The organism is Pseudomonadota bacterium (genome assembly GCA_039028155.1).
GTDB lineage: Bacteria > Pseudomonadota > Alphaproteobacteria > SP197 > SP197 > JANQGO01.
Genome location: JBCCIS010000046.1, coordinates 1 through 41157 on the forward strand (window position 1 = coordinate 1; position 41157 = coordinate 41157).

Below are 41157 nucleotides of genomic sequence, written 5' to 3' on the forward strand. Positions count from 1 at the left end.
ATCGCCAAACAACGCCACGGCGCCACCGGCGACGTCGAGGTCTACTTTGACGGCGCGACCACCAAGTACACGGATCTGGAGACCCGTTATTCACCTGACGACGGACCACATTGAGCGCGCTGCCACCGAACTGATTATCGACCTGGATGCGCTGGCCGCCAATTGGCGCCAGTTGAGCGAGCGTGTGGCGCCTGGCCTGTGCGCCGGCATGGTCAAGGCGAACGCTTACGGGTTGGGCCTGAACCGTGTCGCGCCGGCGCTCTATGAGGCCGGCTGCCGCCATTTCTTCACCGCCAATACGTTCGGCGCCATGAAGCTGAAGAAGCTGCTGCCGGATTGTCACGCCTTTGTTCTGAATGGGCTCACCGTCGGCACCGACAAGGTCTTTCTGGACAACGACCTGATCCCGGTGCTGAACGATCTCGGCCAAATCGAGCACTGGGCGGCGACGGCGCGCAGCGAAGAACGCAAGCTGAAGGCCATGATCCACCTGGATACCGGCATGGCGCGTCTGGGGCTGCCGCCCTATGAGGTCGACAAGCTGGCTGAGCGCCCTGAGCTCCTGGACGGGATCGACGTTACCTATTACGCCAGCCACCTGGCCTGCGCCGACGAGCACGACCACCCTCTGAACACAGAACAGCTCCACATCTTCCGCGATGCGCTCGCCCGCCTGCCGAAGGCGCCGGCGAGCCTGGCCAACTCCTCAGGCATCTTCCTAGGGTCGGAGTATCACTTCGACCTCGCCCGGCCCGGTTACGCGGTCTATGGCGGGAACCCGACGCCGGGCCGCGAGAATCCGATGCAGCCGGCTGTCAGGCTGCATGCGCGCATCATCCAGATCCGCGAGATCAAGGCGGGAGACCCCGTCGGCTACGGCGCCACCTATCGCGCGCGCCAGAACCAGCGTATCGCGACCATCCCGGTCGGTTATGCCGACGGCTATTTGCGCAGTCTGAGCAGCATCGGCGTGGCGCGCGTCGCCGGGCGCGAAGTGCCGCTGGTCGGGCGGGTTTCGATGGACCTGGTCACGCTGGATGTCACCGATGTCCCGGAGGCCGAAGCCCAGGTCGGAACCTGGGTCGACCTGATCTGGGGACCTGATAAGCTGGACCGGTTAGCGGGCTACGCGGGAACCATAGGTTATGAGTTGTTGACCGCCCTTGGCGGGCGATACCCGAGAAACTATCTGGGCGGTCCGCGGCAATGAACGTCTTCGCCCCCATTGGACGAGGATTCATCGGTTTCCTAGCGGTTGCTGGCCGTCTGACCGAGTTTGCCGCCGCATCGGTGTTCTACAGCCTGACACCGCCGTTCTATGGCCGCATGATCGGCCGCCAGATCCTTCAGATCGGCTACTACTCGCTACCCGTCGTCGGTCTGACGGCGATCTTCACAGGCATGGTGCTGGCGCTGCAGAGTTACACCGGCTTTTCCCGGTTCGAAGCCGAGAGCGCGGTGGCGGCCATCGTCGTTTTATCGATCACCCGGGAACTGGGCCCGGTGCTGGCGGGCCTGATGGTCGCGGGGCGGGTCGGCGCGGCGATCGCCGCGGAAATTGGCACCATGCGGGTCACCGAACAGATCGACGCGCTGACCACGTTGTCGACCAATCCGTTCCGCTATCTCGTCGCGCCCCGCATCATCGCCGCGATCGTGACCATGCCCTTGCTGGTGATCGTGGCCGACATCATCGGCGTCTTGGGCGGCTACATCGTCTCGATCCACAAACTGGGTTTCAACCCGACCGTCTACCTGTTCAACACCTTTGACATCTTGGAACCGATGGACGTCATCTCCGGTCTGGTGAAGGCTGCCGTCTTCGGTTTCCTGATTGCGCTCATGGGCTGCTACCACGGCTACCATTCCGAGCGCGGCGCCCAGGGTGTCGGTTCGGCGACGACCTATGCGGTGGTCTCCGGCTCGATCCTGATCTTGACCTTCAACTACATCGTCACGGAGATCTTCTTCTCGCGATGAACGCCACGGCCAACAAAATCGAAGTGCGCGGTCTGAAGAAGAGCTTCGGGACCAAGACCGTGCTGGACGGCATTGATATCGATGTCGCACCCGGTGAGTCGTTGGTCATTATCGGCGGCTCGGGCACCGGTAAGTCCGTAACCATCAAATGCATTCTGGGCCTGATGCACCCGGACGCCGGGACCATCACGGTTGACGGCCAGAACGCGATCGGCCTGCGGCGTCGCGAGCGCGACGCGTTGATGCGCAAGTTCGGCATGCTGTTTCAAGGCGGTGCCCTGTTCGACAGCATGACCGTGTGGGAAAACGTCGCGTTTTCCTTGATCCAGGGTCACCGCATGAAGCGCGACGCCGCGCGCGAGGTCGCGCTTGAGAAGCTTGCCATGGTCAGGCTGGGCGAGGACGTGGCGAGCCTGCTGCCGGCCGAGCTTTCCGGCGGCATGCTCAAGCGCGTTGCGCTGGCGCGCGCCATCGCGGGCGAGCCGGAAATCATCTTCTTCGACGAGCCGACCACCGGCCTCGATCCGATTACGGCCGACGTTATCAACAACCTGATTGCCGAGACCACCTCGGAACTGAAGGTCGCCACGATCTCGATCACCCACGACATGGCGAGCGTGCGCAAGATCGCCGACAAGGTCGCCATGCTTCACGAAGGCAAACTGATCTGGCAGGGGCCGGTCGGCGAAATCGACAAAAGCGACAATCCCTATGTCGATCAGTTCATCCACGGCCGCGCCGAAGGTCCCATCCAGATGGCGATCCGCCAGTCATGACGCTGGGGGCGGCGGGCTGAATGGCCAAACTCGCCAGCCAGTTTGTCTGCCAGAATTGCGGCGCCGCCTATCGCAAATGGGTCGGGCGATGCGAGGCCTGCGGCGAATGGAACACGGTGACTGAGGAAGCTGCGCCGGCCAACCAGGCCCCCGGCGGTCTGAAAGGCAAACGCAAAGGCCGCCATATCGCGTTTGAGTCGCTGGCCGGCGCGTCCGAGCCTCCGCCGCGCATGACGACCGGGATCGCCGAGCTGGACCGTGTCTTCGGCGGCGGTCTGGTGGCCGGCTCGGTCATCCTGCTGGGCGGCGATCCCGGCATCGGCAAATCGACGATCGCGCTGCAGGGCGCGGCGCGGCTGGCGACAAAGGGCGCGCGCTGCCTCTATCTCTCCGGCGAGGAAGCCATCGACCAGGTGCGCATGCGCGCGCGCCGTCTGGACTTGGCCGAGGCGCCGGTCGAGTTGGCGGCCGCCACGGACGTGCGTAACATCCTGACCAGCCTGGAAGGCGAGCGCGCCGATCTGGTGGTCATTGATTCGATCCAGACCATGTTCCTCGACAGCCTGGAATCGGCGCCCGGCACGGTCGGCCAGGTGCGCGGCGCCTCCCAGGAGCTGATCCGCCACGCCAAGGCAACCGGCACGGTGGTCATCCTGATCGGCCATGTCACCAAGGAGGGCCAGCTCGCCGGGCCCAAGGTGCTGGAACACATGGTCGACACGGTGCTCTATTTCGAGGGCGAGCGCGGCCATCAGTTCCGCATCCTGCGCGCGGTGAAGAACCGTTTCGGCGCGACCGACGAGATCGGCGTCTTCGAGATGACCGATCACGGCCTGGAGGAGGTCGCCAATCCGTCTGCCATGTTCCTGGACAACCGCGACGACGATGTCGCGGGATCAGCAGTGTTCGCCGGGATCGAGGGCAGCCGGCCGATGCTGGTTGAGATCCAGGCCTTGGTAGCCCCCTCGCCGCTGGGCACGCCCCGGCGCGCTGTCGTCGGCTGGGACACTGGTCGGCTGGCCATGGTGCTGGCGGTGCTGGACGCCCGCTGTGGTCTTGCGTTGGGCGGTCACGATGTCTATTTGAACGTCGCCGGCGGCCTGAGGATTCAGGAGCCGGCCGCCGACCTTGCGGTGGCGGCGGCGCTGATTTCGTCCTATGCAGGCGCTCCCTTGGCGGCAACGACGGTTTTGTTCGGCGAAATCGGCCTGTCCGGCGAGGTTCGGCCGGTAAGCCAGGCAGCGGCACGGTTGCGCGAGGCCTCCAAACTGGGCTTTAACCGCGCCATCGCGCCAGCGCGCAGCAAGGGGGCCAAAGGCGATACGGCCCTGAAGCTGGAGCCGGTCGAGGAACTGGGAAGTCTTGTCGACCTGATACGCGGGAGCACACGCGGCTGATGGAAAACCTGCCGCTGACAATCACCGACTTCGCGGTCCTGGGCATCGTCTTTCTGTCCGGATTCCTGGCCTATCTGCGCGGCGCGGTGCGCGAATTCTTCTTTCTGGCGACCTGGGGCGGCGCGATCGCGGCGACGGTCTACTTTTACGACCAGACCCTGCCGTACGCCCAGCAGTGGATCGACGACCCGCTGCTGGCCTCCGTCGCCAATGGCGCGGCGCTCTTCGTCATCACGCTCACGATCATGACCATCGTCTCGGCGATGGTCGTCAAGCGGGCTGAAAATTCATCGCTCACAGCGCTCGACCGCTCGCTCGGCTTCGTTTTTGGTGTCATTCGCGGCGCTTTCGTCGTCTGCGTCATCTATCTGCTCTATACGCTGGCCGCGCCCATCGAAGAGCAGCCGAGCTGGCTGAAAAACGCCAAATTCACGCCATTAATCGCCGAAGGCGCCGAAGTGATGCTGGCCGTGATGCCCGAAGACTGGGACCTGCAGGGCGAGCGCGTCGTGGAACAGTTAAGAGAATCCTCATCAGCCATTGAACCGATCGTCGACTACAACGATCTAGTCAATCCCCAGCCTGGTGAGACAACGGATGGCAATTCCGACGAACCAGGGTATAACGACGACGACCGATCGGCCCTGGACGACGTTATCGACACCGAACAGTAGGGCGACGACCGAACACGTGACCCGCTTCGCTATTCATCATCCCTTTGCCGGCGACAAACTCCGGGAGGAGTGCGGCGTCTTCGGCATTACCGGGAATGAATCGGCTAGCGCCCATACGGCGCTGGGCCTGCATGCCCTGCAACACCGCGGCCAAGAGGCCGCCGGTATCGTCTCGTTCAATGGCGGCCAGTTTCATGTGCAGCGCAGCCTGGGCCTGGTTGCCGACGGATTCGGCGATCCCAAGGTTATCGATCAGTTGAAGGGTGCTTCAGCGATCGGTCACAACCGATACGCGACGACCGGCGACACCATTCTGCGCAATGTCCAGCCGCTGTTTGTCGAAACCTCCATGGGCGGACTGGCGATCGCCCATAACGGCAACCTCACCAATTCCCACCTGCTGCGCCGCGAACTCGTCAAGAAGGGTGCGTTGTTCCAGTCGACCCTGGATACTGAGGTCATCGTTCATCTGGTCGCGCTGAGCAGTTTCAGCACGTTGCCGGACCGGCTGATCGACGCGCTGAAACAAGTCGTCGGCGCCTACTCGCTTGTCGCGTTGACCGATTCGGCGCTGATCGGCGTGCGCGACCCCATGGGGGTCAGACCGCTGGTCCTGGGTGACCTTCAGGGCGCGCCGGTCCTGGCGTCGGAAACCTGTGCCCTGGACATCCTGGGCGCCGACTGGGTGCGCGATATCGAGCCCGGTGAAATGGTGATCGCGACGCCTGAGGGTGTCGAGTCGCTGAAACCGTTCGACCCCGAGGCCGAGCGTTTCTGCGTCTTCGAGTACATCTACTTCGCCCGGCCCGACAGCATGGTCGAGCAGCGCAACGTCTATGACGCGCGCAAGCACATGGGCCGCGAACTGGCGCGCGAAAACCGCGTGCCCGCCGATATCGTGGTGCCAGTGCCGGATTCAGGCGTGCCCGCCGCGCTAGGCTACGCCGATGAGGCCGGGCTGCCGTTCGATCTGGGCATCATTCGCAATCACTATGTCGGCCGGACCTTCATCGAGCCGACCGATCATATCCGCCATCTGGGCGTGAAGCTGAAGCACAACGCCAACCGGGGCCAGGTCGCGGGAAAACGCGTCATCCTGATCGACGATTCGATCGTGCGCGGCACGACATCGACCAAGATCGTCACCATGATGCGCGAGGCCGGCGCAACCGAAGTCCACATGCGCATCGCCAGTCCGCCGACAACCCATTCATGTTTTTATGGCGTCGACACGCCGTCGCGCAAAGAGCTGCTGGCCGCGCGCATGGATGTTGAGGAAATGCGCTCCTTCATCGGCGTCGATTCGCTGGCGTTCCTCTCCGTCGACGGGCTTTATCGCGCCGCCGGGCAAGCCGGCGGGCGCCTCACGAACCAGCCGCAATACTGCGATGCCTGTCTGACCGGCGACTATCCGATCCCGCTTGTCGACCGTGACGGCGGCCACGACGCCAACCAGCTTTCCCTGCTGCACGACTACGAGTGACACGATGAGCGAACCCGCCAGCGGCCGCCTTGATGGCGCCGTGGCCCTGGTCACGGGCGCATCACGCGGCATTGGCCGGGCCGTCGCGCGCCGCTTTGGCGCCGAGGGCGCGCACGTTGTCGCCATCGCGCGCACCACGGGCGGGCTCGAGGAGCTGGACGACGAGGTTCGCGCGGCCGGAGGCCACGGCGCGACCCTGGTGCCTCTCGACCTCACCGATTTCGAGGGTATCGACCGGCTTGGCGGCGCGCTCTTTGAGCGCCATGGCCGCCTCGATGTCCTGGTCGGCAACGCCGCGCAACTCGGCACGCTCAGCCCGACTGGCCACATCGACCCGCAAACCTGGCAGCAGGTGATGGATATCAACGTCACCGCAAACTGGCGATTGATCCGCAGCATGGATCCGCTGCTGCGCCAGGCGACAGCGGGTCGCGCTATCTTCGTCACCGATAACGTGACCCAATCGACATCGCCCTACTGGGCGACCTATGCGACGAGCAAGGCGGCGCTGGAAACACTCGCCCTGACCTACGCCTCAGAGGTCACGAAGACCAACGTTCGGGTCAACCTTCTGGCGCCATGCCCGGTTCGCACGGCCTTGCGCGCCAAGGCCTTCCCCAGCGAGAAACCCGAAGCGCTGGCGGCACCGGACGATGTGACCGACCTTTTCGTCGATCTGGCGGAAGCGTCATGCACCCGCCATGGCGAACGCCTGTCGGTTGGGGCTTGACGTCCTGGGCCCTATTTGCGTTCGGCATAGGGGTTCTTCCCCGCCTTGAACCGGAAACGAAGGGGAATGCCAGGCAGGTCGAAGTCATCGCGCAGACGGTTCACCAGATAGCGCCGATAGGCATCGGGCAAGGATGACACCCGCGTGCCGAAGACGGTAAAGGTCGGCGGACGGTTCGCGGTCTGGGTGATGTAGCGCAACTTCACCCGGCCACCGCCGGAGATTGGCGGCGGGTGATTAGCGACGACATTACTGAGCCAGCGGTTCAGTACCGGCGTTGCCAGCTTGGTGTTCCAGCGGTCATAGGCAGCGACCACGGCGGGCATCAGCCGATCAACCCCCTTCCCGTTCAGCGCCGACAAGGTCACCAACGGCACGTCGCGCACCTGCGGCAAAAGCTCGGCCAGACGTTTCTCCAATTCGCGCCGGAACGCCGGCGGGTTGTCGACGAGGTCCCACTTGTTGACCACGACAACGGGAGCGCGTCCCTCGGTCTCGACACGATCGACGATGGTCAGATCCTGCCGGTCGAGGACGCGCTCGGGATCCAGCACCACGGCGACCACATGGGCAAACTTGAGGCTGTTCAAGGTGTCGGAGACGGAGAGTTTCTCGAGCCGTTCGGTGACCCGCGCCTTGCGCCTCATCCCCGCCGTATCGACAAGCTCGATGGCGCGGCCCTCGTATTCCCAGGCGGCTTCGATGGAATCGCGGGTCAGGCCCGGTTCCGGGCCGGTGATTGTCCGCTCCTCGCCCAACAGCTGGTTGACCAGGGTTGATTTGCCGACATTCGGGCGGCCGATGATGGCGAGTTTCAAGGGGCCTTCGTCATCGTCCGCCGCGTCAGCGCCGTCATCCGGGGCGTGGGCTTCGATCGCCTGGTAGAGTTCGGCAAGGCCCAATCCATGCTCGGCGGACAACGCGACCGGCTCGCCCATGCCGAGCTCGAAGGCTTCGAGGACACCGGGCGCGCCGGCGTCACCTTCGGCTTTGTTGGCGATCAATACCACGGGTCGGCCGGTACGCCTGATGGCATCGGCAAAGTAGCGGTCTTCCGGCACCAGACCGGCACGCGCATCAATGACGAACAATAGAAGATCGGCCTCACCCAGGGCCAGGTCGGTCTGGGCGCGCATGCGCCCGGCCATGGTCTCAGGCTCGCCCTCTTCCAACCCGGCGGTATCGATGACGCGGAATGTCAGCGGGCCAATACGGCCCTCGCCTTCGCGCCGGTCGCGGGTAACGCCCGGCGTGGAGTCGACCAGCGCGATCCGTTTACCGGCCAGACGATTGAATAGGGTCGATTTACCGACGTTCGGCCGGCCGACAATGGCGACGGTGAAGGCCATCGGTCATCTGAGTGCGATGATCGAGCCGGAATCCTCGATCAGGAAGACCGTCTCCTGGGCGGCAATCGGCGCCAGCGGGAAGCCGTCGCCCGGCTCCAGCGCGCCCAGGATCTCGCCGGTATAGGGCGAGATGGAAACGACCTGGCCGGACGTGCTGGTCACCAACAGGCGGTCGCTGACCAGCAACGGGCCGTTCCACATGATCGGGTCGTCACGCTCATCAACGTCTTCGTATTGCGGCAATGGTGTCACCCATCGCACGCGGCCATCCGCGCGCACCAGGCACACCACGTTGCCGTCGGTAGTGACGATATAGATGTAATCGCCGGCAACCCAAGGCATTTGGACACCGCTCAACTGGCGCTCCCACAGCCTGGCACCGGCCGCCAGGTCAATCGCGACAAGCCGGCCGCCATGGCTGACGGCAAAGACCTGACCGCTATCGATCACCGTGCTGGCGTTGATATCGTTCAGCGCCGCGAGACTGCCAATGCGCGAACCGTAGGACAGGATATCCGACCAGATGACCCGGCCGTTCTCGGCCTGCAGCGCATAAATCTCGCCTGACGAATAGGCTACCACCACGGCGGAGCCGGAGATCGCCGGACTGGCGCCGCCAAGCAATCCGGCGGTTTCCTCGATCCCTCTGTGAGTCCAAAGGGTCTCACCGGTGTCGGCATCCATGACGACAAGCTCGTTGTCGGATGTCAGGACATAAAGGCGCCCCTGGCTCACCGTGGGCGCGGCCCGCAGCGGCGGCCCAAGCGTGCGCCGCCAGTATTCCTCGCCCGTCTGGGCATCGAGCAGGACGACCTCGCCAAAGCCGGTCGTCGCATAGATCCGGCCACGATAGAACGCCAATCCGCCGCCCCAACCGCCGTCATCCTCGATTTCCGGTGTCAGGTCGACATCCCACAGCTCATCGCCCGTGTTGATGTCGAAGGCTCTGACCTCGGCGTCCGCATCCATGGTGTAGACGACACCAAGGGCAGAGACAGGCGATGCGATAAGGCGGCGAAAGCGCCCCTCGCCCTCGCCAATGCCGGCCGACCACGCCTCTGTCAGGTCGCCAGGTGCCGCCACGTGCAGCATGGCCTTGTCCACCAGGCCGCCGTTTTGCGGCCAGTTCGGCGTCGGGATGGGCGGCGGCAGCACAATTGGTGTCTCAGCGATTCCCGGATCAGCCGCCAGGTCCTGCTCCAATTGCAGGATGGCGATGCGTTCGCCCGGCAAAGGCGGCGGCGGCGGCTGGCCCAGATAATCCAAGTCCAGTGCATCGCAGGCCGCCAGGAGCACACCGACCACGGCCAACAGGCCGACAACACGAGATGTCATTCGCCGCCACCCGCCATGACATTGAGTTCGCTGGCGCGGTTGCGCAGGGTGGTCGGCGTCTCAGGGTCGGCGATCAAGGCGTCGAAGATGCGCTGTGCCTCCTGGTTATCGCCGTCGCGCATGGCGAGCAGCCCCTGAAGCTCCCGAGCGGAAAAGCGCCAGGGTGCGCCATCGGCCGCGAGCGGTTCGAGCCGTTCGGCGATCTGGCGGGAGTCAGCGCTGTCGAGCATCAGCATGGCGGCATAGAGCCGGGCAAGCTGACCGGTCGCGGTCTCGGGCCCGGCTTCGGCAGCGATGCGGTCGTAAAGCTCAAGCGCGCTCTCACGGTCGCCGGCGACGGCGAGCGACGCGGCTTGGCGCAGGCCGCCCAGGGCCGGATACCCGCCGCTGCCGTCCTCGACGAGCTGGCCGAATCCCTCGGCCGCCGCGACGTGGTCACCAAACGCCGCCGCGCGATCGGCGTGCCAGTAGATATAGCCGTCCTGGGCTAGGCTGCCCTGGCGGTATTCTCGCCAGCCGACAAAGGCCAGGACGACAACCAGCACAAGGACCAGCCCGCCGACGGCGTAGCGGCCATAGGCCTTCCATAGCTTTTGCCATTGCTCGCGCTTGAGATCCTCATCGATCTCGCGCATTAGTTGGTCGCTGGGGTCGCTCACAAACCTGATACCTCTCCGCTGCGCGGCTAACTTAGCCATCGCGCGATTAGCATGCAACGCGCCTGAATGATGCCAAAAAATGGCGTTGGCATGGCACCTTGAGGCTGGCCGACACCGGATTGAAACGACGAAACGGATTGCCATCCAGGCGCGCGATACCACATGACTCCCCGTTATGTCCGAACCCCGCACCTATCGCGAGTTTTGGCCGTTTTACGTCGGCGAACACCGCCTGGAGGCCACACGGCGCCTTCACTTTGTCGGCACGGCCCTTGTTATCGCGATGCCGGTCCTTGCCTTGGTGACCTGGAACGGGTGGTGGCTGGTGGCCATGCCGTTCCTTGGCTACGGCTTCGCCTGGGTCGGCCACTTTTTTGTCGAGCGCAACAAACCCGCGACCTTCAGGCTCCCGGTGTGGAGCCTGATCGGTGATTTCCACATGTTCGCCCTGATGTGTTTGGGCCGGATGAACGATGAGGTCGCGCGCTGCACCCGCCAAAACCGCTCTGTCGGCGCATGAGTGTTGATCGCACGCACTGACGCGCCCTATTCTTGCACCGTGAGGGCGCGGAGGGGCCGGTCATGTTGACGATTGCTGAGGAGATCCTTCTCCTCGTACTGGATGACGAGACCGGTACGTTTGTTAACGAACCCGATGTGCATATCGGTTACGCCGTCGCTGGCGCGGTTCTGATGGATCTGGCGCTGGCCAACCGAATTGACGCCGATAACGAAAAGCTGTTTGTCGCCGATAAGACAGCGACCGGCGATGCGGTTCAGGACTCGGTTCTCGAACGGCTGGAAAGCTCCAGCGAGCTGCACGACGCCGGCTACTGGGTCGGCGAGATCGGCCGCGATTCGCGCGACTTACGCGAACGCGTCCTGCACCGCCTGGTCGAACGCGGCATCCTTAAAGAAGTCGACAAGAAGATCCTCTGGGTATTCGAAACGCGGCGCTATCCCATGGTCGACGGCAAGGAAGAGCGTGAGGTCAAACGCCGCATCTTGGATGTTCTGCTCAGCGACTCCACGCCCGAGCCACGCGATATCGTCATCATCTGCCTGGCCGATGCCTGCAACCTGTTCGATCAGATCTTGAGCGAGCGCGAGGTCGAGCATGTCGAGCCGCGCATCGACGAGATCGTCAAGATGGATGTCATCGGACAGGCCGTCGCCAACACCATCCGGGAAATCCGCGCCTCGATCGCACCGATGATGATGATGTAGGCGGACGCCACGCTGAGATTGTTGCAGCAGCGGCTCTCGGCCCTTTCCGGCGGCAAGACCGCCGCCGGCGTCGGTTTCATGCTGCTTTCCATGATGCTGATGGCATCGATGGACGCGACCGCGAAGTACCTGGTCAGCGACTACGCCATCGTCCAGATCCTGTGGGTACGTTTCGTCATCTTTTTGGTCGTCGCGCTGGTTCTTGCCGGGCGCCGCGGCATTCAGCGCGCGGTTGCCTCGCGGCATTGGAAACTGCAGATCGTGCGGTCCCTCGTGCTGCTGGCCGAGGCGGCCGTGTTCATCCTGGGCTTCAGTCTGCTGCCATTGGCCGACGTGCATGCGGTCGCGGCGGTGGCACCGTTGATCGCGACGGCGCTCGCGGTGCCGCTTCTGGGCGAAAAGGTCGGACCGCACCGGTGGACGGCCGTCGCGGTCGGCCTGATCGGCGTCCTCATCATCATCCGGCCGGGTGCCGACGCGCTCTCCTGGTCCGCCGCCGTGCCGCTGGCGGCAGCTTTCCTATGGGCGCTCTACCAGGTCCTGGTCCGCAAGGTCGGCCTTGACGACGCGGTGACGACGACCGCGCTCTATACGGCAGTCGTCGGCCTGATCGTCCTGAGCGTCTTGGCCCCCTTCGTGTGGCGCGCGCCAGACCTCGAAGGCTGGCTCCTAATGCTGCTCGTCGGCGTCCTGGGCGCCGGCGCGCACATCATCCTCTTCAAGGCATTCGCCTTGGCACCGGCCTCGTTCCTACAGCCATTCGGCTATTTCCTGCTGGTCTGGGCGGCGTTCCTGGGATTTGTCGTGTTCCACCACATCCCCGATGTCTGGACGATCATCGGCGCCATCGTCGTGGTCGCCGGCGGCCTCTACGCGCTGCACCGCGAGAGGTTGCGCAAACGCAGGCCGGGCTAACGCTGGCGGCGACTGCCCGTCATCGCATTAAAGAAGACCGCGCCCATGACAACAGCACCGCCGATGAACGCCAGCATGGTCGGCGCTTCGCCCAGGATCAGCCAGACCCAGAGTGGACCGAAGATGACCTCGATCAGGCCCAGAACCATGAGTTCGGCGGCCGGCACATACTTGGCGCCGGCGGCATAGAGCACCAGCGCCGCGGAAACCTGAAAGGCGCCCATGTAGAGGCACAGCGCGAGATCGTGGTCGCTGATTGCGAAATCGCCGAGCTGCGTCGCCGAGATCATGCAGATGATGACGGAAGCCAGCATGACGCCCGGCACCATGTCGCTTTGACGTCCGGCGCGTAGCGAAACGCCGAAGGCGGCGAACGTCATCGCGGCCCCCAGCGCCATCAGGTTGCCGAGCACGCGGCCGTCGCCGACGCCTTCCCACATCATGACGGCAACGCCGATCAGAGCCGCCGACATGGCGAGCCACGTTGCGCGCCGGACCGGCTCCTTCAGCACGAACCAGCCGATCAGGGCGGCGAAGAACGGTTGGGCGCTGATGATGAAGAAGACGCTTGCCGCGCGCGTGTGATAGAACGAGCCGATATAGAGAAGGTTGCTGACGGCCAGACATAGGCCGGTCGCCGCCATGGCCAAAAGGCCGCTTGTGAACGCCCGTGCAACACGGCCGCGGTGTTTGATCAGTGTGATGCTGCCCAGGACCACAATCGCCGAGATCGAACGGTAGAACTGGACATGCCAGATACCGGCGTTGTCCATCATGCCGATCAGGACGCCGGACTGGCTGATAAAGAAACCGCCCAGCAGGACCAGGCCGACACCCCGGAGATAATGCGGACTTCGCTCGATAACCGCCCCCACGCGCAAGCAGATCGAGACTAGCTGAGCGCGTCCAAACCGGCGATCTTGTTGTGATCGTAGACGGCCTTGACCGACGGTCGCGCCACCAGCGCTTCCAGATTGCGCCAGACATTCGGGTACTTTCTAAGCGAGGTGTGCTGGGGTCCGTTCCAGGCCGCCAGCATCGCCATATAGAAATCGGCAATCGTCAAGGTCGGCCCGAAGAAGTGGGGCCCCTTGCCGATCATCGTGTCGATCCGGCCCCAGAGGTCGGTGAGCCACTCACTGGCTTTCGCGTCGACGGATGACTCGCACGCCGGCGCCGTGACGTGACGTTCGGGATAGAAGTGCATGTGGTAAGAGGGCTGCAGCATCTCGGCCATGAAGAAGACCGTTTGATAGAGGTGGCCTCGTTCGACGCTGCCTGGCGCCGGTGCCAGGCCGGCATCGGGGAAGCGGTCGGCCAGATGGAATAGGATGGCAGCGGCCTGGTAGAACACCTCGCCGTTCTCGTCGACAAGCGTCGGCACCTTGCGGTGTGGGTTGAGCGCCAGATAGTCCTCCGGCCACGGCTGGTCGAAGTCGATGAAGGCGAGCTCGTAGTCCGCGCCGACTTCTTCGAGCGCCATGTGCGGCGCCATCGCCGCCGAAACGTACGTGTAGAATAGCCGAAACATGATGCCGTCCCTCTTGCCCTGAGCAATAGAGAAGGAACCACGGCGCACCTTTGCTGGCAAGACGTCCTAATCAATCGGCGGGACGGGCTCGGTCGTGATGATGTAGACGGTGATCGCTGCCTGGGTGTTGAGGAAGTACGTCTCCGACTCGACGACACTGTGGGACGCTTTCAGCACATCGAGTGATGGCGGGCCGCGCAGGAGCGTGCGCCGTGACGTGTGGTCGAGCTCGTCAGCAAGCTCGCAGGCCTGATCCTCGATCGCACCGATCAACGCCTGCCATGCCGGTGTGGGATAGAGCAGTTCCTGATAGATGATCTGCCGTTCGTCGTCGTCGGACGCGGCGACCAGCATGTCGAGCATGTCGACCAGCGCCTGATTGACGCCTTCGGACAGGGAGACGGCCAAATCACGACCACGACAAACGATGAGTTTCTCGTCGCCTTCGCGCAGGTCGCCATGGACGTACGCGCCGCGACTCTCGGCGTGACTGACCTGCGCCACCATGAGAGCAAGCACGGCTGTACCCAGCAGGATGGCACAGTGTCTCACAAATGGGTTCAACACGCTGTTGTGCCTCCCTTGGACCTCGGCGGGAGGTTGCCGAGCAGGCGGCGGTCGTGACGCCACCAGCGGCGCGGGAACCGCGTGACCCGGACGTTGCGTTGCTTGTCGAGAAGAACGTCGATGTTGCTGCAGCCGCGCGCCTTGTCACCAAACGCCGCCCAAGCAAAAAAACACAGCGCCTTGGTCTCGAACGCCTCGTCGCCACCCCGCCCGATCTTCTCGGCGAGCTTTTCCATCATCGGCGCCCAACAGGAGTCCCGGATCTCTTGATCGGTCATCTGCATACCCTTCTCAAGGGACATTGACCGAAACGAGGCAACAACCTCGTTGGCTTCGGCCGTGAAGCGCTCCGCATCAACATGGCATGACGTCACGATGCCGATGCCGTCCGGCCGCGCCTCGCGCAAGGTGATGAAGACCGTCGGCTGCTCGTGCGAATCCGGCGTCGATCGCCTATCAGCCATATCAGAAACGTGGTTGCTCATGGCGTTTCCGGCAAGCGACGGCAAACCCATGTGATCGAAAGCCTTGGCATAATTGATCTTTTCAGCAATGGCGAATCACGGCGATAGGTGACGAACCACAGTCAAATACGTTATCAAAGGTCTGTCGAGGCCCCACCCGCAGCTTGAGGCCATCATGTCCCTCACCCACGTCGAAGATCGTCCGACACCCGCAGACTGCCGAGCCGACAGCCAGCTTCAGGTCTGGGAAGCCGCCGGCAAACGGTTTTTCGTGCTGACCCAGAAAGGCCACTTCGCGGACCTTTGTTATGACCACGGCCGCCTGTTGGCCAAGGAAATTGAGGACGGCGTTTTTCCGGAGATCCTGGCGACCATCGCGCACGATGTCGACGCCAGCCCCGATCTGGAGACCGGCGCCATGGACAGCATCCAGGGCGCCTTTTTCAATCGGCTCAGCAACGATGTCCTGGAATCGTCCAGCCAGGAGTTTCGTGACGGTGTGGCCGCGCTGGCACAGGGCTGTTTAGGGCAACTGTCCAATCCGCTGTTTAATGAGACAGCCGTTGAACATGCCTGCGTCGCGATCGACACGGGCAACATCGCAACCGGCTTTAACCACCTGGTCGCCAACGTCAGCGGTGCAAAACGCACCGGCCATTGGCTGCAGTATGCGGTATTGGCCAACATCTTTGAGGAGTCCGGCCGCAGCTATGACGAAATCGACGACGATGAGGATGAGGTTAAGAACAACACCGCAGCACTGCGTAACCGTATGCGCAACACGCGCGGGCGACGCCGCGCCGGTATGGGCTGCACCGGCATTTGGGCCGCGGCCGGATTAACGGCTAACGGCCATGGCCTACACGCGCGAAACTTCGATGGTGCCTTCTTTGCTTGGAACCGCTACCCCGTCTTGCATCTGATTGATGAGACACCGACCAACAACAACTGGCAACGTTACGCCGCCGTCGGTACGGCGGGACTGGTCTATCCAGGCGGCATCAGCGGCGTTAATGAGGCCGGTATCGCTGTTTCGCTGCATCAAATGTCGACGGTGAATTTCACCGCCGGCGACGGCAGCGGCGACTTCGACGTCGCACCTTACGTCCAACAACGCATGCTTCGGGAAGCCAAGACGCTGGATGACGCCGTCGACATCGCACGGTCGCGAAACCATTTCGCCTCTTGGACGATCCTGGTCAGCCACGCGGCGTCGGGCAAAGCCTTGCGGGTCGAGCTGAACGGCGCCCGCGACGATGACACCGGTGACCACATCAATCGGGTGGAAGCAAGCCCCGCGGCGGAGCGGATGGTGCAGTCAAACCACTTCCTCTCCGAGGCATTGAAGGAACGTCACAATCTGCTGAGCGACGCACATTTTACCCCAACCGTCGGCAAGTGGATGGAGACCCGCGCACGCCTTGCCACGGCCGACAAACACCTCAAGGACGCCACCGCAGCGGGCGAGGTGACAACGCAGTGGGCGCTCAACACGTTGGCCGATCACAACGATGAGACGTTGGATGGCGACCGCCGCAGCTTCGGCCGGACGATCTGCAAGTCCTATAGCCTTATGGGCAGCATCGCGCGGGCAAGCGCCGATCGTGCCAGTCCGGATGACGAGATCTGGTTCACGCTTGGCGACCGGATGCCCGGACCCCATTCGACGCTCGTCGGCTTCGCCATCGACTGGCAGGCACTTTCATTTGCGCCGGTCGGCACCCATGTGGCGGATACGGCACCGCCCGCGCTTCTGTCCGCCATGGACGACTATATCGAGGCCTTTTCGTCCCACGACCGGCCACGCCGACCTAGCGGCGACTATGTACGGCGCAGGCCGACCGAGGCGGAAATGCAAGGCATTCGCCGCCTGGCGATTGCGGATCTCGATCGCGCGATCGAAACCCTCGACAACGCCGCCGTCGTCGACCCGATCTATCGCTATATCCGCGCCCGGCTGTGCCACGACACCGCAATGGCTGTGCCCCAGGCGGTTCAGGACGAGTTCTTGCATAAGGCGGCAGACGACTGGGCCTGGTTGCGCGAGCATGCTGACAGCAATGACGTCGCGATGACGGATTGGGAGCGCGCCCTAATCTACATCCTTTCAGCCGCCACCAAGGCCGCGCTTGATCCACAGGACCCGTCCGCGCACGACGAACTCCTGGATACCGGCCGTACCCTGCTGGAAGGTGTAGCGCACAGCCTGTTCGGCGATGGCGCCGTGCATCACGACATCAAGAACTGGCGTAAGGTCATCGCCGCCATCGACGCCGATGGCGGCTTTGCGGAACTGCCCAGCATCGATTTCGTCACCGTGGAGTAGAGAGTTCGCCGGGCGGCATGACGCCCTCACCCTCGATCCGCACCCAGTGGTCCGTATGAAAGCCGTTGAAGCGCGTGCTGGTGGCGTTGGTGTAGGCGCCCGCAAGGCCGAACTCGATCCAGTCGCCCACCGCGAGATCCGCCGGCAGGTCCATCTTGTGCGGCAGCACGTCCAACGTGTCGCAGGTCGGACCCGAGATCGCATAGGAACGCCTGGCCGCACTCGCCGCGCCACCGGGCCGGATGACGCGCCACGGGTACTGGACGGCATTGCTTGACATGTTGAGTTCCGAGAGCCCGCCATAAACACCGTCGTTCAGAAACACCATGTCGTCCTTGATCAAAATGACCTGGACCAGAAGCGACTGGCCCTCGGCGACAAGGGCGCGGCCCGGCTCGCACATCAGGCCGCCTTCACCAATCCACGACCCGTTTCCGGCTGTCTCGCGAATGGCGTCAAAGAAGGCATCGACCGGATCGGTACCCAGTCCCGGGTAGTCGGTCGGAAAACCCCCGCCGACATCGAGCGATACGATCGCGACACCCGATGCCGTGACGACCTCTTCGGCCGCGGTGATGGCGCGGCGATAGGCATCGGGATGGCGGCACAGCGAGCCGACGTTGAACGCCAGGCCGGGCTGCAGACCGGCGTCAGCGACACGGCGCAGCAATCGCGCGACCTCTTCAGGCTCGGCGCCGAACTTGCTGGAAAGCTCATAGACCGAGGCTGGGTCGAACGCCTTCATGCGGATGTGGATGGTGGTGTCCTGATCCGCCAGAGCCAGAAGCCTATCGACCTCGCTTTCGTGATCGGCGACGAAGTTGCGGACGCCGTAACTGAAGAAAGCGGTCTCGGCTGCGCCGGCCAGCTTGCAGATGGCCATGAAGTAACAGGTGGCGTCCGGACAGTGTTCCTTGACCAGCGCAACCTCGCGCAAGGACGCGGTATCGAAATGGCGAATGCCCGCGCCATAGAGTTCCCGGATGATCTCGGGATGCGGATTGGCTTTGACCGCATAGAGCGTACGGCCGGGAAAGCCCGTGACGAAGCGGCCGGCGACCTGCTGCAAAACGCGCGGATAGAGGCAATAGACGGGCTCGGCGGGTTTCAGCGCATCGACGACGGCATCGACCGATCCGAACGTCTGAAGGCTGGCAGCCCGGCTTGTGATAGCGGGCGTCTCGACGGCGAGCGTTTGATTCATAAGGTCATCCCTCCCGGTAACCATCCGCAGCATTGCGTTCGGGCCGAATGATACCCGCGGCGGCTTGACGGTTGCGGGCAAACCCTCCGAAAATATGGAGAATTTGGTCATTATGACTCCGCCTGGAGGGGGATCTCGCCATGGATCGTCTGGACATCCGAATCCTCGACGCATTGCAACGCGACGGCACGCTGACTCAGGCGGAGCTGGCCGAACAGGTCGGCTCAACCCCTTCCACGAGCTTGCGGCGCGCCGAACGCCTCAAGGCGAGCGGGCATCTGGACCGGTGCGTCTATCTCGCCGATCCCAAGAAGCTGGAGCGTGGTCTGCGCGCCATCATCACCGTCGTCACCAGCGGTCTGGGCGGCAAGAAGGGCAAAGAGTTCGCCAAGCGTCTCGCGAGCGAACCGGCGCTCGACATGGCCTATGGCACGACCGGCGAGGTCGACGCCGTGCTCCTTGCGAATTTCAGGGATATGGAAGAATTCCGGACCTTCTGCGAACGCCTGTTCGACAACGATCCCCATGTCCTCCGCTACACAACGATGTTCGCGGTGGATAGCTACAAACACACAACCGTGGTGCCAACCGATGCACTTGCCGCGCGGCTTGAGGACGCCTAGCCCTCGGCCTCCACGAAGCGCCAAGACAACGTCTCACCGGCGTGGAACGGAACGAGCGTCAGGTCATCGTTGCCAACGACATCCGGCACGGCTTGTGCTTCGCGGCGCAATGTGACCTGGCCATCGTTGAGCGGCAGACCATAGAAACGCGGGCCAAACTCCGAAGCGAAAGCCTCAAGCCGGTCGAGCGCGCCCTCCTCGTCAAAGGTCTGGGCGTAGCTCTCCAGGGCGACGGGCGCGCTGAAGATGCCGGCGCAGCCGCAGGCACTTTCCTTCTCGTGCTTGGGATGAGGCGCGGAATCCGTGCCCAGAAAAAACCTTGGATTGCCCGAGACCGCCGCCTTGCGCAGGGCCTCGCGATGCTGACGGCGCTTGGCGACCGGCAGGCAATAGGCATGCGGCCTGATCCCACCTTCGAACATGGCGTTGCGGTCGATGCGCAGATGATGGGCGGTGATCGTGGCGCCAAGGTTCGCGCCGGCCGCCTCGACAAACGCGACGGAGTCCCCAGTCGTGATGTGCTCCAGCACCACCTTCAGCGCCGGAAAGTCGGCGAGCACCGGGCCCAGCACCTGTTCCAGGAACACCGCCTCGCGGTCGAAGATATCGATATCCGGCGACACGACCTCGCCATGGACCAAGAGCGGCATGCCGATCGCCTGCATGCGCTCCAACACCCCGTGGATATGACGCACATCGGTGACGCCGGACGCGGAGTTGGTCGTGGCGCCGGCTGGGTAAAGCTTGCAGGCGGTGAAGACGCCACCCTTAAACCCCGTCTCGATCTCGTCCGGATCGATTTCGTCGGTCAGATAGGCCGTCATCAGCGGGGTAAAACCGCGACCCGCCGGTAGCGCCGCAAGAATGCGGTCGCGGTAAGCGGTGGCCGCGGCGACCGTGGTGACCGGTGGTACCAGGTTCGGCATGATGATCGCACGCGCGAACTGGCGCGCGGTATGGTCGGCGGCAAAGGCCAGCATGGCGCCATCACGCAGATGAACGTGCCAGTCGTCGGGCCGGCGCAAGGTCAGCGTCTCGCCGCCCGTCATCGGGCCAGCCGCGATCGTTCGGCACCGCCAGTCACATTCGCACCCCAGTTAAACCCGTCGTTTGCGGTCAACGGGCACCGGATGCCCAGACCGTTACCCTGCATACACAAGCAGGCCGGGTCTGCCTACGGTTTGTCGTGAGTTTTGCGCGGATATCCGCAGGGGCAGCCGTGGGCTACAACAATTGCACCGACGTCAATTGGCGCTGCTGCGCGCGACGTGGCGCCGGAACGCCTCTTCCAAGTCGTCGCTGGTGCGCTCGCCAACCAGCACATCGCGCCGGTTCCCCTCGGCATCGAACAACAGCAGCGTGACATGGTTGACGTTGTGCGCGGCCGCCAGCTGACGGCCTTCGGAGCGGCTGATATCGGCAATCAGGTATTGCAGCTCACCGTCCTCAAAGGACGCCATCGCATCGCGCGTCTCGCCCTGCAGGGCCAGGCAACGCGGACAGTTGGGATCATGGATCTGGACGACCGCCGGGATCCCATTGCCGATCTGGGTGAGGTCGTGCTCCCGGATGGTCGCGCGGACATCCTGGATCAGGTACCAGCCGCCGCCGCCCGCGACCACCGCCAGCAGACCGCCGTTGCGGATCTTCCGCAAGACGTCGCGCCGGCTGGACTTGTCCGATGCGTCCTCGGGCGCCGCTTGGACCGAAACGTTCGCCTGTTTCTTCGCCGGCCGTTTGGCTTTCCGTTTCTGCTTCTTCATTGCGCGCACCACCCCCGGTTTCCCAACGCCACGCCATCAACGCTTTCGCGCGTGTCATAGTGGCGGAGCGTGCGAAAAGAGAGAAGCTGACCTCACGCACACGTGTGCGTGGTTTATCGCGCCTACCTATCGGGCGGGGGGCCCTACTCCCACTCGATCGTGCCGGGCGGTTTCGACGTGATGTCGTCGGTCACCCGGTTGATGCCGCGCACCTCGTTGACGAAGCGGCCGGCGATCTGACATGGCGGTCGTGGATCAGCGTAGGTGCAGAATGCAGGAATGCGGATTCCGCTAATGATTGTTACAATTCTGGGATTGAGACTAAGGCCGCCCGATCAGAATCGTCTGGGAACCGACGAAGCTGCCAATTCGTGATCAACCCACCTAGCACGCCATCAGGTTCCGCCTTCTGATCCCGTCGAGTTTTCGAACCGGCGTTCAATGTTCAATCGTCCCAGCAAAGAGCGAGCAATAGGTCAAAGCAATGAGTTCCAGATCCTGTTTCATGGGCCTTAACCTTGGGCATGATCGCGCAATTTCGTTCGTAAGCGATGGCCCGCTTTCGTTTCACACCGCTATTGAACGGCTCGACCGCCGAAAACACTCCGAGTCGCCCGACTACCCGGTCGCCGAGATTAACCGGGTGCTCGACCACCTTGGGATCGCTATCGACGATATCGCGGGTGTCTGTCTCTCTTATCTCGGGAGCAACCCCGAGCGGATCAGCGAGACGATGGCGTGGGAGTTTCGTCAGGAGTTTCCAGGCTTCCGCGGCGACTTCTCCACGCTGGATCATCATAACGCGCACGCGATCGGTGCGCAGGTCTGCAGCGGATTTAATGAAACACTCGTCCTGGTCGCGGACGGCGCCGGTGATGAACGCCTGTGGGGCACGCAGGCTGAGTCCCTGATTTCCGTCAACGCGAAAACTTGCCAATTGATAGATGAGCGCGTGCAGTCGATGCCGCGAAGTCAGCTCAATCGGCCAAAGTTCTACGATCCCGCATTCTTCCGCGCTGATGACGCAACGCGTCAAATCAGCCTGGGCCTGAAGTACGAGCAGATCACGTATTTGTGCGGATTCGGCCCGGGGCAAGCGGGCCAGACGATGGCTCTGGCGGCCTATGGGGAACCTCTATTCGATTACCAGCGCTACCTGCCGTCCGATCTTTCGTTCTCGCTGACCTATCCGGACTTCCTGCGGGAGTTCACGGACCTGGCGTCCTCGCGAAAGCAGACCCTTAGAGAGTTCGCCAAGAGTAATCGTGCTGATATCGCGGCGACCTATCAGGCCTATCTCGAAGAAGCGCTCGTTCGCATCAGCGAGGAGGTCGTGCGCCGCCACAAGCCTGACGCGCTGTGTTTCGCCGGCGGCATATTCTTGAACTGCCTCTCGAACAGGAAAATTACCAACGCCCTATCGCAAACGAACCTCTACTTCCTGCCGGCATGTGGTGATGACGGACAGTCAATCGGCACGGCGGCCTATGCGTACTGGCGACAGGCAGAACGTTTTCCCGAACCGAACACCGCCTTCCCCTACCTCGGCCGCGGCTTCTCGTCGGAGGAATGCGAGAAAGCTGTCGCCGAAGCCGGTCTTGCCGGCGAGAGACTGTTCGGATCATCCCGCGCGGAGCGTCTTGCCCAACTGCTCGCCGAAGGCAAGATCGTGGGTGTACTCCAGGGCCGATCGGAAGCCGGCCCCAGGGCACTCGGCCACCGCAGCATACTGGCGGACCCGCGCTCCCCCACGACAAAGCCTCGCATCGACGCTGGCATCAAACGACGCGCCGAGTTTCGGCCCTACGCGCCGATGATGCTCCGCGAATGTGTCGGCGACATCACCGACTTCGCCTCTGCTTCGCCCCACATGCTGATCACCGCCGATGTTCGGGAACAGCATCGGTTGAAGTTGCCCGCCATCACGCATATCGACAACAGCACACGCGCACAGACGGTGACGGAAGAGATCGATCCGTTTCTCTTCGCGCTTCTCACGGCGTTCGAACACAAGACCGGCTATGGCGTCCTTCTCAACACGTCCTTCAACGATGAGTCGGAGCCCATCGTCGACAGCCCGGAAGATGCCATCCGCACGTTCCTGCGCACCGAGCTCGATGCGTTGCTTCTCGAAGAGGTTCTCGTGACCAAATCCGGCTGAGCACGGCGCGAGGGATCACGCGCCCTACTCCCACTCGATGGTGCCGGGCGGTTTCGACGTGATGTCGTAGGTCACGCGGTTGATGCCGCGCACCTCGTTGACGATGCGGTTGGCGACCCGGCCCAGGAAGTCGTGCTCGAAGGGGTAGTAGTCGGCGGTCATGCCGTCGGTTGAGGTGACGGCGCGCAGCGCGCAGACGAACTCATAGGTGCGGTCGTCGCCCATGACGCCGACCGTGCGCACGGGCAGGAGTACGGCAAACGCCTGCCAGATGGCGTCATAGAGGTCGGCCTTGCGCATCTCCTCGATATAGATGGCGTCAGCCTTCCTCAGGATCTCCAGCTTGTCGCGGCTGATCGCGCCGGGAATGCGGATGGCGAGACCCGGGCCCGGGAACGGGTGGCGGCCGACCAGGGTTTCCGGCAGGCCGAGCTCGCGGCCGAGGTCGCGCACCTCGTCCTTGAAGAGTTCGCGCAACGGCTCGACCAGCTTCATGTTCATGCGTTCTGGCAGGCCGCCGACATTGTGGTGCGACTTGATGGTGATCGACGGACCGCCGTGGAATGACACGGACTCGATGACATCGGGGTAGAGCGTGCCTTGCCCCAGAAACTCGGCACCGCCGATCTTCTTGGCTTCCTCCTCGAAGACCTCGATGAAGGTCCCGCCAATGATCTTGCGCTTCTGTTCGGGGTCGTCGACGCCCTCGAGCTTGCCGAGAAAGAGGTCGCTTGCATCGGTCGCGATAAGCGGGATGTTGTAGTGACCGCGAAACACGCTCTCGACCTCGTCGGCCTCTCCGGCGCGTAAGAGGCCGTGATCGACGAAGACGCAGGTCAGTTGATCACCGATCGCCTCGTGCACCAGGACGGCGGCGACGGAGCTGTCGACGCCGCCGGAGAGACCCATGATGACCTTGCCCTTGCCGACCTGATCGCGGATCGCCTGCACCGCTTGCTGACGGAACGCGGCCATCGACCAGTCGCCGGAACAGCCGGAGATGTTGCGCACGAAGTTTGCCAGGAGCTTCGCGCCATCAGGAGTATGGGCGACCTCGGGGTGGAACTGCACGGCGTAGAAGTTCCGTGCTTCATCGGCGATGGCAGCGAACGGTGCGCCGTCGGATGTCCCGACGACCGAGAAACCATCCGGCAACTGGGTGACGCGATCGCCGTGCGACATCCAAACCTGCTTCTTGTCGCCGACCCGCCAGACACCGTCGAACAAGGCGCACGCGTCGGTCACCTCGACATAGGCGCGACCGAACTCCCGGTGGTCGGAGCTTTCGACCTTGCCGCCAAGCTCCTCGCACATGGTCTGCTCGCCGTAGCAAATCCCGAAGACGGGCACACCAAGATCAAAGACCGCATGCGATACCGCCGGCGCCTCGTCCCACATGACCGACGACGGGCCGCCGGACAGGATGATGCCCTTGGCGCCGAAATTGCGAATGCGGTCATCATCAGCCGTGCACGGCAGGATTTCGCAGTAGACGCCGGCTTCGCGCACGCGCCGCGCGATGAGCTGGGTCACCTGCGAGCCGAAGTCGAGGATCAGGATTTGTTCGTCGTGCGGTGTCTCGGTCACGTTACTCCTTTCTGATGCCTTTCAGTTCGATCGTGTTGCCATCGGGATCCTGGATGTAGATCGACGGTCCCATGCCATGCGTGCCGAAACGCTCACCGCTATCGCTCACCTTGATGCCGTGGCTGGCGAGGTGCTCGCGGATTGCCGCCTCATCGAACGGTTCGACGTCGACGCAGATATGATCGACGTTGCGGCCCTCCTTGCCCGGGCCCGCGCCACCGGCTTGCCCAAGCTTGCCGTCGAGGCTGACGAGATCGATCATGGCGCGCCCGACGCGCAGGTGATAGAGGCCCAAGGGCTCGTTCTCACGCTCGACCGGGCAGCCGAGGACATCGCGGTAGAAGGCGATCGACCGGGCGATGTCGCGAACCCGGAAAACCACATGGTCCATCTCTAGAACGGCAAAGGGCACGGTCACGGTCTCATCTCCCGTCAACGTGGCGCAGGGTCAAGCGTCCAGCCATAGGCGAGCTCATCCAGCAAGACACCGGCGAACGGTTCGCTGCGGCGTGCGATAAGCCGGCCGCCCATGGCCTCATAGAAGAAACGGGTGGGGTTGGCCTCAAGCACCCACAGAATGACGCGCCGCAGCCGCGCAAGGCGCAGACAGTCGAAAAGCGCTTCCATCAGCTGGCGGCCCAGCCCCTGCCCGTGCCAGTCGGGCAACAGATAGAGCGTATAGATCTCACCGTTCCAATCGCTGTCTGCCGGCAAGCCGTCCGCGCGCGCCGTCCCGGCATTGCCAAAACCAACGACACCGGCCTCCTGGTCCTCGACCACCACGGTCATACCTTGATCGCGGCGCGACAGAATGCCGCGCCAAAAGGCCGTTCGGTCGGCGACCGACAGGCTGGTCAGATAGGCATCGGGCAAGACGCCGGCATAGGTGCTGCGCCATGTCTCGACATGAATGAAGGCGATGGCCTTGGCGTCGGCGGGGCCGGCTGGCCTGATGGTCGCCACCCCGATCAGGTTTCGGACTGATAGTTGGGGGCGTCGCGCTGGATCGTGACGCCGTGGATATGGGATTCGCGCAGGCCCGAATTGGTGATGCGCACGAACTGGCAGCCCTGGCGCATGTCGTCGAGCGTGCCATTGCCAGTGTAACCCATGGAGGAACGCAGACCGCCGACCAGCTGGTGGATGACGTGGTGGGCCGGGCCCTTATAGGGCACGCGTCCCTCGATACCCTCGGGCACCATCTTCACAACATCCTTGATGTCCTGCTGGAAGTAACGGTCGGCCGAACCGCGCGCCATGGCGCCGAGCGAACCCATGCCGCGGTACTGCTTGTAGCTGCGGCCACCGAACAGGAAGACCTCGCCGGGGCTTTCGTCGGTGCCGGCAAGCAGCGAGCCGATCATGGCGCAGTTGGCGCCGCCGGCGATCGCCTTGGCCAGATCGCCGGAATACTTGATGCCGCCATCGGCGACCACGGGCGTGTCGCTCTTCACCGCCTCCTCGACCACGTCCATGATCGCGGTCAGCTGCGGCACGCCGACACCCGCCACCACGCGTGTCGTGCAGATCGAACCCGGCCCGATGCCGACCTTCAGCGCATCGGCACCCTGGTCGATCAGCATCTTCGCGCCCTCGGCCGTCGCGATGTTGCCGGCCAAGACCTGGGTATAGTTCGACATCGACTTGATGCGCGCAATCGCGTCCATGACGCCCTGGCTGTGACCGTGCGCCGTGTCGACGACGATCACGTCGGCGCCGGCATCGATCAGCGCCTCGGCCCGCGCGAAACCATCATCGCCGACGCCCGACGCCGCGCCGACCCGAAGCCTGCCCTGCTCGTCCTTGCAGGAATTGGGGTGCGACTGCGCCTTCTCGATATCCTTGACCGTGATCAATCCAATGCAGCGCCCGTCATCATCGACCACCAGAAGCTTTTCAATGCGGTGCTGATGCAACAGGCGCTTGGCCTCGTCATGGCTGGCGCCTTCCTTAACCGTGATCAGGTCGTCCTTGGTCATGAGGTCACTGATCGGCTGGGCCCGGTCGGTCGCGAAGCGCACATCGCGATGGGTCAGAATGCCGACCAGTTTGCCGCCCGGTTGGTCCACCACAGGAATACCGGAGATACTGTGGGTCTCCATCAAATCGAGCGCATCGGCCAGCGGCGCTTCAGGCCCGATGGTGACCGGGTTGACCACCATGCCCGACTCGAACTTCTTGACCCTGCGGACCTCGTTGGCCTGCTGCTCGGCGGTCAGGTTCTTGTGGATAATGCCGATGCCGCCGTTCTGCGCCATGGCGATCGCCATCGGCGCCTCTGTCACCGTGTCCATGGCCGCGGAAATCAGCGGGATGCCCAGTTCGACCGTCTTGGTCAGACGGGTCGCGGTTTGGACGGAATTGGGGAGAATCTGGGAGTAGGCAGGGACCAGCGAAACGTCATCAAATGTCAGGGCTTCGCGCATGTCCTCACCACCTCGCTGTTTTGAAGTGGCGCGATCCACTATCACGAATTGGCCGGGAGTCAAAGGTGGAACGTGTCATGGCTGCCATGCGGCGCCAATGCCGACACGCCGCCGGCCGAAAAACGGAAAGGGCGGGACACCGAAGCGCCCCGCCCTCTTTGCTATCGAACGTGTAGGTCTCGGTCAGATACCGGCCTTGACCTCTTCATACATGGCCTGCAGTTCAGGCTCGTTCTGGATGGTCGCCTGGAAGATACCGCCGGCGATGTAGCCTTCGATATCGTTAGGCGGCAGACCGCGGTTGGCCAGTTCCTCGGCGGAGAACCGCTCATAGGACTTCATGTTGGAGTGGCCCATGCCATAGCTCTCGATCCAGAACTGACCGGTATCGGGCGACAGGAACGCGTTGATCAGGTCATAGGCGCGCTCTTCTTTCGCCGGATCGACCGAGTTCATCAGCGTGATGCCGCAGGTCCAGGTCATCGGACCTTCCTTCGGGTTCATGAACGCGACCGGCACGCCCTCATTGGAGAGGTTGAGCGGGGTCGAGTTCCAGGATGCCGCGGCAATCAGCTCGCCGGAGGCAAGCGCCTGTTCCCAACTGGTCGTGTCGTTGGTGTAGTAGCGCAGCAGCGGACGCTGCTCCTGCATCAGCTTCTTGGTGACCTCGACTTCCTCGGGCGTCATGTTGAAGGGATCAGCGGCGCCGGAGTAGATCGCCGCGACCATGACACCGTCGATCAGGCTGTCGATCATGGAGAGCCGGCCGGCGTACTTGGGATCCCAGAGAATGCCCCAGGTGTGGGTCTCGGGATCGACGTATTCGGGCGCCAGGTCGGTGCGGAACGTGACCGAGGTCAGGCCCCACCACGCACAAACCATCTTGCGCTCGCCATCGATTTCCATGTCCGGCACGCCTTGCAGCACGGGAATGACGTCGTTCCAGTGGCTCAAGCGGTCGGTGTCGATGGTCTTGAGAAGGCCCATATCTGTCCACTTCTGGACCTTATAGGAGCACGGCATCGCGACATCGGGCGCGAAGCCGGCGCGCATCTTGGCCTCGGCTTCCTCTTCGTCGCCCCACATGGAGAAGTTCGGGGATTCGCCATATTTGTCGATATACTCCTGGTGCATCTCCGGCACTTCGTAGCCGGACCACGTGAAGCACAAGACATCGTCCTCACCGGCGGCGCGCACGGCGCGCGATGCCAGCGGCGCCACGGTCATGCCAAGGCCGACGGAAGCGAGGCCCTTCTTGAAATCGCGCCGGCTCAAGCGGCCGAATTTCATCGCGTCGACAAAACGCTCGATGTCGCGTTTTGACTCCATGATTGATCTCCCTCTTGCTCTGATTTGGTAGAGACGAAGGCGCGGTTCGGCCTTCCTCACGGCGAACTATAGAGCAATCGGTAGACGAGACAACGCCAACCCAAAGCGCTTTAGCGCACATCTCGTTTGTTTGAATTGCTTGGGCGCCCAGCAAACAAATGCGCACCACTTTCACGATCGAGAGCGGATGCATGTCTTCTGGTGGAACTGTCAACCGGCGCTATCTGAGAACGATCCGCTCTACTCGGGGCGATAACCCTGGGCGACGAGATAGATCTCGCGCGAGTCCTTGCGGCTGGCTTCCGGTTTGGCGTGCGCGACCTTGGCAAAGCGGCGCTTGATCTGGTTGAGTAACTCGCCCTCCGTACCACCCTGCAGAACCTTGGCAATGAACGTGCCGCCCGGTGCCAGCAGATCCTCGGCAATTGCCAGCGCACTCTCGACCAGGCCCATGACCCTTAGATGATCGGTCTGACGGTGGCCGGTTGCCGGCGCCGCCATATCGGACAGCACGACATCGGCCGGGCCACCAAGGGCATCGCGTATGGCCCGCATGCCGTCGGCCGACGTTGCGTCGCCAACCAGGACCGCGGCATCGGCGATTGGTTCGATCTCGTTGAGGTCGATGGCGACGACCTGGCCGCCAGGGCACCGCGCGACCGCGACCTGGGTCCAGCCGCCAGGGGCGGCGCCCAAGTCGACAACGCGCGCGCCACGCTTCAGGAACTTATAGCGATCGTCGAGCTGAATCAGTTTGTAAGCGGCACGCGAACGCCAGCCTTCTCGCTTGGCGCCTTCCACATAGGGATCGTTCAACTGGCGTTCGAGCCACCGCGTCGACGATGACCGGCGGCCGCGCGCTGTCTTGACCCGTTTAGAGAGAGGCCGACCGCCCGATGGTTTGCCGCCGCCGCGCCGACCGCTGCTCACCTGCCCTGCCTAGACGCCGCCGCGCCATTGCCGCCGCGCTGGTCACAGGAATCCTGGCGGTCGACATCCATCATGCCGAGCAGCATGCCTTCGCGGAGACCGCGATCGGCGACGGAGAGCCGGCCGACCGGCCACACGGCATGAACCGCGTCCAGAATGGCGCAGCCGGCGACGACCAGGTCCGCGCGGTCGCGCCCGACACACGGCACCTGGCACCGGGTTTCATAGTCCATGGCGACGAGTTCGCGGGTCGCCGCTGAAAGGTCATCAAAATCGAGAGCGATACCGTCGACGCGGTTGCGGTCATATTGCGGCAGTTTTAGATGAATGCCGGCCAGGGTCGTCACCGTGCCGGACGTGCCGATCATCTGCACATCGCCGCCATCCATCAGGTCGCCAAAACCATGCTCGGCCTCGAATGGCGAGAGGTGATCGCGCACCTCCTCGATCATGTCGGCGTAGATGCCTTCGTCCACGCTGTGGCCGCCATGGGTCTCGGCCAGGGTGACGACACCACAGGGGATCGACTTCCAGGCGACAATCTCGACCGCGCCGTCCGGCTCGACCGCGAGCCAGGAGATTTCCGTCGAGCCACCGCCGATATCCAGGATCACCACGTGGCGCGCCCACGGTTCGATCAGGGGCTGGCAACCGACAATGGCGAGCTGAACCTCTTCATCGGGCGAGATGACCTCAAGCCCAATACCGGTCTCGCGCGATACGCGCTCCAGAAATCCGTCGCCGTTGGCGGCGCGCCGGCACGCCTCGGTCGCGACGCAACGCGCCCGGCTGACGCCGCGCCGGCGCATCTTGCCCGCGCACACGTGAAGCGCTTCGATGGTGCGGTCGATGGCATCGTCGGACAATCGACCGCTGGCGTGGACGCCCTCGCCCAGGCGCACGATTCGCGAAAATGCGTCGATGACACGGAACCCCTCGCGCGTCGGGCGCGCGACAAGCAACCTGCAGTTGTTGGTGCCCAGGTCTATGGCGGCGTACGTCGTCTGCTGACGTCGCCGTGGCTGTCTGCGGTGCCCTCGTCCGCGACCGTTACTGCCTGAACCCACCACCTAAACTCCGCCTCCCTTAGGCGCTGTGGCGCTTATGCGCTCACGTCATCCTGTCTAACCCGAAACCGCGGCGCTGCAAACTCCACAGATGGGCGCGTGACCGGCACCGAATTGGCGGCGACGTGGCGGCTAACGCCAGGACATCCCGCGAGACCGCCGTCTTACCTTGCCGTCATACCACCCGCATCTTGTCGGAAATTGGGCGGCTGGAGGTATGAAGGGAAACTCCTCCGGACTGTGTCTTCCGCAACCCATGGCTGAAGCCGCCAGCATGGCATGGCCGGGCGCGCCCGGCACCGGTGACGCCGGTTGACAGCCGCAGGGCACCTCGGCATAAGGCGCGGACACCGGCGCCCATGGGGCGCGTCCCTGTTGGGGGATAGTTTAACGGTAGAACCTTCGGCTCTGACCCGAATAGTCCTGGTTCGAATCCAGGTCCCCCAGCCATAATAAAATTGTTGAATATCAAGTAGTTGCGCACAACACCTAAAGCGTTGCGCGGCCGACCTGTGACCTCGCAGTTTCCTAGAATGCGATCTGCAAGCCGGCCTGGCCGGCGATGGTGCGCCCGCTGTTGCTTTCCAACGTCGCCTCGACGCTGCCAAACAGCGACACGCCGTCATCGATCAATGCCGACAGCTCGACGCCCGCCAGCGCCGCGCCGACGCTGTCCTCGCCACCCGCATCGAAGTTGATGGTCTGACCCAACAACACAGCGTCCACATTGCTGTTGTCCAGGCGCGTGCGCCCCTCCACGCCCGCATAGGGCGCGAAGTAGACGCTATCCGCGTATTGCGGGATACGCACCGGCACCGTCACCTGGAACCGACCGGTCAGCAGATGGATGAACCGGTCGTCGACCGTCATGCCGCTTGATGAGCCCGTCTCCGTATAGCTGTCCAGATGCGTGCCCGCGTAGCCCAGTTGCACACTGGGGATGACCTCCTGCCCGTTGACCGACACCGTGCGCGCCACAGAAAGCTCCGGCGCGATGAAGTAGCCATCATAATCCGCCGATGCCGTCTCCATGCCACCGGGCGCGGCGTTGTTGGCGATGTTGCGGCTGAGTTCGTAGCGGCTCCAGCCACCGGTCACGACCAGATCGACCGCCCATAGTCCGGAGGCATAACCGCCATAAACACCGATGAAGGCACTACCGATATCCTCGTCATGAGAGTCGAACTCCACGTCCAGCTCACCATAGGAGGCGCCCAGGAACAGGCCCGCGCGCGTATCGGCGCCGACCGGCGTGTCGACACCGGCGACGACGCCGCCCAGGTAGTGGTTCGCGCCAACGGTCGGCGACGTACTGTTCTGATCGCGCGCCAGGCCGAACACCTCGACCCACGCCTCGGTGGCGGAACCCGCGCCAATCGACGAGGCGAACCCCAATCCATCGTCTTCGTCAAGCGACGCCACCGCCTGACCCGTCGATCCGCCTAGCCGTTCGCTGCGCAGGCGCGAGAAGACGCTGCCCGAGACCGAATTCGTCAGATCGAAGACGATGTCGTCGGCCATGGCCAGCGCCGTCGGATCGACCACCGCCACCTGCAGTCCGTTCACCGCGAACGGCGCGCCGTTGGCGACAACGAACGGTGCGTTGCCGGTGAACGTGTTGTTGATGTTCAGGCCGTTCGCCACATCCAACGTGTTGCCGGGGGCGAAATTCAGCGGCCCCTGAATGTTAGAACCCTGCAGCAAGCGCAGCGTGTTGCCGCCGCCCGTAAACCGCACGGCGGCCGAGGCCGTGCCGCTCGCAACGAGTTGACCGCTGTTGTTGACAACGTTGTTCGTCGCACCCTGAATGCTGTCCGCGGTTAGACCCGAGGCTGAGATCGTTCCGGTGTTCGTGATCGTGCTGCCAGTGGTAACGATCACGCCGTGAGCGGCGCCACCCTGCGTGACGATGTTGCCGCTGTTGTTAACCGTGGTGTTGGCGCCGGTGGAGATACCGAAAGCGTTAGCGCCCAGCGTCGAGATCGTCCCGCTGTTGCCGATCGTGTTGCCGGTACCAAAGGCGAAAACACCAATCGCGCCCAGGCCGGTCGTTGAGATCGTCCCGGAGTTGCCAATGGTGTTGTTGTTGACTGCGTTGATGCCGTGCGCGGTCGCGCCCTGCGTTGTGATAGCGCCACTGTTGAAAATCGTGTTGTTGTTGGCGACCGTGACGCCATGAGCGCTGCCGCCCAGTGTCGAGATCGCGCCGGCATTGCCGATCGTGTTCCCGTTGCCGCCTAAGATGCCGAAGGCCGCACCCAACCCAGAGGTCGAGATCGTGCCCGTGTTGTTGACGACGTTGTTGTTGCCCATAAAGATGCCAACATCCACCGCCCCAAGCGTTGTAATCTGACCTTCGTTGGTGATCGTGTTGCTGTTGCCGGCAAAGACACCGACGCCGCCGGTCAAAATCCGGCCGCCGGGCTTCACGATGCCTGTCTGACCGTTGATCAGGATCTGGGTGGTAAACACCGTCTGGCCGTTGTCGACGATAAAGTCGGCACGAGCACCCGCCACGCCAACGACCATGGCAGCGGCTACCGCCGCGCCCTTCGCCCAACACCGCATCACAAACCCCCAATGCAACAACTCTACCTTGCAGTATAGGGGCCGAATCCAATCGACGCCAGAATTGTGACATGATTCGATGATGTTAGAGCCTGTTCTTAACCCTTGCGGACGCGCGGGTTTCCCGGGATCCGCGCAGAATGGCGACAGAGTGTAACCTTAAGGACACACCGGCTGTGGCGCCGACGCCCTCGCCCGTTGGCCGCTACTCCAACAGCCGTTCTGCCGCGTCGTCTCGCGCCTCGCGACGAATCAGCGCCAAGAACGGCTCGGCGAAGTTCTCCAGCTTGGCCGCACCGACGCCGTGGATGTGGCCGAAGGCCTCGCGGTTCGTCGGCCTGATTTGAGCCAGTTCCTGCAAGGTGCGGTCGTGGAAGACGACATAGGGCGGCACGCCGCGGGCATGGGCGATGTCGCGGCGCAGGCGCTTGAGGGCATCATAAAGTCCCTTGTCGGCGTCGGTGAGAGAAGCCGGCGCCGGGCCCGACTTGGCGGCCGGTTTCGCCGTCTTCTTGCGCTGGGGCTCCGGGCGCATCATGAAGATCGCCGCGCCGTCGGCGAGTTCCCGGCCCCGGTCGGTCACCAGCAGGCCGCCATAGCCGCCGACGTCGATTTCCAGGAAACCGGAGGCGACGAGCTGGCGGATCAGCGAGCGCCAGTCGGCCGCTTTTCGATCGGCGCCGGCGCCGAAAACGTCGAGCTGGTCATGACGGAAACGCCCGACCTTCTCCGTCGCCTGACCGCGCAGAATGTCGACCAGGTGAGCGGCGCCGAACCGTCCGCCCGAACCGATCGCCGCGGCCATCGCTTGGCGCGCCGGTTCGGTGCCATCGATCGCGTCGACGCCATCCAGGCAGACGTCGCAGTTGCCGCAGGGTTCGATGTCCTCGCCGAAATAGGCGAGCAACGGACGGCGCCGGCATTCGACGGCCTCGCAATAGGCCAGCAGCGCGTCGAGACGACGGTGATCGACACGCTTTCGCGCGTCCGACGCGTCGGACTCCTCGATGAACACGCGGCGCATACGGATGTCGTCGAGGCCGTAAACCATGACCGCCTCGGCCGGTTCGCCGTCACGGCCCGCGCGGCCAATCTCCTGGTAGTAGGCCTCGACCGAGCCCGGAAGATCAGTGTGGCAGACGAACCGCACGTCCGGTTTGTCGATGCCCATGCCGAAGGCGATGGTCGCCACCATGACGATACCGGGTTCGGTCAGGAACGCCTCCTCACCGCGCAACCGTTCGGCGGTGTCGAGCCCGGCGTGATAGGCGATCGCCTTGTGGCCCTGGTCGCGCAACAGCGACGCCGCCTGCTCTGTCTTGGCGCGCGATAGGCAATAGACGATGCCGCACTGGCCGCGGTAGCGCTCGACGACCTCACTGAGCTGTTTGAGCCAGGCGGCCTTCGCTTTGACGCTGAGCCGGATGTTCGGCCGGTCGAAGCCGGCGACATGGACCCGGCCATCACCACCGAACAGCGCGGCGACGATATCGTCGCGCGTCACCTGATCGGCGGTCGCCGTCATGGCCGCAATGGCGGCGTCGGGGAAATGGCCGCGCAGATCGCGCAGTTGATCGTATTCCGGCCGGAAGCTGTGACCCCACTGGGAGATGCAGTGCGCCTCGTCGATCACCAGATAGGCCACCGGCAGCTTCTGGAGCGCCGCCAGCATGCGCTCGGTCATCAAACGCTCAGGCGACATATAGAGGATCGCCACCTCGCCCGCCGCAACCTGTCGCCAGACGGTGACATTGTCGCTGCGCGATTTCGACGAGTTGATGGTAGCGGCCCGGACGCCGGCCAGACGCAGGGCACCGACCTGGTTGTTCATCAACGCCACCAGCGGCGAGACGACGACAGTGAGGCCGCCCTTGATCAGCGCGGGCACCTGGAAACACAGTGACTTGCCCGCACCGGTCGGCATGACAGCCAGCGTGTGACGCCCGGCGAGCAGGCTGTCGACGACATCTTCCTGCCCAGGCCGGAAGCCGTCGAAACCGAAGACGTCCTTCAGAACGCGCCGCTTCTCATCCTCGACGTCGACGTTATCGGGTTGCCGCAGATCGTGAACTGCCATGCCCCTGTTTAGCGCAACCGGTCCGGGAATCCATCCGCGAACTAAGGCGTGGCACTGCCTTTTGGCAGGTCCTTTTCGACAAAGGCTTGAAGCCTCTGCGCCACGACCGCGGGCGCGCCGTCGAAATCGCTTGCCGGCAGGACAGCGCCAAACGTGAGATCGAACGTCGCCCTGCGCTTGCCATAGATCTCGTAGAAGCGGGAGAGATCGCGAAGCTCTTTATGAACCGCCGACAGGAGATAATAGACAAAGGAATTGCGCGCGCGGATGTGCACGGGGATCGCTGGAACGCGGTGCTTCTGGACCATTTTGACCACGGCGGGCAGCCACGGTTTTTCTTTCAGACCACGCCATGTCTGCCTCGCCATGCCGCCTGCCGGAAACATGACGATCACCCGTCCAGCGTCGATCGCCGCTTGAAGCGCGCGCAAGGTCTCGCGCATGCGCTCGGGCCCGCGCCGTTCGGCGAGCCACTCGACGGGAATAATGACGGGCGCCAGGCCGGGCACGATGCGCACAGCATCCCGGTTGGCAAAGAAGGAGAAGTCGTCGCGCACGCCGCAAAGCGCCCGGCGAAGCGCGAGGCCGTCGACCATACCGGTCGGATGGTTGGCGATGATCACCACGGGACCGCGACGCGGCATGTGGTCGATCCCCGACGACCGCACATCGAACGGCAGGAGTTGATCGAGCAATTGCAGCGCGTCGTCCGCGTTCATCGGCGCCAGGCGATCGGCCCATTCGACCGCGAGTGGATACCGAAAGACCGGGTCGAGGACCGCCCTGATCGCCGGCCATAGATAGGGAATGCGGCGAAAGGTCATCGCGCGTTCGTCGATCACCTCGTCGATGATGTGCCGCGCCCGCCCGTGATGGACAGCCGTCTTCACGGCGACCCGCGAATCCGTCACCTCGGACCCGTGGCACCCGCACTTTCGGCAGAGACGGTCATCGTTTTCTCTCCTCAACGATGCGGCGCAAGAAAAACGTAGTGCCAGAACGCGGCGGTCGGAACCGATAGGCGCGAGAAACATTGCACTCATGGCAACCTAAGAACGTCAACGCGGCTAGTCCTGACGCCTGATAGCGTTCATCACCATCGCATGAAGCGTTTCGCGCGGCGGTTTTGCGTCCTGGCGACCCCTGAAAGCCAAGCGCAGTGCCAGACTTTCGACGGCGCCCAGGATAAATTCGGACACCTCTTCAGTATTCAATGATGCGTCAAACTCGCCAGCCTTGATCCCCTTCTTCAGGATGTCGGAAACTGCATTCGTGACAATCCCTCTATTCACGGCGAAGGCCTTGGCGACATCCCGATTGCGAAATGCTTCAGCGGTTATCTCAACCGTCAGCGCAACGTTCTCGGGCCAGGCCGAATAGTCGAGATAACAATCAAGGAATTGCGCGAGTGCCTGACGCGGATCGGCGACTTCGCGAAGCGACTCAAGGATCTCCTGCAACGCCTCGGCGTCCATGCGCGCGATCTCGGCGATCAGCGCATCCTTGTTCTGAAAGTGATTGTAGAGGTTGCCCAGACTGATGCCGGCTTCCGCCGCGATGTCGCGTATCCCCGTCTGATGAAACCCCTTGGCGACGAAACACCGCGTCGCCGCGCTAACGATCATGTCCCTGCGGTCGTGAAGGGCTGCGTCTTTGGTCATCTCGGCGATCTGCTGTTTAGGCATGGATCATAGCCTTGCATTCGAGTGGGCACTCCTCCATATTATGCAAATGAACGATCGTTCGTTCAAGGTCTGATTGGGTCACTGGCCCGTCATGCGGAGGATTTCATGGCACACTTCAACATCGTCATTGTCGGCGCCGGGCTGTCCGGGATCGGCTGCGCCCGTTACCTGCAGCAGAAGTGTCCGAACAAATCACTCGTCCTGCTGGAGGGCCGCGAAAGGATCGGCGGCACGTGGGACCTCTTCCGCTACCCAGGCATTCGCTCCGACAGCGACATGCATACCCTTGGCTATGCCTTCAAACCGTGGGAAGGCGGCAAGGCGCTCGCCGACGGACCATCGATCCTGGACTACATCAAGGAAACGGCGGAAGAAAACCACATTACCGACCACATTCGTTTCAACCGCCAGGTGACGTCGGCCCGATGGTCAACAAGCGAGTCCCGCTGGACGCTCGATGTCGAGCACGGCAATGGTGGCGGGCGCGACCGCTATACCTGCGACATGCTGCTGCTGTGCGGCGGTTACTACCGTTACGACAGGGGACACGCGCCGGGGTTCAAAGACGCCGATACGTTCGAGGGCCAAGTCGTCCACCCGCAGTTCTGGCCCGAAGACCTCGACTACGCGGGCAAGAGTATCATTGTTATCGGAAGCGGCGCGACGGCGATAACTCTTGTGCCTGCGCTGGCGAAGGACGCGGCCAGCGTAACCATGGTCCAGCGCTCGCCGAGCTATGTCTATTCAATGCCCAGCGTCGATCACGACGCCGAGCGGCTCAGGAAGTACCTGCCCTCAACGCTTGCCTATGCGATCACGCGCTGGCGCAACATTCGTTTGAACCAGTACTACTACTATCAATCGCGCGAGGAAGTCGAAAAGACCAAACAGGATCTGATCTATCTGGTGCGCGAAGCGCTGGGACCGGACTACGACGTCGAGAAACACTTCACGCCACGCTACAACCCTTGGGATCAGCGTCTCTGCCTGATCCCCGACGACGATCTCTATGACGCCATCAACTCGGGCAAGGCCGTCGTGGTGACGGACGAGATCGACCGGTTCACCGCCGGCGGCCTGAAGCTCAAGTCGGGTGAGGAACTGAAGGCCGACATCATCATTTCCGCCACGGGCCTGGAACTCAACGTCGCCAACGGGATCGATTTCAGTGTTGACGAAAAGCCGGTCAATTTCGCCGAGACGTTCTCCTACAAGGGTATGATGTTCTCTGACGTACCGAACCTGATCCAGGCAACCGGCTACTTCAACGCGTCGTGGACACTGAAGATCGACCTGACGGCCGAGTACATCTGCCGTCTGCTGAAGCTCATGGACAAGCGCGGCATGCGCCAGGCAACGCCCAGGCTGCGCGACGTCGAAGACGCGGACCTTCAGGCCATGACCTGGAACGACGAGTTCACCGCCGGCTACATCAAACGCGCCCAGCACCTTTTCCCAAAGCAGGGCGACCGCGCGCCGTGGCAACAAACCGGCGACTTCTACGCCGACAAGAAAATGATACGCGACGCGCCGCTCGAAGACGGTGCGCTTCGGCTCAGCAATCCCGTGGACACGTCGAAGGAACGGGTCGCGACCACGCCCGCGACGTCGGAACGTCCGGCCGCCTGAGGCCTGCCAGCCACACCATCGTGTGACGGCATAAGGGACCGCGATGTCGACGATCAATCGTGAGCTCAAGATCGGGTTCGGCGCGATTTTCAGGACGTTTCGCCGGCGCATCGCCAAGACCTGGGGCATCGTTCTCGTCGAGAACGTGCTGCTCGCCCTCATTCCGCTTCTCATAGGTTTTTCGATCGACGGCCCGCTTGCCGGCCGCCTTGACGAACTGGCCATGCTGGGCGGCGTGCTCGCTCTTCTCGGCGTCATAGGGGTCGCCCGGCGCATCTATGACACGCGCGTCTACGGCACCATTCGTGTGCATCTCGGGTTCTCCCTGCACCACCGAAACACCGGTTTGCGCGTCTCTGCCCGCAACGCGCGCCTCGGCATGTCGCGCGAGCTTGTCGATTTCCTCGAAAAGGATGTGCCCGAACTCATCACCGCGATCGTTCAGGTGATCATCAGCCTCACGGTGCTAGCCGTCTTCGACCCGCGTCTCGGTCTGGCATCAGCCATCGTTCTCGTTGCGATGATCGGCTTCTACGCCTGTTTTCACGGATCCTTCTACCGCTTCGCCGCCAACATGAATGAGCGCCATGAGCGACAAGTCGACGTCCTGGATGGCGGCTCCAAACTCGGCGTGTTCCGCCACTTGCGGGGCCTGCGCGGGATCGAGGTCTCGGTATCCGACACCGAGGCCTATCTTTACGGCGGCATGTTTCTGATGCAGATCGCCTTCGTCATCTTCAATCTTTACGTCGGCGCGCAGTTGCCCGCGGTGACCGCGGGCATGATCTTCTCAATCGCAACGTATTCGTGGGAGTATGTCGACGCGGCTCTCAGGCTGCCCATGGCGCTGCAGAGTTGGTCGCGCCTGAGCGAAATTACCAAACGCATCAACCAACCGACTTGAGACACGCCGTCGTCTTCGCGCGTTCCCCGTTGTAGAGTCGCCGGACACGTCAAACGGGGAACACATCCATGCTGCTGACACCGACCGAGATGGAACGGCTGACCATCTTCACCGCCGCCGAACTGGCGCGCCGCCGCCGTGCGCGCGGCCAACGGCTGAACCATCCCGAAGCGGTCGCCTTCATCGCCGACGAGCTGCTGGAGGCCGCGCGCGACGGCCAGACGCTGGCCGAGGTCATGACGTTGGGCGCGACACTTCTGACCACCGACGACGTGCTGCCGGGCGTTGCCGAGCTGATGTCGCTGCTGACCCTCGAGGGACAGTTTCCCGACGGGCCGAAGATGATTTCGGTCCACAACCCGGTGCGCCCGGGCAAGGAGGCGCAGGTCGATACGGTGCGGCCCGGCGAGGTGTTGACTGCGGACGGTGATATCGAGCTGAATGCCGGGCGCGAGCGCATCACACTGACCGTGCTCAACACAGGCGACCGACCCGTGCAGGTCGCCAGCCACTATCACTTCTTCGAAGCCAACAAGGCGCTTGAGTTCGACCGCGCCGCAGCCTTCGGCATGCGCCTCGACGTGCTGGCGGGCGCGGTCGCGCGGTTCGAACCTGGCGAGTCCAAGGACGTCACCCTGGTCGCCATCGGCGGTACCGGCGAGATCACCGGCCTCAACAACCTGACCGAAGGGCAAGTCTCTGATCCCGCCGTCAAGCAGGTGGCGCTCGCGCGCGCCAAGGCGCGCGACTACAAGGGAACGGAATAATGGCGACCATTTCTCGCGACGCCTATGCCGCGGCGTTCGGCCCGACCACCGGCGATCGCGTCAGACTGGGCGACACCAGCCTGCTCGCGCGCGTCGAAAAGGACCACACGGTCTATGGCGAGGAGCTGTTGACCGGCCTGGGTAAGAGCTTGCGCGACGGGCTTGGTGTCAATGCCAGCGCGACGGCGGCGGACGGCGCGCTTGATGTCGTCGTTCAGAACGCGCTGATCATCGATCCGGTGCTCGGCATCATCAAGGGCGATATCGGCATCATCGACGGGCGCATCGTCGGCATCGGCAAGGCGGGTAACCCGGCGGTCATGGCCGGCGTCGACCCGAACCTGATCGTCGGACCGTCGACCAAACACTTCATGGCCGAAGGCATGATCGTCACCCCCGGCGCCATTGACGTGCATGCCCACTACGGCCAGCCGGCGGAGGTTTGGCACGCGTTGTCGTCGGGCATGACGACCATGATCGGCGGCGGCTTCCCCGGCTGCTGGTCGGTCGATTCCGGCGGGCTGTGGGCCAACACGCGCATGCTGAAGGCGATCGAACCCTTCCCCATGAACTTCGGCCTGTTCAGCCGCGGCAGCGCGCACAAACCCGAAGGCATTGCCGAGCAGATCCGCTCCGGCGTCATCGGCGTCAAGATCCACGAAGACATTGGCGCCATGCCGGCGACCATCGACTGCTGTCTCTCCGTCGCTGACGATCTGGACTTCCAGGTCCAGCTCCACACCGACACCATGAACGAGGCCGGCTTCTTTGAGCGCACCATGGAGGCGATCGCCGGGCGCACCATCCACATGTACCACACCGAGGGCGCGGGCGGCGGTCACGCGCCGGACATCATCCGCTGCAACGGAGAGGTCAACTGCCTGCCGTCGTCGACCAACCCGACCAACCCCTTCACGTTGAACGCGCTCGACGAGCATCTCGACATGATGATGCTGTGCCACAGCCTGTCGCCGAACGTGCCCGAAGACGTCGCGTTCGCCGACAGCCGGCTCAGGCCGCAGAC

The 41157-nt window shown here is 63.3% G+C and carries 38 protein-coding genes, 1 tRNA gene and 1 pseudogene; 18 read left to right on the forward strand and 22 right to left on the reverse strand.

The features are described from left to right. Positions 1–94: 94 nt before the first annotated feature. Genes alr through AAF563_19630 form a run of 7 tightly spaced genes read left to right on the forward strand, consistent with a single transcriptional unit; the run spans position 95 to position 7040 of the window. The gene (gene alr, locus AAF563_19600) at positions 95–1210 is read left to right on the forward strand and encodes an alanine racemase (protein ID MEM7123491.1); all 1116 of its coding nucleotides are present in this window, start codon (positions 95–97) and stop codon (positions 1208–1210) included. Then, on the forward strand, positions 1207–1980 hold the full coding sequence (locus AAF563_19605; protein ID MEM7123492.1) for an ABC transporter permease: 774 nt from the start codon (positions 1207–1209) through the stop codon (positions 1978–1980). Before alr ends, AAF563_19605 begins: the two co-directional genes overlap by 4 nt. After that, complete coding sequence (locus AAF563_19610) at positions 1977–2756, forward strand: ABC transporter ATP-binding protein (protein ID MEM7123493.1); 780 nt, start codon at positions 1977–1979, stop codon at positions 2754–2756. Before AAF563_19605 ends, AAF563_19610 begins: the two co-directional genes overlap by 4 nt. Positions 2757–2776: 20 nt before the next feature. Then, entirely contained in the window at positions 2777–4153 is a 1377-nt protein-coding gene (gene radA, locus AAF563_19615; protein ID MEM7123494.1) for a DNA repair protein RadA, read from the forward strand. After that, entirely contained in the window at positions 4153–4827 is a 675-nt protein-coding gene (locus tag AAF563_19620; protein MEM7123495.1) for a CvpA family protein, read from the forward strand. The genes radA and AAF563_19620 overlap by 1 nt, the downstream gene beginning before the upstream one ends. Then, the gene (gene purF / locus AAF563_19625) at positions 4751–6310 is read left to right on the forward strand and encodes an amidophosphoribosyltransferase (protein ID MEM7123496.1); all 1560 of its coding nucleotides are present in this window, start codon (positions 4751–4753) and stop codon (positions 6308–6310) included. Before AAF563_19620 ends, purF begins: the two co-directional genes overlap by 77 nt. Before the next feature lie 4 nt (positions 6311–6314). Next, positions 6315–7040: an SDR family NAD(P)-dependent oxidoreductase gene (locus AAF563_19630; protein ID MEM7123497.1), complete on the forward strand. Its 726-nt coding sequence runs from the start codon at positions 6315–6317 to the stop codon at positions 7038–7040. Positions 7041–7051: 11 nt separating this feature from the next. Here the strand turns inward: AAF563_19630 and der are convergent, their stop codons facing one another. From der to AAF563_19645, 3 genes are read right to left on the reverse strand one after another with little or no spacing between them, the layout of a single operon-like run. Next, a complete protein-coding gene (gene der / locus AAF563_19635; protein MEM7123498.1) occupies positions 7052–8389 on the reverse strand; it encodes a ribosome biogenesis GTPase Der in 1338 nt (445 codons plus the stop codon). Positions 8390–8392: 3 nt separating this feature from the next. Beyond that, positions 8393–9724: a PQQ-binding-like beta-propeller repeat protein gene (locus AAF563_19640; GenBank protein MEM7123499.1), complete on the reverse strand. Its 1332-nt coding sequence runs from the start codon at positions 9722–9724 to the stop codon at positions 8393–8395. Further along, the gene (locus AAF563_19645; GenBank protein MEM7123500.1) at positions 9721–10383 is read right to left on the reverse strand and encodes a tetratricopeptide repeat protein; all 663 of its coding nucleotides are present in this window, start codon (positions 10381–10383) and stop codon (positions 9721–9723) included. Before AAF563_19645 ends, AAF563_19640 begins: the two co-directional genes overlap by 4 nt. A gap of 175 nt (positions 10384–10558) precedes the next feature. On the opposite strand from AAF563_19645, the gene AAF563_19650 reads away from it, so the two are divergent. From AAF563_19650 to AAF563_19660, 3 genes are all read left to right on the forward strand, one after another. Then, positions 10559–10903, forward strand: a complete 345-nt coding sequence (locus AAF563_19650; protein MEM7123501.1) for a DUF962 domain-containing protein — start codon at positions 10559–10561, stop codon at positions 10901–10903. Positions 10904–10965: 62 nt separating this feature from the next. Further along, positions 10966–11610, forward strand: coding sequence for a GPP34 family phosphoprotein (locus AAF563_19655; GenBank protein MEM7123502.1), 645 nt, complete (start codon positions 10966–10968; stop codon positions 11608–11610). 21 nt (positions 11611–11631) lie between these two features. Then, positions 11632–12525 carry a DMT family transporter gene (locus tag AAF563_19660; GenBank protein ID MEM7123503.1) on the forward strand — a complete coding sequence of 298 codons (894 nt, stop codon included), beginning with the start codon at positions 11632–11634 and terminating at the stop codon, positions 12523–12525. On the opposite strand, the gene AAF563_19665 is transcribed toward AAF563_19660, so the two are convergent. The 4 genes from AAF563_19665 to AAF563_19680 all read right to left on the reverse strand — a co-directional run bounded on the left by AAF563_19665 (position 12522) and on the right by AAF563_19680 (position 15108). Beyond that, the gene (locus AAF563_19665) at positions 12522–13400 is read right to left on the reverse strand and encodes an EamA family transporter (GenBank protein MEM7123504.1); all 879 of its coding nucleotides are present in this window, start codon (positions 13398–13400) and stop codon (positions 12522–12524) included. The two genes, AAF563_19660 and AAF563_19665, sit on opposite strands and share 4 nt — an antisense overlap. Positions 13401–13417: 17 nt before the next feature. Beyond that, positions 13418–14056: a glutathione S-transferase family protein gene (locus AAF563_19670; GenBank protein MEM7123505.1), complete on the reverse strand. Its 639-nt coding sequence runs from the start codon at positions 14054–14056 to the stop codon at positions 13418–13420. A gap of 66 nt (positions 14057–14122) precedes the next feature. Next, complete coding sequence (locus AAF563_19675) at positions 14123–14623, reverse strand: hypothetical protein (protein ID MEM7123506.1); 501 nt, start codon at positions 14621–14623, stop codon at positions 14123–14125. Next, complete coding sequence (locus tag AAF563_19680; protein MEM7123507.1) at positions 14617–15108, reverse strand: hypothetical protein; 492 nt, start codon at positions 15106–15108, stop codon at positions 14617–14619. The genes AAF563_19675 and AAF563_19680 overlap by 7 nt, the downstream gene beginning before the upstream one ends. Positions 15109–15262: 154 nt before the next feature. Between AAF563_19680 and AAF563_19685 the strand changes: the two genes are divergently transcribed. Further along, the gene (locus AAF563_19685) at positions 15263–17413 is read left to right on the forward strand and encodes a C45 family autoproteolytic acyltransferase/hydrolase (protein MEM7123508.1); all 2151 of its coding nucleotides are present in this window, start codon (positions 15263–15265) and stop codon (positions 17411–17413) included. Here AAF563_19685 and AAF563_19690 read toward each other — a convergent pair. Next, entirely contained in the window at positions 17400–18617 is a 1218-nt protein-coding gene (locus AAF563_19690) for a type III PLP-dependent enzyme (protein ID MEM7123509.1), read from the reverse strand. The two genes, AAF563_19685 and AAF563_19690, sit on opposite strands and share 14 nt — an antisense overlap. A 140-nt stretch (positions 18618–18757) precedes the next feature. On the opposite strand from AAF563_19690, the gene AAF563_19695 reads away from it, so the two are divergent. After that, positions 18758–19240 carry an Lrp/AsnC family transcriptional regulator gene (locus tag AAF563_19695; GenBank protein ID MEM7123510.1) on the forward strand — a complete coding sequence of 161 codons (483 nt, stop codon included), beginning with the start codon at positions 18758–18760 and terminating at the stop codon, positions 19238–19240. Here AAF563_19695 and pyrC read toward each other — a convergent pair. The 3 genes and pseudogenes from pyrC to AAF563_19710 all read right to left on the reverse strand — a co-directional run bounded on the left by pyrC (position 19237) and on the right by AAF563_19710 (position 21242). Next, positions 19237–20289, reverse strand: a complete 1053-nt coding sequence (gene pyrC, locus AAF563_19700; protein ID MEM7123511.1) for a dihydroorotase — start codon at positions 20287–20289, stop codon at positions 19237–19239. The two genes, AAF563_19695 and pyrC, sit on opposite strands and share 4 nt — an antisense overlap. A gap of 195 nt (positions 20290–20484) precedes the next feature. Continuing rightward, positions 20485–21003 carry a hypothetical protein gene (locus AAF563_19705; GenBank protein ID MEM7123512.1) on the reverse strand — a complete coding sequence of 173 codons (519 nt, stop codon included), beginning with the start codon at positions 21001–21003 and terminating at the stop codon, positions 20485–20487. Between the two features lie 143 nt (positions 21004–21146). Continuing rightward, positions 21147–21242, reverse strand: a pseudogene (locus AAF563_19710) (hypothetical protein). Positions 21243–21508: 266 nt separating this feature from the next. Between AAF563_19710 and AAF563_19715 the strand changes: the two are divergent. Beyond that, positions 21509–23164 carry a carbamoyltransferase C-terminal domain-containing protein gene (locus tag AAF563_19715; protein ID MEM7123513.1) on the forward strand — a complete coding sequence of 552 codons (1656 nt, stop codon included), beginning with the start codon at positions 21509–21511 and terminating at the stop codon, positions 23162–23164. Between the two features lie 24 nt (positions 23165–23188). On the opposite strand, the gene guaA is transcribed toward AAF563_19715, so the two are convergent. The 7 genes from guaA to AAF563_19750 form a co-directional block, all read right to left on the reverse strand. Next, positions 23189–24751: a glutamine-hydrolyzing GMP synthase gene (gene guaA / locus AAF563_19720; protein MEM7123514.1), complete on the reverse strand. Its 1563-nt coding sequence runs from the start codon at positions 24749–24751 to the stop codon at positions 23189–23191. A 1-nt stretch (position 24752) separates the two neighbouring features. Next, positions 24753–25142 carry a VOC family protein gene (locus tag AAF563_19725; GenBank protein ID MEM7123515.1) on the reverse strand — a complete coding sequence of 130 codons (390 nt, stop codon included), beginning with the start codon at positions 25140–25142 and terminating at the stop codon, positions 24753–24755. 41 nt (positions 25143–25183) lie between these two features. Next, positions 25184–25714 carry a GNAT family N-acetyltransferase gene (locus AAF563_19730; protein MEM7123516.1) on the reverse strand — a complete coding sequence of 177 codons (531 nt, stop codon included), beginning with the start codon at positions 25712–25714 and terminating at the stop codon, positions 25184–25186. Positions 25715–25719: 5 nt separating this feature from the next. Next, entirely contained in the window at positions 25720–27177 is a 1458-nt protein-coding gene (gene guaB / locus AAF563_19735) for an IMP dehydrogenase (protein ID MEM7123517.1), read from the reverse strand. A gap of 183 nt (positions 27178–27360) precedes the next feature. Next, the gene (locus tag AAF563_19740; protein MEM7123518.1) at positions 27361–28506 is read right to left on the reverse strand and encodes an extracellular solute-binding protein; all 1146 of its coding nucleotides are present in this window, start codon (positions 28504–28506) and stop codon (positions 27361–27363) included. 240 nt (positions 28507–28746) lie between these two features. Next, positions 28747–29436, reverse strand: a complete 690-nt coding sequence (locus AAF563_19745) for an RlmE family RNA methyltransferase (protein ID MEM7123519.1) — start codon at positions 29434–29436, stop codon at positions 28747–28749. After that, positions 29433–30398, reverse strand: coding sequence for a Ppx/GppA phosphatase family protein (locus tag AAF563_19750; GenBank protein MEM7123520.1), 966 nt, complete (start codon positions 30396–30398; stop codon positions 29433–29435). Before AAF563_19750 ends, AAF563_19745 begins: the two co-directional genes overlap by 4 nt. A 481-nt stretch (positions 30399–30879) precedes the next feature. Between AAF563_19750 and AAF563_19755 the strand changes: the two genes are divergently transcribed. Beyond that, positions 30880–30953: transfer RNA gene (locus AAF563_19755), tRNA-Gln, on the forward strand. Between the two features lie 78 nt (positions 30954–31031). Here AAF563_19755 and AAF563_19760 read toward each other — a convergent pair. The 4 genes from AAF563_19760 to AAF563_19775 all read right to left on the reverse strand — a co-directional run bounded on the left by AAF563_19760 (position 31032) and on the right by AAF563_19775 (position 36833). Beyond that, positions 31032–33071 carry an autotransporter domain-containing protein gene (locus AAF563_19760; protein ID MEM7123521.1) on the reverse strand — a complete coding sequence of 680 codons (2040 nt, stop codon included), beginning with the start codon at positions 33069–33071 and terminating at the stop codon, positions 31032–31034. A 205-nt stretch (positions 33072–33276) separates the two neighbouring features. Continuing rightward, complete coding sequence (gene recQ, locus AAF563_19765) at positions 33277–35148, reverse strand: DNA helicase RecQ (protein ID MEM7123522.1); 1872 nt, start codon at positions 35146–35148, stop codon at positions 33277–33279. A 41-nt stretch (positions 35149–35189) separates the two neighbouring features. After that, positions 35190–36038 carry a 1-acyl-sn-glycerol-3-phosphate acyltransferase gene (locus tag AAF563_19770; protein MEM7123523.1) on the reverse strand — a complete coding sequence of 283 codons (849 nt, stop codon included), beginning with the start codon at positions 36036–36038 and terminating at the stop codon, positions 35190–35192. Positions 36039–36215: 177 nt separating this feature from the next. After that, entirely contained in the window at positions 36216–36833 is a 618-nt protein-coding gene (locus tag AAF563_19775) for a TetR/AcrR family transcriptional regulator (protein ID MEM7123524.1), read from the reverse strand. 105 nt (positions 36834–36938) lie between these two features. Between AAF563_19775 and AAF563_19780 the strand changes: the two genes are divergently transcribed. From AAF563_19780 to AAF563_19795, 4 genes are all read left to right on the forward strand, one after another. After that, the gene (locus AAF563_19780; GenBank protein ID MEM7123525.1) at positions 36939–38462 is read left to right on the forward strand and encodes an NAD(P)/FAD-dependent oxidoreductase; all 1524 of its coding nucleotides are present in this window, start codon (positions 36939–36941) and stop codon (positions 38460–38462) included. A gap of 43 nt (positions 38463–38505) precedes the next feature. Further along, positions 38506–39366 carry an ABC transporter six-transmembrane domain-containing protein gene (locus AAF563_19785; protein ID MEM7123526.1) on the forward strand — a complete coding sequence of 287 codons (861 nt, stop codon included), beginning with the start codon at positions 38506–38508 and terminating at the stop codon, positions 39364–39366. A gap of 68 nt (positions 39367–39434) precedes the next feature. Beyond that, entirely contained in the window at positions 39435–40133 is a 699-nt protein-coding gene (locus AAF563_19790) for an urease subunit beta (GenBank protein MEM7123527.1), read from the forward strand. Then, on the forward strand, positions 40133–41157 hold a 1025-nt coding region (locus tag AAF563_19795; GenBank protein MEM7123528.1), incomplete at its 3' end, for an urease subunit alpha. The genes AAF563_19790 and AAF563_19795, both read left to right, overlap by 1 nt.

Bases quoted from the DNA above. Each gene is read 5' to 3' on its own strand.
- AAF563_19605 (MEM7123492.1), top strand. From the start codon at position 1,207: ATGAACGTCTTCGCCCCCATTGGACGAGGATTCATCGGTTTCCTAGCG.
- AAF563_19610 (MEM7123493.1), top strand. From the start codon at position 1,977: ATGAACGCCACGGCCAACAAAATCGAAGTGCGCGGTCTGAAGAAGAGC.
- radA (MEM7123494.1), top strand. From the start codon at position 2,777: ATGGCCAAACTCGCCAGCCAGTTTGTCTGCCAGAATTGCGGCGCCGCC.
- AAF563_19620 (MEM7123495.1), top strand. From the start codon at position 4,153: ATGGAAAACCTGCCGCTGACAATCACCGACTTCGCGGTCCTGGGCATC.
- purF (MEM7123496.1), top strand. From the start codon at position 4,751: ATGGCAATTCCGACGAACCAGGGTATAACGACGACGACCGATCGGCCC.
- AAF563_19630 (MEM7123497.1), top strand. From the start codon at position 6,315: ATGAGCGAACCCGCCAGCGGCCGCCTTGATGGCGCCGTGGCCCTGGTC.
- der (MEM7123498.1), bottom strand. From the start codon at position 8,389: ATGGCCTTCACCGTCGCCATTGTCGGCCGGCCGAACGTCGGTAAATCG.
- AAF563_19640 (MEM7123499.1), bottom strand. From the start codon at position 9,724: ATGACATCTCGTGTTGTCGGCCTGTTGGCCGTGGTCGGTGTGCTCCTG.
- AAF563_19650 (MEM7123501.1), top strand. From the start codon at position 10,559: ATGTCCGAACCCCGCACCTATCGCGAGTTTTGGCCGTTTTACGTCGGC.
- AAF563_19655 (MEM7123502.1), top strand. From the start codon at position 10,966: ATGTTGACGATTGCTGAGGAGATCCTTCTCCTCGTACTGGATGACGAG.
- AAF563_19670 (MEM7123505.1), bottom strand. From the start codon at position 14,056: ATGTTTCGGCTATTCTACACGTACGTTTCGGCGGCGATGGCGCCGCAC.
- AAF563_19680 (MEM7123507.1), bottom strand. From the start codon at position 15,108: ATGAGCAACCACGTTTCTGATATGGCTGATAGGCGATCGACGCCGGAT.
- AAF563_19685 (MEM7123508.1), top strand. From the start codon at position 15,263: ATGTCCCTCACCCACGTCGAAGATCGTCCGACACCCGCAGACTGCCGA.
- AAF563_19690 (MEM7123509.1), bottom strand. From the start codon at position 18,617: ATGAATCAAACGCTCGCCGTCGAGACGCCCGCTATCACAAGCCGGGCT.
- AAF563_19695 (MEM7123510.1), top strand. From the start codon at position 18,758: ATGGATCGTCTGGACATCCGAATCCTCGACGCATTGCAACGCGACGGC.
- pyrC (MEM7123511.1), bottom strand. From the start codon at position 20,289: ATGACGGGCGGCGAGACGCTGACCTTGCGCCGGCCCGACGACTGGCAC.
- AAF563_19705 (MEM7123512.1), bottom strand. From the start codon at position 21,003: ATGAAGAAGCAGAAACGGAAAGCCAAACGGCCGGCGAAGAAACAGGCG.
- AAF563_19715 (MEM7123513.1), top strand. From the start codon at position 21,509: ATGGGCCTTAACCTTGGGCATGATCGCGCAATTTCGTTCGTAAGCGAT.
- AAF563_19725 (MEM7123515.1), bottom strand. From the start codon at position 25,142: ATGGACCATGTGGTTTTCCGGGTTCGCGACATCGCCCGGTCGATCGCC.
- guaB (MEM7123517.1), bottom strand. From the start codon at position 27,177: ATGCGCGAAGCCCTGACATTTGATGACGTTTCGCTGGTCCCTGCCTAC.
- AAF563_19740 (MEM7123518.1), bottom strand. From the start codon at position 28,506: ATGGAGTCAAAACGCGACATCGAGCGTTTTGTCGACGCGATGAAATTC.
- AAF563_19760 (MEM7123521.1), bottom strand. From the start codon at position 33,071: ATGCGGTGTTGGGCGAAGGGCGCGGCGGTAGCCGCTGCCATGGTCGTT.
- recQ (MEM7123522.1), bottom strand. From the start codon at position 35,148: ATGGCAGTTCACGATCTGCGGCAACCCGATAACGTCGACGTCGAGGAT.
- AAF563_19775 (MEM7123524.1), bottom strand. From the start codon at position 36,833: ATGCCTAAACAGCAGATCGCCGAGATGACCAAAGACGCAGCCCTTCAC.
- AAF563_19780 (MEM7123525.1), top strand. From the start codon at position 36,939: ATGGCACACTTCAACATCGTCATTGTCGGCGCCGGGCTGTCCGGGATC.
- AAF563_19785 (MEM7123526.1), top strand. From the start codon at position 38,506: ATGTCGACGATCAATCGTGAGCTCAAGATCGGGTTCGGCGCGATTTTC.
- AAF563_19790 (MEM7123527.1), top strand. From the start codon at position 39,435: ATGCTGCTGACACCGACCGAGATGGAACGGCTGACCATCTTCACCGCC.